Annotated in this window: 42 protein-coding genes and 3 pseudogenes (2 of these 45 running past the window's edge); 17 read left to right on the forward strand and 28 right to left on the reverse strand. The window is 41.8% G+C overall.

What is annotated here, in order from left to right:
* Positions 1-797 carry the start of a TonB-dependent siderophore receptor gene (locus ACGEDC_RS10980; RefSeq protein WP_055022886.1) on the reverse strand. 1,336 nt of this gene lie to the left of the window's left edge, so only the first 797 of its 2,133 coding nucleotides appear in the window; it begins with the start codon at positions 795-797; the stop codon falls past the left edge of the window.
* A gap of 302 nt (positions 798-1,099) precedes the next feature.
* On the opposite strand from ACGEDC_RS10980, the gene ACGEDC_RS10985 reads away from it, so the two are divergent.
* Positions 1,100-2,254 (forward strand): DUF1624 domain-containing protein, encoded by a 1,155-nt coding sequence (locus ACGEDC_RS10985; RefSeq protein ID WP_394493196.1) that lies wholly within the window; start codon positions 1,100-1,102, stop codon positions 2,252-2,254.
* A gap of 58 nt (positions 2,255-2,312) precedes the next feature.
* Here ACGEDC_RS10985 and ACGEDC_RS10990 read toward each other — a convergent pair whose 3' ends face one another.
* On the reverse strand, positions 2,313-3,416 hold the full coding sequence (locus tag ACGEDC_RS10990; protein WP_119967787.1) for a phosphoribosylaminoimidazolesuccinocarboxamide synthase: 1,104 nt from the start codon (positions 3,414-3,416) through the stop codon (positions 2,313-2,315).
* Positions 3,417-3,630: 214 nt separating this feature from the next.
* Here ACGEDC_RS10990 and ACGEDC_RS10995 point away from each other — a divergent pair, with 214 nt between their 5' ends.
* A complete protein-coding gene (locus ACGEDC_RS10995) occupies positions 3,631-4,611 on the forward strand; it encodes a DMT family transporter (RefSeq protein WP_394498315.1) in 981 nt (326 codons plus the stop codon).
* Here ACGEDC_RS10995 and ACGEDC_RS11000 read toward each other — a convergent pair.
* From ACGEDC_RS11000 to uvrA, 4 genes are all read right to left on the reverse strand, one after another.
* Complete coding sequence (locus tag ACGEDC_RS11000; RefSeq protein ID WP_394493199.1) at positions 4,608-5,684, reverse strand: lipid A deacylase LpxR family protein; 1,077 nt, start codon at positions 5,682-5,684, stop codon at positions 4,608-4,610. The genes ACGEDC_RS10995 and ACGEDC_RS11000 overlap by 4 nt on opposite strands.
* A gap of 127 nt (positions 5,685-5,811) precedes the next feature.
* Complete coding sequence (locus ACGEDC_RS11005; protein ID WP_055022881.1) at positions 5,812-7,626, reverse strand: DEAD/DEAH box helicase; 1,815 nt, start codon at positions 7,624-7,626, stop codon at positions 5,812-5,814.
* Positions 7,627-7,792: 166 nt separating this feature from the next.
* A complete protein-coding gene (locus ACGEDC_RS11010) occupies positions 7,793-8,797 on the reverse strand; it encodes a M20/M25/M40 family metallo-hydrolase (protein ID WP_394493201.1) in 1,005 nt (334 codons plus the stop codon).
* Between the two features lie 40 nt (positions 8,798-8,837).
* Positions 8,838-11,732 (reverse strand): excinuclease ABC subunit UvrA, encoded by a 2,895-nt coding sequence (gene uvrA / locus ACGEDC_RS11015; RefSeq protein ID WP_394493203.1) that lies wholly within the window; start codon positions 11,730-11,732, stop codon positions 8,838-8,840.
* 371 nt (positions 11,733-12,103) lie between these two features.
* Between uvrA and ACGEDC_RS11020 the strand changes: the two genes are divergently transcribed.
* The 4 genes and pseudogenes from ACGEDC_RS11020 (at position 12,104) to rfaD (ending at position 16,538) form a co-directional block, all read left to right on the forward strand.
* Entirely contained in the window at positions 12,104-13,471 is a 1,368-nt protein-coding gene (locus ACGEDC_RS11020; protein ID WP_394493205.1) for an MFS transporter, read from the forward strand.
* Positions 13,472-13,592: 121 nt separating this feature from the next.
* Positions 13,593-14,320 (forward strand): annotated as a pseudogene (gene ssb, locus ACGEDC_RS11025) (single-stranded DNA-binding protein).
* A gap of 245 nt (positions 14,321-14,565) precedes the next feature.
* Positions 14,566-15,513, forward strand: a complete 948-nt coding sequence (locus ACGEDC_RS11030; protein WP_394493207.1) for a glycosyltransferase family 9 protein — start codon at positions 14,566-14,568, stop codon at positions 15,511-15,513.
* A gap of 71 nt (positions 15,514-15,584) precedes the next feature.
* A complete protein-coding gene (gene rfaD / locus ACGEDC_RS11035; RefSeq protein ID WP_055022875.1) occupies positions 15,585-16,538 on the forward strand; it encodes an ADP-glyceromanno-heptose 6-epimerase in 954 nt (317 codons plus the stop codon).
* A gap of 75 nt (positions 16,539-16,613) precedes the next feature.
* Here rfaD and ACGEDC_RS11040 read toward each other — a convergent pair whose 3' ends face one another.
* From ACGEDC_RS11040 to ACGEDC_RS11060, 5 genes are all read right to left on the reverse strand, one after another.
* On the reverse strand, positions 16,614-17,015 hold the full coding sequence (locus ACGEDC_RS11040) for a CBS domain-containing protein (RefSeq protein WP_055022874.1): 402 nt from the start codon (positions 17,013-17,015) through the stop codon (positions 16,614-16,616).
* The gene (locus ACGEDC_RS11045) at positions 17,012-17,362 is read right to left on the reverse strand and encodes a P-II family nitrogen regulator (RefSeq protein ID WP_055022873.1); all 351 of its coding nucleotides are present in this window, start codon (positions 17,360-17,362) and stop codon (positions 17,012-17,014) included. The genes ACGEDC_RS11040 and ACGEDC_RS11045 overlap by 4 nt, the downstream gene beginning before the upstream one ends.
* 3 nt (positions 17,363-17,365) lie before the next feature.
* A complete protein-coding gene (locus ACGEDC_RS11050; RefSeq protein ID WP_080914766.1) occupies positions 17,366-18,253 on the reverse strand; it encodes a DUF1538 domain-containing protein in 888 nt (295 codons plus the stop codon).
* A gap of 64 nt (positions 18,254-18,317) precedes the next feature.
* Positions 18,318-19,049 (reverse strand): DUF1538 family protein, encoded by a 732-nt coding sequence (locus ACGEDC_RS11055; protein WP_394493211.1) that lies wholly within the window; start codon positions 19,047-19,049, stop codon positions 18,318-18,320.
* A gap of 503 nt (positions 19,050-19,552) precedes the next feature.
* On the reverse strand, positions 19,553-20,347 hold the full coding sequence (locus ACGEDC_RS11060) for a substrate-binding periplasmic protein (RefSeq protein ID WP_055022871.1): 795 nt from the start codon (positions 20,345-20,347) through the stop codon (positions 19,553-19,555).
* Between the two features lie 442 nt (positions 20,348-20,789).
* On the opposite strand from ACGEDC_RS11060, the gene ACGEDC_RS11065 reads away from it, so the two are divergent.
* Both ACGEDC_RS11065 and ACGEDC_RS11070 read left to right on the forward strand, forming a co-directional pair.
* Positions 20,790-21,782, forward strand: a complete 993-nt coding sequence (locus ACGEDC_RS11065; RefSeq protein ID WP_394493213.1) for an NAD(P)H-quinone oxidoreductase — start codon at positions 20,790-20,792, stop codon at positions 21,780-21,782.
* 323 nt (positions 21,783-22,105) lie between these two features.
* Positions 22,106-22,546, forward strand: coding sequence for a hypothetical protein (locus ACGEDC_RS11070; RefSeq protein WP_394493215.1), 441 nt, complete (start codon positions 22,106-22,108; stop codon positions 22,544-22,546).
* Positions 22,547-22,646: 100 nt separating this feature from the next.
* Here the strand turns inward: ACGEDC_RS11070 and ACGEDC_RS11075 are convergent, their stop codons facing one another.
* The 4 genes from ACGEDC_RS11075 to ACGEDC_RS11090 form a co-directional block, all read right to left on the reverse strand.
* Positions 22,647-23,681: an aldose epimerase family protein gene (locus tag ACGEDC_RS11075; protein ID WP_394493217.1), complete on the reverse strand. Its 1,035-nt coding sequence runs from the start codon at positions 23,679-23,681 to the stop codon at positions 22,647-22,649.
* Between the two features lie 85 nt (positions 23,682-23,766).
* Positions 23,767-24,909, reverse strand: a complete 1,143-nt coding sequence (gene galK, locus ACGEDC_RS11080; RefSeq protein WP_055022867.1) for a galactokinase — start codon at positions 24,907-24,909, stop codon at positions 23,767-23,769.
* Positions 24,910-25,192: 283 nt separating this feature from the next.
* Positions 25,193-26,614 (reverse strand): sigma-54-dependent transcriptional regulator, encoded by a 1,422-nt coding sequence (locus ACGEDC_RS11085; protein WP_394493220.1) that lies wholly within the window; start codon positions 26,612-26,614, stop codon positions 25,193-25,195.
* A complete protein-coding gene (locus ACGEDC_RS11090; RefSeq protein ID WP_394493222.1) occupies positions 26,611-28,572 on the reverse strand; it encodes an ATP-binding protein in 1,962 nt (653 codons plus the stop codon). The genes ACGEDC_RS11085 and ACGEDC_RS11090 overlap by 4 nt, the downstream gene beginning before the upstream one ends.
* 498 nt (positions 28,573-29,070) lie before the next feature.
* Between ACGEDC_RS11090 and ACGEDC_RS11095 the strand changes: the two genes are divergently transcribed.
* Positions 29,071-30,858: a flavocytochrome c gene (locus ACGEDC_RS11095; RefSeq protein ID WP_394493224.1), complete on the forward strand. Its 1,788-nt coding sequence runs from the start codon at positions 29,071-29,073 to the stop codon at positions 30,856-30,858.
* A 96-nt stretch (positions 30,859-30,954) separates the two neighbouring features.
* Here ACGEDC_RS11095 and ACGEDC_RS11100 read toward each other — a convergent pair whose 3' ends face one another.
* The 4 genes from ACGEDC_RS11100 to cutA form a co-directional block, all read right to left on the reverse strand.
* On the reverse strand, positions 30,955-31,749 hold the full coding sequence (locus ACGEDC_RS11100; RefSeq protein ID WP_394493226.1) for an ABC transporter permease: 795 nt from the start codon (positions 31,747-31,749) through the stop codon (positions 30,955-30,957).
* 145 nt (positions 31,750-31,894) lie between these two features.
* Entirely contained in the window at positions 31,895-33,553 is a 1,659-nt protein-coding gene (locus ACGEDC_RS11105) for a cation:proton antiporter family protein (protein WP_080914772.1), read from the reverse strand.
* A gap of 154 nt (positions 33,554-33,707) precedes the next feature.
* On the reverse strand, positions 33,708-35,570 hold the full coding sequence (locus tag ACGEDC_RS11110; RefSeq protein WP_394493228.1) for a protein-disulfide reductase DsbD: 1,863 nt from the start codon (positions 35,568-35,570) through the stop codon (positions 33,708-33,710).
* A complete protein-coding gene (gene cutA / locus ACGEDC_RS11115) occupies positions 35,567-35,890 on the reverse strand; it encodes a divalent-cation tolerance protein CutA (RefSeq protein WP_394493230.1) in 324 nt (107 codons plus the stop codon). Before cutA ends, ACGEDC_RS11110 begins: the two co-directional genes overlap by 4 nt.
* A 251-nt stretch (positions 35,891-36,141) precedes the next feature.
* On the opposite strand from cutA, the gene ACGEDC_RS11120 reads away from it, so the two are divergent.
* Positions 36,142-36,732, forward strand: coding sequence for an FxsA family protein (locus tag ACGEDC_RS11120; protein WP_119967774.1), 591 nt, complete (start codon positions 36,142-36,144; stop codon positions 36,730-36,732).
* Positions 36,733-36,880: 148 nt separating this feature from the next.
* Here ACGEDC_RS11120 and ACGEDC_RS11125 read toward each other — a convergent pair whose 3' ends face one another.
* Positions 36,881-37,243, reverse strand: coding sequence for a hypothetical protein (locus ACGEDC_RS11125; protein WP_055022859.1), 363 nt, complete (start codon positions 37,241-37,243; stop codon positions 36,881-36,883).
* A 159-nt stretch (positions 37,244-37,402) separates the two neighbouring features.
* Complete coding sequence (locus ACGEDC_RS11130) at positions 37,403-38,818, reverse strand: MATE family efflux transporter (protein WP_055022858.1); 1,416 nt, start codon at positions 38,816-38,818, stop codon at positions 37,403-37,405.
* Between the two features lie 223 nt (positions 38,819-39,041).
* Here ACGEDC_RS11130 and ACGEDC_RS11135 point away from each other — a divergent pair, with 223 nt between their 5' ends.
* The 3 genes and pseudogenes from ACGEDC_RS11135 to ACGEDC_RS11145 all read left to right on the forward strand — a co-directional run bounded on the left by ACGEDC_RS11135 (position 39,042) and on the right by ACGEDC_RS11145 (position 41,732).
* Positions 39,042-39,332 carry a co-chaperone GroES gene (locus tag ACGEDC_RS11135; protein ID WP_055022857.1) on the forward strand — a complete coding sequence of 97 codons (291 nt, stop codon included), beginning with the start codon at positions 39,042-39,044 and terminating at the stop codon, positions 39,330-39,332.
* Between the two features lie 52 nt (positions 39,333-39,384).
* Positions 39,385-41,027 (forward strand): annotated as a pseudogene (gene groL / locus ACGEDC_RS11140) (chaperonin GroEL).
* Between the two features lie 315 nt (positions 41,028-41,342).
* Positions 41,343-41,732 carry a hypothetical protein gene (locus ACGEDC_RS11145; RefSeq protein ID WP_394493234.1) on the forward strand — a complete coding sequence of 130 codons (390 nt, stop codon included), beginning with the start codon at positions 41,343-41,345 and terminating at the stop codon, positions 41,730-41,732.
* Between the two features lie 594 nt (positions 41,733-42,326).
* Here ACGEDC_RS11145 and ACGEDC_RS11150 read toward each other — a convergent pair.
* A protein-coding gene (locus tag ACGEDC_RS11150) for an IS3 family transposase (protein WP_394493236.1) occupies positions 42,327-43,516 on the reverse strand; the annotation gives its coding sequence in 2 pieces (ribosomal slippage) (positions 42,327-43,258 and positions 43,258-43,516; 1,191 coding nt in all).
* Between the two features lie 122 nt (positions 43,517-43,638).
* A pseudogene (locus tag ACGEDC_RS11155) lies at positions 43,639-44,315 on the reverse strand (nuclease-related domain-containing protein); the annotation flags it as partial.
* 567 nt (positions 44,316-44,882) lie between these two features.
* Here ACGEDC_RS11155 and ACGEDC_RS11160 point away from each other — a divergent pair.
* Entirely contained in the window at positions 44,883-45,623 is a 741-nt protein-coding gene (locus ACGEDC_RS11160; protein WP_394493238.1) for a zinc metallopeptidase, read from the forward strand.
* A gap of 133 nt (positions 45,624-45,756) precedes the next feature.
* On the opposite strand, the gene ACGEDC_RS11165 is transcribed toward ACGEDC_RS11160, so the two are convergent.
* Entirely contained in the window at positions 45,757-46,368 is a 612-nt protein-coding gene (locus ACGEDC_RS11165) for a tetratricopeptide repeat protein (protein ID WP_394493240.1), read from the reverse strand.
* A 464-nt stretch (positions 46,369-46,832) separates the two neighbouring features.
* On the opposite strand from ACGEDC_RS11165, the gene ACGEDC_RS11170 reads away from it, so the two are divergent.
* From ACGEDC_RS11170 to ACGEDC_RS11180, 3 genes are all read left to right on the forward strand, one after another.
* Positions 46,833-47,993, forward strand: coding sequence for an efflux RND transporter periplasmic adaptor subunit (locus ACGEDC_RS11170; protein ID WP_394493242.1), 1,161 nt, complete (start codon positions 46,833-46,835; stop codon positions 47,991-47,993).
* A 9-nt stretch (positions 47,994-48,002) separates the two neighbouring features.
* Positions 48,003-51,125, forward strand: a complete 3,123-nt coding sequence (locus ACGEDC_RS11175) for an efflux RND transporter permease subunit (RefSeq protein ID WP_394493244.1) — start codon at positions 48,003-48,005, stop codon at positions 51,123-51,125.
* Between the two features lie 270 nt (positions 51,126-51,395).
* On the forward strand, positions 51,396-52,226 hold the full coding sequence (locus tag ACGEDC_RS11180) for a sulfite exporter TauE/SafE family protein (RefSeq protein ID WP_394493246.1): 831 nt from the start codon (positions 51,396-51,398) through the stop codon (positions 52,224-52,226).
* A gap of 1,209 nt (positions 52,227-53,435) precedes the next feature.
* Here ACGEDC_RS11180 and ACGEDC_RS11185 read toward each other — a convergent pair.
* From ACGEDC_RS11185 to ACGEDC_RS11200, 4 genes are all read right to left on the reverse strand, one after another.
* A complete protein-coding gene (locus ACGEDC_RS11185) occupies positions 53,436-53,897 on the reverse strand; it encodes an acyltransferase family protein (protein WP_394498318.1) in 462 nt (153 codons plus the stop codon).
* 33 nt (positions 53,898-53,930) lie between these two features.
* Complete coding sequence (locus ACGEDC_RS11190) at positions 53,931-54,974, reverse strand: hypothetical protein (RefSeq protein WP_394493248.1); 1,044 nt, start codon at positions 54,972-54,974, stop codon at positions 53,931-53,933.
* A 683-nt stretch (positions 54,975-55,657) separates the two neighbouring features.
* On the reverse strand, positions 55,658-56,710 hold the full coding sequence (locus ACGEDC_RS11195; protein WP_394493250.1) for a methionine synthase: 1,053 nt from the start codon (positions 56,708-56,710) through the stop codon (positions 55,658-55,660).
* Positions 56,711-56,790: 80 nt separating this feature from the next.
* A protein-coding gene (locus ACGEDC_RS11200) for a DUF1852 domain-containing protein (protein ID WP_394493252.1) crosses the window boundary here: on the reverse strand, positions 56,791-57,671 show its 3' portion. 97 nt of this gene lie beyond the right edge of the window; the window shows 881 of its 978 coding nt (coding positions 98-978); the start codon falls outside the window, past its right edge — the gene reads right to left on this strand; the stop codon is at positions 56,791-56,793.

Raw genomic sequence — 57,671 nt, forward strand, 5'->3', positions numbered from 1 at the left:
AAAAGTGGCAAAGCGCCCCAGTTATTGCCTTTAGCATCATTATTTATATAACTGTGGCTAATAGATAATGATGTATTGTCACCCAAGTTGGCTTCGAGAAAGGCATACATAATCGTCTTGTCAGTTTCATATCTGTCTAAATATGAATCTTTGGTTTGCTTGACGGCAACAGCTCTTGCTGCAAAAGTATCATTAATTACGTAAGTGCCATCGGCTTCTATGCGTTTGTTATCCCAGCTTCCGTAACTTGCTCGCAAGTTAAGGTTACTTTGTGCCGTAGGGCGTTTACGAATAAAGTTAATGGTGGCAGATGGATTACCGACACCAGTCATTAGGCCATTTGCACCACGGATAACTTCAATACGGTCATAAATCGCAGTATCTTCATCTGCGTGGTTATTACCATTGGTTAGTGGTAAACCGACGCCATCAATTTGAAAGTTGGTGACATCAAAACCACGTGCCGTGTAGTAAGTTCGATCAGTTTCGATACGCTCAACATTAATACCGGTAGCGCTATCTAATGCAGAGTTAATATCATTTAGCTGAAAATCCTGTAGCTGCGCGCTTGTGATAACAGAAACGGATTGAGGAATGTCAACAATTGCTAAGTCTAATCGAGAAGCTCCACTTGCTGAGTGAGCGTTATAACCTTCAATATATCGGCCTTTAACTTCAATCACTTCTAGATTGCTCGGCTGATTCTGATTATCAGTTTCATTAATTTCTTCTGCTGATACGCTTTGTAATGCACTTAAAGCGCATAACATGGATAAGTAAATAGGACTTAGTTTCATATTTTCATCATCTTAACTGCTGTGAAAGCACAGTGCTTTTCACTAGAATGGGCAATTGTTATTGCAAATGGAGTATTTGCACCAAATGATAAAGAAAAGTTAACAAAAAATGAATGAAAATCATTATCATTTACAAATGAGCTAAATTGTAAATTTTTTGAAAATTTTTCACTGTTATTTGAGATGGCTTTAAGGACTATTTTCGATAAAGAACAAACCCGTTTGCAGATGATTGTTATAGTGATAGAAGCACATTTGTGGCTAATAATGATTATTCTAAGTTCCCAAAGAGAACCTAATAAATGAATACTGTAAGTCAATCAGTACTAAAAAAACGTATTGATAGTATTGATATCATGCGTGGTATCGTGATGTTAATCATGTTGTTAGATCATGTCAGGGAGCGATTTTTCTTTCATGAACAAGTGACTGACCCAATGACCTTAGACAGTACCAGTACAGGGTTATTTATCAGTCGATTTGCTGCACATTTTTGTGCACCGACTTTTGTCTTCTTAACTGGTGTGTCAGCTTGGTTATATAGTCATCCTCAGTTTGGGCCAGAGCGCTCAGCAAGGTCTTTTTTAATTAAGCGTGGTCTGTTTATTATTGCCTTAGAATGCACCGTGATTACTTTTCAGTGGATGGGTAATTACGAGATGATTTGGCTACAGGTTATGTGGGCGATTGGTATTAGTATGCTAGCACTCGCATTACTGATTGGCTTACCTCGAGTTTGGCTTGGTGTGATTGGCCTAGTCATCGTATTTGGCCACAACATGTTAACGCCTATACAGTTCTCACCAGGTGAGTGGGGTTACACGTTATGGGCGATATTGCATGATCGCGGTAATATTTTACCTAATGACTTTATTGGAATTAGAGCTAGTTATCCCGTGTTGCCTTGGATAGGCGTGATACTGTTAGGCTATGTTATGGCGCCAATATACAGTGCTTCATTTGAAGATAAACAGCGTCACAAAATCCTTATTCAACTTGGTCTAAGCTGTTTTGTTATTTTCGCTATTTTGCGTGGTTTTAATATTTATGGTGAAACCTTAGATTGGCAGCAAGGTGACAGTATACTGATGACGCTGAAGTCGGTGTTTAATTTAACTAAATACCCACCTTCTTTAGCTTTCTTGCTAGTGACTATTGGCGGCACTTTATTCTGTTTACGTGCACTTGAAAAAGTAAATCCGCGTTACGGTAAAGTCTTGTCTACCTTTGGCTCAGCGCCGATGTTTTTCTATATTGTTCATTTGTATTTATTACTTGTTATGTACCGATTTGCAGTAAATGTAATTGGGCCAAACTATGGTGATTTATATGGATTTACAGACATTAGTTGGGTATGGATTACGACAGTTATTTTAGCGGTATTACTGTATTTTCCCACCAAGTGGTTTAGTCAATATAAGCATCAAAGTAAACAGGCTTGGATTAAGTACTTCTAAAGGTCACAGCCAGTAAAAAGGCGCCATTAGGCGCCTTTTTACTCTGCTAAATTCATTTTTAGTCGATTAAGTCGTAATTTTCACGTAAGACCTTAATGATATCGGCTTTAGGGTTTTCAGGAAGCTTAATGCTGCTACCTGTGACTTTTTCAGCAACACCGGTATAGGTACGCGATACATTCATCATCGCTTCAAGTGGTAGATCGTTGTCACGTGCTAATGCTTCACGTTCAGGCATTCTGTCTTTATTTAATAAAATGTCAGCATCATCAAAGTGATTGAGTAAGAACTGACGGAAACCTTCTTTTGAGTTTTCTACAATCTTACCGTCACGGTAAGCAGGACCATCCCAAATACGTGATGAATCAGGCGTACCCACTTCATCCATGTAAATCAGTTTCGAATTACCTTCTTTGTCATCTACGTAACCAAATTCAAACTTGGTATCGACAAACATCTGGTCGTGGCTAGCTAAGGCATCTGAAATTACGTTAAAGCCCTCTTTAAGCAGTTTTTCGTATAAATCGATATCGGATGCCTTTTCAAACCCAAATGCTTCCACATTGGCTTCAATGTCTGCACGACTGATGTTGACATCGTCTTGCTCTGGAACGCCAGGAATACCTGTTAAAATCCCTTTGGTAGAAGGAGTGATTAACAGCTCAGGCAGTTTTTGATCTTTCTCTAAGCCTTCAGGTAAGGTGATGCCGCAAAATTCACGCTCACCTTTTGCATATGCACGCCACATCGAGCCAGTAATGTATTGGCGACAAATTGCTTCAACTTTAATTGGTCGTGCTTTTTGTACTATCCAAACAAATGGATGTGGGATGTCTAGGATATGGCTGTCTGCTAAGCCATGCTCTGCAAACAAGGTAAACCAGTGGTTAGAAATCGCATTCAGTGCTGCGCCTTTGCCAGGAATACCTTGCAGGTTGCCTTCGCCATGGAAAATACAATCAAATGCTGAAATGCGATCACTGATCACCATGATGGCTAACGGTGTATCCGCTGGAACATCGTAGCCTTTGTCTTTAATAAGGCGGCGACTATCAGTATCGGTTAGCCAATAAACACTGCGGACCTTACCACTGTGTACCGGTTTGTCGGTACGAATAGGCAAATCATTGTTAATTGCGAGAACTGAATCAGCAAGACTCATGACCAGTATTCCTTAGAGGTTAAGTGTAGGGAGCTATCCTTTAATAACAGGATATGTCGGTATTTTAATGGCGGCTATTTTACCTTTATTAAGCCAGATTTCCATGCTTATAACAGGGCTAAACTCTTAATCCTGTATAGCGAATACTGAGGGGCTTAATATTAGTTTTTAATGCTTTATTCGTTGGTCTGTATCAGGCAAGATATTGCAGCTTATACTCTTGTTAACATCTGTGAGACATTCTGTGCATCCTACCAAACTCGGTTTATTTTTTGTGTCTATTGCCGTCATTTTTTGGGGCATATTACCGATAGCGTTAACACTCTCTGGAAATTTTATCGATCCGGTTACCTTGACTTGGTTTCGATTTTTAGTGGCATTTATCGTGACCTTTTTGGTGATGTGGCATCTAGGGTATTTACGTCAGTTCATGTCACTTTCACGAGGGGATTGGGTTAAGCTCAGTGCTGCCGGCATTTTACTCATGTGTAACTACACTTCGTTTGTGTATTCCTTAGATTATTTATCGCCAGGTACTGCACAACTTAACTTTCAGACTGCGCCATTTTACCTTGCTTTCGGTGGTGCGTTATTTTTTAAGGAGCGTTTAACTGCGGTGCAGTTGAGCTGTTTTGCAACTCTGGCCTTGGGAGTATTACTGTTTTTCCATCCAAGTCTTGATATGTCTGTCAGTGATAATAGTCAAATTGGTTTTGGGGTGTTAATCGTGCAGTTCTCTGTACTTTCTTGGACCAGTTATGCTTTATTGCAAAAGTCGCTGATCGCTAAGTTATCGCCTAATAACGTATTGCTATATATCTATGGTTTGGGTGTTGTCGTGATGGCGCCATTCTGTGATTTCAGCCAATTCTCTAAGATGAACTCATCTGAGTGGTTTATTATTTTATTCTGCGCAGCCAATACATTGATTGCTTACGGTAGCTTTGGACAAGCCATCAAGTATTGGCCCACAGCGCAAGTCAGCGCTATGCTGGCTCTGACACCTGTGTTGAGTTTCATTGCTAATAGTCTGGTGGTAAAGATGAACTTATGGCCCAACACCTTTAGGGCTGATGCCATTGATGCTTGGTCATTGCTTGGGATTATCTTAATTGTCGGCGCTGTTTTTGCCATGCAGATATGGCCTTTATTGCAGCAAAAGCGCAAGCAGCCATCAGCTGACAGGTATCGTTAGAAACGGTAGTTGATATTGACTGCTGCAAAATTGGCAGTACTTGGCTGATCTTTATATTGCTCAGTGCCACGAATGACTGAGAAGGTTAACCCCCAGTTTTGCCAGTTAAGCATAAATCCTGAATTGATCATTGCTTGTTGGTTCGTCAGTTCGACTGAGTGGCTATCTGTAAAGTTATTGCCATCAAGGGTTATATCGTTAAATACATAACGTCCATACAAGGTCAAAAACAGCTGCCAGCTTAACTCGCTAACAGGTTTTACTTGGTATCCATTGTTACTTCTTGATGCTGCTTGCGTTACGAAGGCATAACTGTGAGACAGAATGTTACCGATACGAAATGACATACCAGCACCAACATCACTCATTAAATTACCTATTGCCGCATTTCCATGAATAACAGTATCAAACTCGACATTTTCTGAAATTGGAGTGTATGCCCATTGATATAGGCGTTGTACTTCAACTCTGAATACAGGCTCATTACTTAACTGATTATCCCAGCCCATTGGCTCTTTGGCATCAATGATTTCGTGAACTTGTTTTTGAGTTTGCTCAGCAAGTGAACCTGGCCCGACAAGACCTAAAGTTATGCTTAAATTATCGGCGATACCATCACCAAAACTACGTAATGTAGATTGCCATAATAAGGTGCCAGCATATGGCCTGTCTGACTCTATGAGTTCCGCTTGTTGTAGGTCATCAGGGGTGTACATGCGCTGGGATACACTATAGCTAATTTGATACTGTCTTGATGCACCATGGTTTAAATAACTGTAACCATAAAGACCTGTGAGCCAAGTGGGCATGTTAAGCTCATCAAAATCATCGACGATTGCCTTACCCCAACTCCACTCTAAACCATTGCTGTAGCCATTATCACTGGTATTAATAAGGCCAAATGCATCATTCTCAAAACTGAACTGTACCCAGTCACCATTTGATGTCGCTAAAACCTGCTGATGTTGATCTTCAGCGTTAACCCCTGCTGCAGACACAACAATAGGTAAAACACAGCATATTAGTGCAAGTGCGCGAGTAATATGTTTGGCTAGGTATGTGCTTGGTAACATAAAATAAAGCTATGTATCAGTAGGTATCAAAATGAGCGAAGGATTATACAGAAAACAGCATAAAAAAATGGAGCCTAAGCTCCATTTTTATTACAGGGTTTCAACAGATTGTTGATACTGTGATCAATTACTCGCTGTCACGTGGTTTACGTGGACGACGGTCGCCACGAGGACGATCATTACGATCACCACGAGAACGGTCATTACGTGGACGACGTGGACGGTCGCTACGTGTAGACTCTGGGAATGGAGTGTCACTTGCTTCTTTGATGTTAAGTGGCTTACCACAAACACGTACTTTACGAAGGTGTGTTAACACATCTTTTGGCATACCGTCTGGTAAGTCAATTGAAGTCACTTGGTCGAATAACTGAATTTGACCAATGAACTGACTGTCGATATTAGCTTCGTTAGCAATTGCACCAACGATGTTACCTACACCAACGCCATTATCACGACCGACTTCAATTACGTAACGACACATTTTAACATCAGGCTTATCTTTTAAGCCTTCTGCACTACCAAAGCTTGTAGGCATTGGGCGGCCACCACGTGAATCACGACGGCTGTTGCGATCTCTGCCACCATCACGATCGCGGTCACGTGAATCACGTTGACGCTCTTGAATTGGAGGAAGTTGTAAAGGACGTTCAGCCTGAACTTGTTGTAATAATGCCGCAGCAAGTAAATCTGTATCGATTTCAAGCTGTTGACATAATTCAGCTACTGCGTTCTTCATGAAGTCTAAGTCACCATTAATGGTTTCTTGAACTTGCTCGCCTAAACGAGATAAACGACGCTCTGTTACTGTTTCAGGGCTAGGTACTTTCATTGGCGAAATACGGCTGTTCGTAGCACGTTCAATGGTACGTAACATACGCATTTCACGATTAGTAACGAAAAGAATTGCCATACCAGTACGGCCAGCACGACCTGTACGACCAATACGGTGTACATAAGCTTCTGAATCATATGGGATATCGTAGTTTACTACGTGTCCAATACGTTCAACGTCAAGACCACGGGCTGCAACGTCTGTCGCAATAAGAATATCTAGCTTGCCACGTTTTAGCTGGTCAACAGCACGCTCACGTGCTTGTTGGTTCATGTCACCATGTAATGGCGAAGAAGCGTAACCACGAGCTTCTAATTTTTCTGCTAGTTCAACACAGCTATTACGAGTACGTACGAAAATGATAATACCTTCTGTATTTTCAACTTCTAATACACGGACTAATGCTTCAAGCTTGTTGTGTTGAGATACTTGAACAAAACGTTGTTCAATAGATTCAACAGTCGTATGACTTGCTGCGATGCTGATATGAACAGGCTTGTTAAGGTGCTTGTTAGCAACACGCTTGATTTGCTCTGGCATAGTTGCAGAAAAAAGTGCTAATTGGCTTTCAGCTGGCTTGTGCTCAAGTACCCATTCGATATCGTCGATGAAGCCCATTTTTAGCATTTCATCAGCTTCATCAAGTACTAATGCTTTAAGCGCATCAAGTTTCAGTGTGCCACGACGCATGTGGTCCATTACACGTCCAGGCGTACCAACAACGACTTGTGGGCCACGACGTAGCGCACTAAGTTGTTGATGCATGCTTTGACCACCGTAAATAGGCAGTACATGGAAGCCTTTCATGTGTTTTGCGTAGCTACCAAATGCTTCAGCAACCTGTACTGCTAACTCACGAGTTGGAGCCAATACTAAGATTTGAGGAGCATTGAGTTTTTGATCGACACTATTAAGTAGTGGTAGTGCGAATGCACCAGTTTTACCAGTACCAGTTTGAGCTTGACCTAAAATATCTTTACCTTCCATTAAAGGATCGATACTAGCAGCTTGAATTGGTGTTGGTTTTTCGTAACCTAAATCGTCAAGGGCACGAAGCAAATTCTCGGATAAACCAAGTTCGCGGAAAGTTCTTTCATCGGATGACATTGAGTTGTAGCCTTGTGGGTATGCACGAAAATAGTCGCATTCGTGCTAAAGTTTCACAGACAGAAAATCAACCCCGTGTCGATTTCCCGCGTCAAAGGGGCAATATTATAGCAAGCTTTAGCCTCTATGACTATATATTTTCAATATAAAACTAAAATTGGCCTGATTATTGAAGAGCAATTTGTTGCTTATCTACTGAGATTAATTCAAAAGCGGTCTCAGTGACGGCGGCTAAAAATCCGATATCCAGTGTTTCAATTGTATCTTCTACCGTGTGGTAATATTTATGGGTAGGAACACCTAAATAAAGCCATGGAATCCCTGCCTTATGAAACGGGTAATGATCTGAAGCTCGTAACCAGTCAATTTTTACCATGCTGCCGTTTTGCATTCTTGAACGACTTTCTCTGACACACAATTGATTATAGTCTTGCAGTTGATATTTAAGCTGATTAAACTCAGTTAAATTTCTCTCGCCTTCTATATAAATGGATTTTGGTCTTGAAGGGTGACCTACCATGTCTAAATTTATCGACATTTCTATCTGCATGCTAGGTTGTGCTGTTAACTGTTCAACCACTGCATAAGAACCATATAAGCCTGACTCTTCAGCGTCGGTTGCTACAAGCATTAAGTTAACCTTGTCATCACCATTTGACTGCCAATGCTCGGCGATGGCTAGCATAGCAGCAACGCCTGAAGCATTGTCATCTGCACCAGCAAATACTTTATTGCCTTTTTTGCCAAGGTGGTCGTAATGGGCGGTAATCACTCGCCATCGTTGGCTATCATTTTTGGCTCTAATTGTGCCAATAACATTTATCCCTTCTTTATCAGTGAAGTTTGACCGATATTGAAAGGGGACTAAAAACGAATCTTGCCAAGGGGTAAGTTCGAGTTCTTGAAAGCGTTTGATGAGATATTGCCGAGATTGCTCGGCGCCAAGCGTATTGGTTTTACGTCCTTCAAATTCAGGGCTAGTTAAAATACGTATATCTTCGAGCAGTTGGCTTTTAACTGCCCAAAGACTGATAGGTTGATTGCCGCAGTTTTTAGATGCACAAGCAGATAGCGACAATATCATCATCAGGCTCAGTAATTTAAGCGCGAAGCGAATACCCTTGTTGATAACAGTAATCGCATTAGCCAGAGGCTTGATTAGAAATTCCATTTCGTTCCCTCTGGCTTATCGTCCGATGTTGCTTGATAGCTTATTTTTTAACAGATTTTTTTATCGTCTTTTTTGCCGCTTTCTTGGGCTTTGCCTCAGTAACTTGTGGCATTTTCTCCAACAGTGGCTGTAAAAAGCGTGCGGTATGCGACTCAGTGTTTTTAGCAACATCTTCAGGCGTACCTGTTACGAGTATTGTCCCGCCGCCTGAGCCACCTTCTGGTCCTAAGTCCACAATCCAGTCGGCTGTTTTGATCACATCTAAATTGTGCTCAATAACAACAATAGTATTACCTTTGGCTTTTAGTCTATGTAATACATCAAGTAATAACTGAATATCAGCAAAGTGCAACCCAGTTGTTGGTTCATCAAGAATATATAAGGTTTTACCCGTATCACGCTTAGACAGTTCTTTAGCAAGTTTGACTCGCTGAGCTTCACCGCCTGACAAGGTCGTGGCGCTTTGTCCTAGGCAAATATATGACAAACCGACATCCACTAAGGTTTGCAGTTTACGTGCAATGGCAGGAATAGGGTCAAAGAATACACGTGCTTCTTCGATGGTCATTTGCAGCACTTCGTGGATGTTTTTGCCTTTGTATTTCACGTCTAAGGTTTCACGATTATAGCGTTTGCCTTTACATGAATCACATGGCACATACACGTCAGGTAAAAAGTGCATTTCTACTTTAATGAGCCCGTCGCCCTGACAAGCTTCACAGCGTCCACCTTTTACGTTAAATGAGAAACGGCCAGGTTGGTAACCACGGCTACGCGACTCTTGTGTTGCGGCAAATAGCTCACGTATCGGAGTAAAAATGCCCGTATAAGTGGCTGGGTTTGAGCGAGGTGTTCGGCCAATAGGGCTTTGATCGATATCAACGACCTTGTCGCATTGCTCCATGCCCTTAATACTTTTATGCGGAGCGGGCTCATCAATTGTGGCGCCATTTAGCATGCGGTGAGCAATCTTATAAAAAGTATCGTTAATTAGGGTCGACTTACCAGAACCAGATACCCCAGTTACACAAGTGAATAGCCCGATAGGAATGGTTAAATCGACATTTTTAAGGTTATTACCCGTTGCTCCAGTGAGTTCAATGACCTTTTTCGGGTCTATTGGGGTGCGCTGCTCACTGACATGGATCTGTTTTTTGCCCGAAATGTACTGACCTGTGATCGATTCTTCACATTCGATGATATCGTTTAAGCCACCAGAACAAATAACTTCACCACCGTGCACTCCTGCGCCAGGGCCAATATCGATAACATGATCTGCCATGCGAATGGCATCCTCGTCATGCTCAACTACAATCACGGTATTACCTAGATCACGAAGATGGATTAAGGTATTAAGTAAGCGCTCATTATCACGCTGATGCAGGCCAATAGAGGGTTCATCTAATACATACATGACACCAACGAGTCCGGCGCCAATTTGGCTCGCTAACCGGATCCGCTGCGCTTCACCACCTGATAGTGTGTCTGCTGAACGATCTAAGCTTAAGTAATTTAATCCCACATTGACGAGGAACCCGAGTCGATCACCCACTTCTTTTAAGATTTTTTCGGCAATTTGTGCTTTTTGCCCTGAAAATTCGACACCGTTAAAGTAGGTCATGGCTTCGCCAATAGACCACTGCGTCAATTGAGGTAGTGTTAGTTCGCCAATAAAGACATTACGTGCTTCTTCACGTAAGCGAGAACCACCACAGCTTTTACACGGTTGTGTATTAATGAATTTAGAAAGCTCATCACGAACCGAGTTACTTTCAGTTTCACGGTAGCGGCGGTCCATGTTATTTAAGATGCCTTCAAATGGATGATTTCGGATCACCACATCGCCACGGTCATTAATATATTTAAAGGCAATACTTTGCTTGCCAGAGCCGTGGAGTACAATTTTTTGCACTTTATCTGTAAGTTGTTGGAACGGTGTTTCAACATCAAACTTATAATGTTCCGCCAGTGAGCTGAGCATTTGAAAATAATAGAAGTTACGTTTGTCCCAGCCGCGTATTGCACCTCCAGCAAGTGATAGCTCACCATTGGTGATCACTCTGTCGGCATCAAAATACTGTTGAACTCCTAAGCCATCACAGGTTTGACAAGCGCCAGCTGGGTTATTGAATGAGAAAATACGTGGCTCAAGTTCTGCCATTGAATAGCCACAATGAGGGCAAGCAAAATTTGCTGAAAAGATTATCTCTTCCGTTTCACTAGCCATATCAGCGACCACAGCAATACCACCTGACATTTCAAGGGTGGTTTCAAATGATTCCGCTAAACGTTGTTTAAGATCGTCACGCACTTTGAAGCGATCAACAACAACTTCAATGGTATGTTTTACATGTAAGTCTAAGGTTGGTGGGTCTGATAAGTCACAAACATCGCCATCAATACGCGCCCGCACATAACCTTGGGCTGCGAGACTCTCTAGCAGTTTTACATGCTCACCTTTACGTGCTTTAACGACAGGCGCCAACAGCATCTGACGACTACCTTCAGGTAACTCAAGGACTTTATCGACCATTTGACTTACTGTTTGTGCGGCTAGGGGCTGACCATGAGTGGGACAGCGAGGTTCACCTACACGGGCAAATAGTAATCTTAAGTAGTCATAAATTTCGGTAATCGTACCCACAGTTGAACGTGGATTATGTGAAGTGGATTTTTGTTCAATTGAAATCGCTGGGCTTAAGCCTTCAATATGATCAACATCAGGTTTTTCCATCAAACTCAAAAATTGGCGCGCGTATGCTGACAAAGACTCAACATAGCGGCGTTGACCTTCGGCATATAAGGTGTCGAAGGCCAATGAAGATTTGCCTGAACCTGACAGCCCGGTAATGACAATGAGTTTGTCACGGGGAATTTTGAGGTCAAAGTTTTTTAGATTGTGGGTTCGTGCACCGCGAATTTCAATGGTATCCATTCTTCACTCTGATGTTGTTCTCAGGGGCTTGGTAAGAGATCTACTTCTTTAAGCCGCCGAATTTTAAATGGGTTTAAGCTATTTTTGTCTAAATAGTTTATGTTGGTTTGTCGATTTTATGATGTATTTATACAGTATTTTATACAGTGTTGTATAGGGCTAAGTGCTTAGTTCATTTTCTGCGGTGTCATTCCTATTCGGGGTAACCTGAACTGGGATATAAAACACATTATAACCTGTTTGTTTAATCTCATTAGCAAATACGACAATCAGTTGCTGCTTGGTTCATTATTCCTTTTGAGCTAAATTAGGACGCTGTGATAATATGCGCAACTCAAAATTTTTACTGTGACAAAATTAAGGGCAAGTGAATGGCCAAGAATGGACTATCCGGCATAGAGAAAAAAGTCGCTTTTTCGTTAGCCAGCGTGTTTGGTTTACGAATGATGGGCTTGTTTATGATCATGCCTGTGTTTGCGCTTTACGGCCAACACTTAGAAGGATTCTCGCCATTATGGGTCGGTATTGCCATAGGGGCATACGGCTTAACACAAGCTTGTTTGCAAATTCCCATGGGCATGTTGTCTGACAAATATGGCCGAAAGCCTATCATTTTAGGTGGTTTGGTCATTTTTGCTATTGGTAGTATTGTCGCTGCGATGTCTGATCATATATACGGTGTGGTGCTGGGCCGTGCTTTACAGGGCATGGGAGCCATTGCTGCGGCGGTATTGGCACTCGCTGCCGACTTAACCCGTGATGAACAACGAACCAAAGTCATGGCAATCATTGGGATGTGTATTGGCTTTTCTTTCGCTTTATCCTTACTTGCAGGGCCGATAGTTGCTCAATATGCAGGCCTTGAAGGCTTATTCTTTTTAACTGCCATTTTAGCTGTGTTAGGCATGGTGATTGTGCAGGTCTTAGTACCAAATCCTGTGTCTCAAGCCCCTAAAGGGGATACTGTTGCTACGCCGACCAAGCTTAAACGTATGCTGATGGACCCTCAGTTATTTCGATTAGATGCGGGCATTTTTATTCTTCATTTAGTATTAACAGCGGTGTTTGTCGCATTACCTTTAGATTTAGTGGATGCTGGCTTAGTCAAAGAAAAACACTGGATGTTGTACTTCCCCGCTTTTGTTGGCGCACTCTTTTTAATGGTGCCTTTGATCATTATTGGGGTTAAGCGCAATAACACTAAAACTATGTTCCAAATCTCATTGCTTATAATGATGCTATCACTCGCTGCTATGGGAATTTATGCTGATAATTTGTGGGTGCTCAGTGGCGCTGTGGTGTTATTTTTTACCGGCTTTAACTATTTAGAGGCATCATTACCTAGCTTAATCGCAAAGTTTTGTCCTATGGGCGATAAAGGTTCTGCGATGGGGGTTTACTCGACCAGTCAATTCTTAGGTGCTTTTTGTGGCGGCATGTTAGGTGGCGGCGCTTATCAATTGGTCGGCGCTTCAGGTGTCTTTTATGTCGCGTTAGCGTTGATGTTTGTGTGGTTATTATTGACCATTGGTATGGAAAAACCAGTGCTTCTTAAAAGCTATACTCTTGAAGCTGAAGCGAAAGATAGAAATCATGCCCAAGATATGGCAACTCAGTTATCACAACTTGCAGGGGTTGCTGAGGCAATTGTCGTGATTGAAGAGAAAGCTGCTTATTTAAAAGTAGATGATCAATTCGATTTAAGAGAAGCCCGAGCTGTGTTAGGCTCTGTCAGCTAAGAATTAAATTCGTATTTTTGTGTGATAGTTGATGTGTCAACAGACATAAAAATGGCATAATTGATTCAACAGAATTTGAACATAAATAAATTTAGAACATGGTAAATCGCAGGAGATTTCAATGGCCAGTCGTGGTGTGAATAAAGTAATTTTGGTTGGTAATTTAGGTAAAGATCCTGAAGTTCGTTACATGCCAAACGGTAACGCAGTCGCTAACTTTACTGTAGCAACAAGTGAATCTTGGAAAGACCAACAAGGTCAGCAACAAGAACGCACTGAATGGCACAACATTGTGATGTACCGTCGACTAGCTGAAGTAGCTGGCGAATACCTGAAAAAGGTTCTAAAGTTTACTTAGAAGGTAAACTGCAAACCAGCAAGTGGCAGGATCAGACTACGGGTCAAGATCGCTACAAAACCGAAATCAATGCAATGGAAATGCAAATGCTTGATAGCCGTGGCCAAGGCGGTCAGCAAGGTGGTATGAACCAAGGTCAAGGTGGCTATGGTAATGCGCCTCAGCAAAGTGCACCGCAATCCCAAGGCGGATACGGCCAACAGCAGCAATCTCAAGCTGGTTATCAGCAGCCTGCTCAACAGCAAGCAGCTCAAAAGCCTGCTTACACGCCTAAGCCTCAAGCGCCAGCGCAGCAGCAAGGTAGTTACCAGCAGCCAGCTCAACGTCCAGCACCTGCCCAGCAACAAGGCGGTTTCCAACAACCTGCTCAACAACAGCAAGGTGGTTTCCAGCAACAATCTGCTCCAGCACAGCGTCCTGCACCAACACCACAACCGCAGAACACTACGCCAGATTTAGGCGGTGATTGGGATGACGATATCCCGTTCTAATACACAGTATTCGCTGGATTAATCGAAGTGATATTTAAAATCCCTGTTATGCAGGGATTTTTTGTTGTTCATTAACAAGTTTGATTGATGATGAGTGTGAAGCACGCTTTGTTGGTATAAAATGAAACATTCATTGGTTTATTTTGACGGATAACAAAGAGTTTAGGATCTGAATAAATGAAAAAATCCTGTATGTGAGACATGATAAAATTGGTGACTTCACCACGAAGTGGCCCGCACTTAGCATGTTAAAACAGGCAATACCGGACGCAACAATTGACGTATTTGTTGCTCCTGTAGTGAAAAGTTTTGCCGAGGCATGCCCTCATGTGGATAACGTCTTAGTTGATACAGGTGATGATGCGGCTATTGCAGAGCTGATTAAAGAGCAACATTACGATGCAGCTATCGTTTCATTGTCTCAATACCGAGTTTATAAACTACTTAAACCAGCTCGAATTCCTTATGTACTGGTTCCCACGCTAAATTGGTACCAATATCTCTATAAACACAGAACCAACGCACAATATCAAGATGGCATTTCTGTTTGGCGAAGAGGTTGTAATGTTGTTGAGCACTTTCTAAAAGAGCACAATTACCCTATTCCAGAAGTGAAACGACCTTTTTGGGATATGAGCAATAAAAAGCACAAGTGGCAAGAGTATTACAATAAACAGGGTGAAGAAAAGTTGATTTTCGCTCACCCTGGTACAGGTGGCTCGTCGGGCGGGGTGCCTGTTGAGTCATTTTCGAATATGCTTATTGATATTAGTCAGCGTACTGCGTTAGATTGCCGATTTGTGGTCACTTACAGCGGCCAAGAAGAAGTGCTTGCCGACGAAATGGTCGCTATTTTGTCTGAAAAAGGCATTAAGGTTGAAAAAGCCAAACCATTATCGAGCCTGAGCGAATTTGCTGAGTCATTAGTGGCTGCTGATATGTTTATCGCAGGCTCTACTGGGCCTTTGCATTTAGCAGGTCTACACAATGTGCCGACATTAGGGTTTTATGCAGGCAGACGCTCTGCACCGCATATACGTTGGCAGTCCTTATCAGCGGATGATCGCCGATTATCTTATACACCGCCTGTTGGAAAAAGAACGGGTCGCAATATGGCGTTAGTTGATTTTGACAAGGCAGCCACTGAGGCTGCGGCGTTTTTAGATTCATTTTATTCAGACGTTAGCCGTTAAGTTAAGGCTATCAAAACAAGATTTGGTTTAAGCGTGATGTATGTTCACGCCAATACACAGGAATTGAGCTTATGATCGTGGTTACAGGTGCTGCAGGTTTTATCGGTAGTAATTTAGTTAAATCGCTTAATGAAATGGGCCGTACAGATATCATCGCCGTCGATGATCTTACTGATGGCACGCAAATGTTTAATTTAGCCGATTGCGAAATCGCTGATTACTTAGATAAAGATGCCTTTTTAGCCAGCATTAAAGCGGGCGAGTTTGACGGTAAATTAGAAGTGATTTTCCATCAAGGAGCATGTTCATCGACCACTGAGTGGGATGGCAAGTTTATGATGCAAAACAACTATGAATACTCAAAAGTATTACTGCATTATAGCCAAGCAAATAATGTGCAATTTATCTATGCATCATCGGCATCTGTGTACGGTGGTAGTGACACTTTTGTTGAGAAGCGCGAAGTTGAAAAACCGCTAAATGTGTATGCTTACTCTAAGTTCTTGTTTGACCAATACGTCCGTCAACAAGACACAACTGCCCAAGTTGCAGGTCTTCGTTATTTTAACGTTTACGGCCCTAGAGAGCAGCATAAAGGCGGCATGGCGAGTGTAGCATTCCACTTTAATAACCAAATCAAAGCGAACGGTGTTTGTCGTTTATTTGCCGGTGTGGATGGCTATGAAGATGGTCAGCAACTACGTGATTTCGTGTTTGTTGAAGACGTCGTTAAAGTGAACATTTGGTTATGGCAGAACAAGTCAGTGTCTGGTGTGTTTAACTGCGGAACAGGTGAAGCGCAAAGCTTTAATGATGTAGCAAATGCCGTTATTCAGTACCATGGTAAAGGCGACATTGAATACATTCCTTTCCCTGATAAATTAAAGGGTGCTTACCAGAGCTATACTCAAGCAGATTTAACCTTGCTTCGTTCAGTGGGTTGTGACCATGTCTTCAAAACGGTTGAGCAAGCAGTGCCTGAGTATTTAGATTGGCTAAAAGACCAACATTTTATTGGTCAGTAATCATAGATTGATGGCAAATCTATAAAGCCTTGATGAGTCAATCATCAAGGCTTTTTTATTGGCAAAACCCTAATGCTATTGACTAACCATGCCTTTAAGCACGATATCGTCATAAGTCACAAAGCCAATAATGTTGCTGTTTTCAACCACAGGTGCTTTATTGATTTGGAATTGGTCAAATAGCCTAGCGGTATATCGGATATCCATATCCGCACTGACAGCCATCACGGGTTTTATCATGATTTCATATACGTTAACTCGCTCCGGTGACTTATTTGTTGCGAGGACTTTTCTGGCAATATCGCTCAGCAATAACATGCCATATTCGTCATGCTCATTACGCTTGTTGACGACCAAAATAGAGACATTCTGTTCCACCGCGATGGCAATGGCTTCGCTAATGGTCAGCATACCGTCAATCATAGCGTATTGATTCATCAATACATCTCGATTTTTAATAGGTGTTGTCGGCTTCATATTTGATCCTTAATATCATTGGTAAGTTTTTCAACTTGATGAGCAACACCAACGGCATCTTCAACATCAATTTGAATCGCAATACCTTGGCCTGGGTTAGTGTTAAACCCGCCCACCTCGCATATTGTCTCTAAAATATGGCGACTCATATGCTCTTCTACTAGCCATAAAATCACATCACGCTGAACATCTAAGCCTAAGCCCATGAAGGTTTTCTTTTTCTTTAGCCCTTCACCTCTAGCATGGTTGATAACTGTGGCGCCAGTAGCGCCAGCTTCTCGGGCGGCATCAAGTACAGTGTCTGTCGTGATGTCGTCAACAAAAGCGATAATTAACTTAAATCGCATTTATTACTCCTTAATGGAATGATTATTTTTTATTGTTGATGTTGGCACTGCTGAACTAGGAAGTGCCTCTGATATATCTGCTGGAACGGCTGCATTTTTTTCATTGAGCTCAGTTTCATCAATTGCTTGGGATTTTCGTTTATCTAGCCAGGCTACAAGTTGGGCATAGCTCATTACAGCAATAATGGGGAACAAACTGGCAAAAGCGATAAGCCCAAAGCCATCAATAAGTGGATTACGTCCTTCAACATTTGAGGCTAAACCTAAACCTAATGCCGCGACCAGGGGCACGGTAACAGTTGAAGTGGTGACGCCACCTGAATCATACGCGAGTGGGATGATGGATTTAGGTGCGTAGAAGGTTTGGATTACTACCACCACATAACCTGCCATGATGTAATAATGGATTGGGTCACCAACGACGATGCGAAAGCAGCCTAGCGAGATACCGAAAGCCACGCCAATTGCCACCGAAATACGTAACCCTTGAGTGCTAATCGTGCCACCTGACACTTCGTTCGCTTTAATAGCAACTGCAATCAATGAGGGTTCGGCAATGGTGGTGCTGAACCCAATAGCGGCAGCAAATACATACACCCATAAATAGTCTTGCCAGATGTAAGGCCCAGCAGAACCATCAGGGTGCAAAATTTCTGGTGAGGTTAACTGATTTGCAAGATTTTCACCGATTGGGAACAGCGCCAGTTCGAGTCCGACTAAGAAAAAGCTTAACCCGAAGGTGACATAAACAAACCCAAGCACCACCGTTTTCCAGTTAGCTATAGGACGTTTAAGTACACCTAATTGGAATCCAAATAGAATGATGGCTATTGGGATCACATCTCGCATTGTGAGCAGCAAGGTTTCTAATAACTGATATAGCCACGTCATTTGGCCTCCTTGGCAAATTGTACCTGCTCATTAAGTAAGGTCATGTCTACATTGCACATCATTGTCATAACACCATGCCGTAAAGTAAGACAAAAATTACCGGCGTTAAACTTGCAAAAGCAATGAGTCCAAAGCCATCTAACATTGGGTTTCGGCCTTTAATCACAGTGGCTAAGCCCACTCCTAATGCCGTCACTAATGGCACTGTAATCGTTGACGTGGTCACGCCACCCGAGTCATAAGCAATGCCGATGATATTTTCTGGGGCAAAGCTTGTGAGGATCATGACAATAATGTAGCCACCGATGATCAGGTAATGAATTGGCCAGCCTTTAACAATCCTGATTACCCCAAGCAAGATGGCTAAGCCAACGGAGACCGCCACCGTTAATCTCAGTCCCATCGCATAACTGTCCATTGCTGTTTCTGTGGCGGCAATGGCGCCACCTTCTGCTGCGACTTCAGCCGCTTCAGCTGCCACAGCGGTCAGCGCGGGTTCTGCTAGGGTCGTGCCAAAGCCGAGTGAGAAAGAAAAAATGACTAACCAGAATGTGCTACCTTTGCGAGCAAGGGCATGAGCTAAGGACTCACCGATTGGGAAGAGGCCCATTTCCAATCCGAACACAAAAAAAGTCAGTCCTAAAACGATAAAGATGACACCGACAAGGATAGAAAAAAGGTTATCAGGAGCTTGTTGGAGGATAAAAATTTCAAAAAAACTCACCACTAAAATAATGGGGACTAAATCTCGAAAACTGCCGAGCATAGATTGTAATAACTTAACTAATCCGCTCATTCCACCTCCTGTGAAAGTTAATAATGACAATCGCTTAAGCGTAATTCCTCGCGTATATGGAAAAGAAAACGCCTTATTGGAATGGTCTAACTTATGTATTCAGTTTGCCAAGGTTACACATTGAGGCAACAGAAATTTAACAAAAGTTGCAATAGTTTTGAGCTAGATCAATTTGTCTTTGAAAATGTGCGCTAGGTGAATCGAACCGAGGGTATTTGCAATAAACAATCAAACCTAAAAGGTACTAATTGTGGGGTGAGTCATTATTGACGGAACTGTATTCATGAGAGTAGAGAAAGCTAACTGCTAGTGAGTCAAATGAGGCGGTAAAATAATGCTTATGTATTTTGTTGGATAAGCATCATTGGGAGAGTCGTTCAGTGCAAGGCATGTATAACTAGGGCATGTATAACTAGGGCATGTATAACTAGGGCGTGTATAACTAGGGCATGCATAACTAGGGCGTGTATAACTAGGGTATTGTAAAGCTTAGGCATTTAAAATTAAGGAGTTAGCGCTAATGGATCTGCTGGGTGCTCAATATTGTATTTATCCAATATTTGTTGGTATTCCCCTGTTTTTTTGAGCTTAGTTAGCCCTTGATTAAACATTTTGGCAGCTTTAGTCGCGCCTTGGTTAAAGCCAACATACAAAGGCAATGGTTCACCGAAGGTACCTGCAAAGCGAATTTGATCATCTAGAGCTAGCTTTTCAGCCGTGTTTTGAATAACCACTTTATTACCCAGCATGACATGAAAGCGGCCTTTGATAAGCCTTTTTAGGTTCATGGTTAACGGCTGGTTTCCAGTCGCAATGTAGAAACGATTTGAATTGGCAATTTTATCGTTTAATCGCTCGCCATAGTCATAACCACGAATGATACCAACTTGCACGTTATCTAAATCTTCAAGCTGGTTAAATTGCCAAGCAAACCCTGTAGTGGTGTAGAAATCTTTGCTTGCATAACCCACAACGACTTCATCAGTATATAAATTAAATTGGCTAACATGCTCTGGCGTGACGGCTAAGATTGCATCAATATTTCCGTGTTGGACTTCTTTTAAAGCACGATTAAATGGCACTGCGATAAAATGAACCGGTTGATCCATTTCAGCAAAAGCCCTTTTTGTTAATTCAGTGACATAGCCTGTTTGACCTTCACATACGTAAGGGCACCAAATATCAGATGCGATTAAAAGGGGCTTGGCAGATAAAGACGCTGACCAAAGGCTACTAAGGCACAATAGACATGCTGTAGTGCAAGCGAACAACTTAGTTAAGGCTGTGTTTAGCGTCATTTTCACAATGATATAAATTCCAGTCAGTTTATGTGTTCGCAACTTATAACAGGCTTAACAAGCAACCCATTATTAGTTTGTTGAGTCAATAGAGAACAGTATAACTAAATCTTCCCGAGTAATAAGTTACTTCGTGTACATTTGAAGTCATAAGGTTAAGCAGTGAGTCTAACTCTTTGAGTTATTGTATCTTAAAGCGGCAATCTATTGGGTTAAATTTAATCGTTCTTGGTATTTTTGCCAGTTTTGTAAAGCAAAATCGTTAATCGTCGTGAGTTATTGATAAGGTATGTAGCAATGTTATCTTCATGCTTTTGTCTCGGCGCAGTTTTCGAGTTGAGGTGTCTAGAGGCTAATTTGTTTCAAGGTCATGTTGTCCATCTGGTCACATTCTGGTGCTTATTTCATCCTTGTGCGACTGACTATTATTGAGGTTTATATCATGAAATATATTACTTTTACTGAACCTGGAAGCGCAGAAGTTATGAATATTGCACAATCTCATGATGACTTAATCGCTCAAGCATTAACGTCGGGTCAGGTTGTCATTAACGTCCATGCAGCAGGTGTGAACGGCCCCGATATTAAGCAGCGAGAAGGGGCATATCCAGCTCCCAAAGGGGCTAGTCCTATTTTAGGCTTAGAAGTGTCAGGTGAGATTATTGCTGTCGCAGAAGGTGTTTCTCAATGGCAAGTTGGCGATAAAGTATGTGCCTTAGTTCCAGGTGGCGGCTATGCCGAACAAGTCGTGACGTTTGCTAGTCATTGTTTACCTATTCCTAAAGGTTATAGCTTTGAGCAAGCTGCTGCACTACCCGAAACCTACTTTACGGTTTGGGGCAACATGATGATTAGAGCAGGGTTGAGTAAAGGTGAATCTGTGTTAATTCACGGTGGCTCCGGTGGTATCGGAACAACAGCAATTCAAATCGCTAAGGCAATGGGAGCACGCGTATTTGTCACTTCTGGTTCTGATGAAAAGTGCCAATATTGTCTGCAACAGGGTGCAGAACTTGCCATTAATTATCACACACAAGATTTTGTCGAGCCGATACTTAATGCGACAGATGGCCAAGGAGTCAATGTGGTGTTTGATATAGCGGGTGGAGATTTTGTGAATAAAAACCTCAAAGTGGTGGCAATGGATGGCCGAATGGTGACTGTCGCCATGCAAAGGGGAGTAAGAGCTGAAGTGGATATTTTTAGACTCATGGCAAAGCGGATCAGCTGGACAGGTTCCACCTTGAGGCCGCAAAGTGTTGAAGCGAAAGCTGACATTGCTGCAGCACTGAGAGCGCAAATTTGGCCATTACTTGATAGTGGCTCAATTAACATCAAGCTGGATAAGATCTTTGCCTTTGAAGAGGTTATCGCAGCACATCAATATATGGAGTCAGGACAGCATCAAGGTAAAATTGTATTGAAAGTGATATAGAACAGATTTTTTCGAATTGAGAACTTGAAGCTTACGTATTTTGGGCTAAATTTGAGCGTGTATGAGAGGGTTAATTTTCAGCCATATTGTCTGGTTATTAGCGATTGATATGCGGGTAGGTGAATCGCCTAGCTCACTATGATATCGATTCTATTGTTGAGTTCAAAATATCAAAAACTTCATAAAACATCAGTTGATTTTTGAAGAAGTTTTTGATTAATTACCCTCAATAGTCATGCGTTAACTGTATGGTTTATTTATTAAACGATGTACTCATCAGTACATTTTTAAAGGTATGTGTTGATTTAAGGGCGTTAGCATATATGTATAACACTGCAAAAAAACAAGTGTGGTTCGGTGAATTAAGAACTGCAAGAGGCACGTCAATCGTCGTTCATGATAACCGTTTACCTGACGCGTCACCTGGACGGATCTACTTATTCAATGCGAGTCGAAATACCATTGGTGAGTATGTCGAAGATATTGTTAAAGTGAATCTTCATGAACTTGATGATGCGCAACTTGCAGCGGCAAAAGCTGAACATGATGCAGCATGGCAAGCCGCTAGAACTGAGTTTATGGCAAAGCATGAGGCACATATTGAACTATCTTCAGTGCCAGATTCAGCACCTGAAGTGAAAAGTAAGGCGCCGGTTGTTCCCGACGAGCCAATGGATGATGTCATGGATGCTGATGACGATATGGAATTTGAAGATACGGGTTTTGAAGCCAGTATGAGTGATGATGGTGACGAGGACAGGTAGCATCAATGCAAAACGGCATTGGTTGACTATAGTATTGTCATTACAATAAAAAAGGCGCTCCCTTAAGGGGAGCGCCTTTTTTATGACGAATTCTCAGGGCTTATAGCACACCAAATTCATAGCGAGTGTGATGGTGATAAGTATCACCAGCAGCAATCCACGGCTCACCCCGTAAGTGGGGTTGATTTGGAGAGTCTGGTAGCATCTGCGGCTCAATACATACAGCGCGATGGGATTGATAAATCTCCCCTTTAAAACCTTTTGTCCCCTCAAGGAAGTTTGCCCCATATAACTGAACGCCAGGCTGATCAGTGTAGATGGTCATAGTGCGGCCGCTTTTAGGGCTTGATAGGCAACCAAAGCGAACAAGATCATGATTTGTCTGAGCTAATACATAACAATGGTCAAAACCATTGGTAGCGCTTAATGCTGCTCGCTGTGTCTGCTCAGAAAAAGGCGTCGGTTTTGATAAATCTAAGTCGCTGCCGAGCGTTTCATCCATTGAGATAGGCACGCCGACATCGTTCATGGTTAAATATTGGTGGGCATCGACTTGAATGTGATGATCCACATTCGTCAAACTATCAGCGCCTTCTAAATTAAAGTAACTGTGCTGAGTTAAACTAATAGGACAGGCTTTATCGACCTGAGCTTGCATGTCGATAAGTAAATTATTGCCTTCTAAACGGTAGTCTAGCTGAACTTTACATAGCCCAGGAAAGCCCATTTCTCCATCAGGGCTGTCGACCGTTAACCGCACCCCATCAGATAAGGTTTCCATATGCCATTGCTTTAAATGAAACCCGTCACGACCGCCATGTAAGCAGTTTGTCGCTTGGTTAATGTCTAGTTGATAGTCTTGCCCTTGATAATGCAATTGACCATTAGCGATACGGTTAGAATAGCGACCTGCAATCGCTCCTAAATAGGCTTGCTGAGCTAAGTAGTCAGCGACACTATCACAACCCAGTACAATGTTCTGACGCTGTCCAAATTTATCTGCAGTCCATAATTCACGAATGATCCCACCTAGGCTTAGAATTTCGATTGCGATGTTGCCGTTATCGATTCGGACACGCTTGATGCTGCCACCACGAGGGTCTTGCCATGGCTCCAATGCCGTGATTTCAATCATTGTAGTCTCTTCCTGATGAGATAATTAAGCCGTGTGGCAGCCGCTACATTCACTATTAGACATTGCCAGCTGATGCTTTAGTGATTTAGTCGATTCTGCCTGCACCATCACTGGCTGAGCATAAATAAATAATGGCCTCAAGCCCCGTTTGTTCTGGGTATTTGGCTTCAATAGCGTTGACAACAGCATCGGTAAGTTCATGATCAATTAAGGCTACAACGCAGCCATCACTCATACGAACACCGCCACGGTTGCCAATGACGTCTTTAACAATACCGACAAGGGTATCGATTTCTTGCGTGGAAATGTCGAAATCGGTTTTCATTGAGTCATGAGATTGTGCCATCAACTGACTGAAACGTGTTATATCATTTTGCTCAAGTGCTCTAGCAGCATTTACAGTACGTTGATTCTCAGTTAACACATGCCTTGCTCGACAAAATAGCGTGTCACCTAGGGCATGCTTTTCACGATTTAGCTGCACCAAACTGACTTCTCTTAATGACTCAATGGCTAATAGGTCGTTAATTTCGGCACACTCTTTTTTGCGTGCTTCAAATCGTTCTATTAAACTTTGGCGATCGATATGTGGATCGACAATTAATAAACTGAGATTTTCAGGGATCGAGACAGGCTCACTATCAAGCTCTAAACAATCAATGAGTAGGGCATGATCAGCTTCAGCCAAGGCGCTAATGGTTTGATCCATAATTCCTGACTCAGTTTTTATAAAGCGGTGTTCGCCACGTTGCGCTATTTGGGCAATAGCAAGTGGTGATAAGTGCAGTTGACTGGCATAGCTGATAGCGGTGCCAAAAGCGACCTCTAAGGCAGCAGAAGATGACATGCCAGCACCTAAAGGCACATTGCCAACAATCGCTAAATCAAGCCCTTTTGCTTTTAGGCCCGATTGAAACATCGACGCGGTAAATCCTTTTAAATAATTACCCCAGCTATTACTGTCTTGGCTGGTACTTTCTTCACCAAATTTCCACTGTATTATCTGACCCGGAAACGCATCAGTTACAGCACGAAATGTATTGTCACTGCGCTCTTTAACAGCGATGACAGTGTGAAAATTAATTGCAGCGGGTAAAACAAATCCTTCGTTATAATCCGTGTGTTCGCCAATAATATTGACGCGACCTGGTGCTTGATAAAGGTCGTCAGCCGTAGTTCCAAATGTTTGTACAAACAACTTCATGGCTTTTTGAGCAGGATTAGACATACAGTTACAGTTCCAAAGAATGCCGAATTACTTAGATATTTTTACGAGTATCGAATTGACTACTTAACTTTAAACTTAGACTAAATTGAGTTAATTGTCCGATAGATATGTGATTTATATCACGATTGGTCGGAGGTGTAACTAGGATTCACTATTTTGATTCCATTTCTGACCGAAAATGGATATTTATTAAGTAAATTCATGTCGTTTGGTGCGGCCGTTTATCTTAAAGGACTATTCTAATGCGGCTATTATTTCGTTTAAAGAACAACAGCCGTCTAGATTAACCAGTATTAAGTGCCCATTTTAGACAGCCTTCATCATGAATCGAGTTACTCTTTTTTGTTATTCGTCGACTTAATGCCGACTGACTGATACCTAACATTTGCGCGGCTGCGGTTTGATTATTTGCCGTACGGCTCATTGCTTCATCAATCAAGGCTTGGCTCATATCGGCTAACGTAGGTAAAGTCTGCGGAAAAATAATCCGACTTCCTTTAGGAGAGTTTGATGATTTAAGTGCATTAATCGCTTCCATAAATGGGGAGATGGTTAACTGCACTCCATCACTGCGACTTACTGCATCGAACACCATGCCTTTGAGCTCATGTAAGTTACCTGGGAAGTCATAATCTTGAAGCTGTGTCGCTAGATCGCTTGGTTGATGCGGCGGCGTTGAGTTCATTTCTTCAGCGGCTTGTGCGATAAAATGATTAATCAACATCGATATATCAAGTTTGCGCTGCCTTAAAGGGGGTAAATGGATTTTATGGGCACGTAAGCGATAGAGCAAATCACGCCTAAATTTACCTTCTTGGCTTAAGGCGAGTAAATCTTGTTGAGTGGAAGCTATGATGCGGCAATTGACTGGATAGGGTCTGTCACTGCCCATTGGGTAATATTGTTTTTGCTGCAAAATATCAACAAGCTTCGCTTGGCATGATAAAGGTAAATCTGCAATCTCATTAAGGTAGAGCAACCCTTTGCCTACTTGGTGTAATGCGCCAGCTTGCGATTGGCCTGGTTCTTGGCTTAAGCGCCCAAAGACCTGAAGTTCAAAAGCGCTTTCACTTATTCCTGCTAAATTGATATTAATAAAAGGGGCATCAGGGCAGCATAACTGATGGCAACTCTTTGCAAATTCATCTTTGCCCGTGCCACTTTCACCGTAAATAAGTATTGGCTCAGGGCTAAAAGCCACCGCTTCTAAATAGCGAAATTGATCAAGCAAGGCTGGCTCGCAGGTCAGAATATTATTAAACGCACTGGGCTGGGTTAACGTTTTGCTTAAAAAGCTTTCTTTTATTCTATGGTAATTACGCTCTAGCCCGACGACTTCTAAAGCACGGCGCACCGTTAATGCTAATTCAGCGACATCATCAGTTTTAATAAAGTAGTTATAAGCGCCATGTTTAATACAGCGCACCGCTGTTTCTACTTCATTGACACCAGTAACAATAATCACTCGAGTGTTGGGATACTCAAGGCGGATTTGCTCGAGTAAATCCTCGCCCGAATGAAATGGCATCGTTAAATCAAGTAACACAAGGGCGTAGTCAGTGCCTTCTAACCGACTCATCACTTGGCGGCTATCAACACAGGTGTCGATAACAGCTTCTGGTACTAAACGATTTAAGGTCACTGATAGTGTACGTAGCCATGAGGCTTCATCATCGACGAGTAAGATATTACGTGCGAGTTTCACTGTATTGGCTTCCTGCTATTTGTTGTTGATGAGCTTATTGGCGAAAAAGGCGTAGATTGTTCAGGTTCGATGGCACTAAACACCAAAGTAAACTGACTACCTTGATTGAGTGTTGAAGTGACTTTCATCTCACCGTGATGCTCTTTTAAAATACGGCTGCACACCGAGAGCCCTAGGCCGCTTCCACCGTATGAGCGACGTGTCGTGAAAAATGGCTCAGTGATCCGCTTCAGCGTCGCTTTGTCCATGCCTGAACCATTATCTTCAACACTGACATAGGCAGCTTTGCCTTTCATTGCTGTACGTAAATGGATATGGCCATTAGTGGTGTCCATGGCATGACATGCATTTTGAATAAGATTAATTAACACTTGGTGTAACTGCTGGGCGTCGCCTTTGATAATTGGACTTGGCTCAGCAAGCTCAACGGTAACTTGGAAGCGCTTAAGCTGGTTGGCGGTTAAACGCTGGGCTACGTGTACGACTTCATTTAAGCTGATTGCTTGATGGTTCGCTGACAAATTTGGTAATGCGTAACATTTAAGATCATTAACGATTCTGGAAATGCGTTTAGCACTCTCTTCTACGACCTCATTACTGTGGTTAATCTCGGCGAAAGCCGCTTGAGGCTCTAATCCTGCAATTAACCAAAACGGGTTTTGTTGTTGGTAATACTCGGCAGCAGGTTGCAGATCTTTCATTGCCTCGGCAAACAGAGCAATAGAGTGAATAATAATGCCGGTTGGGTTATTAATTTCATGGGCGACACCAGCCGATAACTCGCCTAAGGAGGCTAAGCGACTGGCTTCATCATTGGCTTGGCGCAAATGCTGTTGCTCAGTGTTTTCTTCAAGTAGTACAACGGCTTGCTCGTCAGAAATTGGATGAATTTGCACTTGCCAATACTGAGCAAGATATCCCATGTCAGCAATAAAGGACTTTTTGGAGTCAATGACGCTTTTAATACTTTCAGCTAAATCAAAAGGTGTCCCATCAATGTAATGAAACTGGCTATGAGTCAATAACTGATTATTGTCATTACTCCACAGGCACTGCATTTTTTTATCAAAGATGGTCATTCCATGAGGGATACCATCCAGCACAGCTTGGAACTGCTGCGATAATGAACGGATTTTTTGCTCGGCGATTTTACGTTGTTGTAGCTCAAGCGCTAATGCTTCAGAGCGATACTTCAAACTACGGCTTACGGAAAAGGTATACAGCATGCCCATTGCCGAAATTATCGAAATAACAATAGATAAAGTGAGCATCTTTTGGTGAGTTGAGGTGATATCAAACTTTTCTCGTCCCATGCCAAACCATTTATTGACTAATCTGTCATATTCTCCCGAAATTTTCAGTTGCCTTAGAGCATCATTGATTTCTTTCAATAACGAGGCATTGGCAGGATGACTAACAAAGGTAAATGCACCAAAAATTAATGCATCACTGGCGCTGCGCACCGATGGATATTTGGGTTGTAGCCGTCTAGCGACAAAATTCTCCGCTAGGACCACATCCACTTCTTTACTCATCAACATTTGAAAGCCTGTTTCGTACAAATCGACTTTCACTTGGGTGAAATCTTGTGGCTGATTTTTTAAAAAGATATCCACAAATGCGCCATTTTTAATGGCCACCCGTTTACCAACTAAGTCAGACCAATTATCGATGTAGTCTTCACCTTGCAAAGTAAAGGCTTTGGCATGCGTGGCATACACAGGATCGGATTGCGCCAGTTCTCGACGAAAGTTAACAGGGCTAACAACTGCAATCACATCCACATCACTGTCGCTACTGTGCATGTCACTGACTAATTGCTGAAATGTCTTGCGCCTCACTGTAATAGGCTTGTTCAACAGTAAACCAATGCTTTCCATGAGTTCCACATTAAACCCTTGATCCACGCCATTATCTCGCCACTCAAGCGGCGCAGTTGTGGAGTGCACACCAAACACAATTGCCTCTTCAGCATTAGCTGGTATGGATAGTATTAGCAGTAATAGCGCAAAATATTTCATCAAAGGATAATGGATTTACAAGAGATATTAGCTGCACTTTAGCAAATGATAATCTTTCGAACTGTGGCATTGAGCGTAAATATGACACAAAGATGAACAGTGAGATTCAAGCTTGATTTTAGTCAGTTTATTTCTAAGCTTTGACACGTCTTAGTTTGAAAGAACCAAGAAATTCAGCACCAATTGATTGTGACACGGATCACTACAGGCTATGCAAAAATGCATAGTCACCATTGAGGTTATGCGCTTTTGCATAGCCATAAATGGCAGATGTGATCCGCTGTAAAGTTTCAAATTGAGTCTGCAGAGTTTGATTGAGGCCGCATTAACCCAGAGTCAAAATAGTCTTACATCAGGTTCAATAGCAAAAGGTATGGCTTAGTGATTAAGCATGCCAAGGCGAATTAGCGTCATTGCTATTTTTAAGGAGTTACCATGAAATTAACACGATGCGCAGCCTTGTTAGCTGTACTACTTGGCTCAGCGGGGTTAGCGGGAGGCGCAATTGCAGCTGATAACCTTGCTGACTTTCACTCAGAAAATCAAGATTGTGAAAGCTGTCATTTACCAAGTGGTGAATTGTCTAATGACAGCTTAACTTATGAAAATGAACAGTGTGTGTCATGTCATGGCACGTTAGCGGAAGTGGCAGAAAGCAATACTCGTGAAAATTATAATGCCCATGAATCTCACTTCCCAGGTGATGTCGCATGTACATCATGTCATAGCGGCCATGAAAAATCAGTCGTGTATTGTGACTCTTGCCATAGCTTTGAGTTTGATATGCCGTTTGGCAGCAAATGGGAGCGCTACGAACCTACGATTGCAGAATTAGCAAAAGATGCAGCAGATCGTAAAGCGGCATTATCAGCAGCGCCAAGTGACATTGTGAATGTGGTGGTTGTGGGCTCTGGTGGCGCAGGCTTCTCAGCCGCAGTGGCAGCAACGGATGCAGGCGCTAAAGTTATTTTGATTGAAAAAGAGCCTGTGATTGGTGGTAACGCTAAATTGGCTGCAGGTGGTATGAACGCCGCGTGGACTGATCAACAAAAAGCTAAAGATATTAAAGATAGCGTTGAGTCTATGTATAAAGACACCATGAAAGGTGGTCGCGAGTTAAACGATCCTAAGTTAGTGGATGTATTAACCTCTCACTCTAAAGGCTCTGTTGATTGGATGACAGGCTTGGGCGCTGATTTAAATGATGTTGGTCGTATGGGCGGCGCATCAGCTAACCGTTCTCATCGTCCTACAGGAGGTGCAGGTGTAGGGGCTCACGTCATTCAAGTGCTTTATGATAATGCACTTAAGCGTGATATCGACATGCGTATGAATACCCGTGGTGTTGAAGTTATCAAAGATGATTCAGGTAAAGTGGAAGGTTTACTGGTTAAAGGTAAATACAAAGGTTACTACTGGATTAAAGCTGAAGCGGTCGTCATGGCAACGGGTGGATTTGGTCGTAACAATGAACGTGTTGCTAAACTTGATCCTAAGTTAAAAGGCTTTATTTCAACTAACCAGCCAGGTGCGACAGGTGATGGTTTAGATGTTGCGGGTAACGCTGGCGCAGGCATGACAGATATCCAATACATTCAAGCGCATCCTACTTTGTCAGTGAAAGGCGGGGTGATGGTGACTGAAGCGGTGCGTGGTAACGGTGCCATTTTGGTTAATAAAGAAGGTAAGCGCTTCGTTAATGAAATCACTACTCGTGATAAAGCGGCTGCGGCGATTCTTAATCAAACCGGTAAAGTGGCTTACTTAATCTTTGATGATTCAGTGCGTAAATCATTGAAGAAAATCGATAAGTACATTCAACTTGGTGTCGTGCCATCAGCTGAAACGCCAGAGAAGTTAGGCAAAATTGAAGGTATTGACGGTAAAGCACTAACGGCAACGATTGCTCAGTACAACAAGTTAGTTGCAGCAGGCAAAGACACTGACTTTGAACGTGCGAACCTACCACGTGCATTAAATGAAGGTAATTACTACGCCATTGAAGTTACACCAGGTGTACATCACACCATGGGCGGTGTCTCAATTGACGATAAAGCGGAAGTGCTCTCAGAAGATAAGAAAGTGATTCCTGGTTTATACGGTGCAGGTGAAGTGACAGGTGGTGTTCATGGTGCCAACCGTTTAGGTGGTAACGCAATCTCTGACATCATTACCTTTGGCCGCTTAGCAGGTGAGCAAGCGGCAGCCTATTCAAAAAAATAGTCATCAATTTTGAATCGGTAGTAACAAAATAGCATGACTCCCCTTCATGCTATTAACTAAAAAGTGAGCCTCATGGCTCACTTTTTTATGTCTGGTTTATCTTTGGTTACCAGTATTGGTGAGCAAGTTAAAACGCATTTTGCCTGTATGCGCGAGCAGTTTATGTAAAGCAAAGCTAATTGAACTTGTTACAGAAATCGTTAAGGTCGCAAAAATGGCAACCAAAATAACGATCTGATATTTGACTGCGATTATGGGGTCTACACCACCTAAAATTTGTCCAGTCATCATGCCAGGTAAACTGACTAATCCCGTTGTCGCCATCGATGCCAGAATCGGGGCAAAAGATTGTTGCAGCGCTGTTTGCACAAAAGGCGCTGCCGCTTGTTTAGGTGTTGCACCCAAGGCAAGCGCGCCTTGATATTGTGCTTGCTGTTGGTCAAATGCGGCAAATAATCGCTGCAGAGCAATAATATTGCTACTTAAACTATTTCCCAGCAACATTCCTGCTGTGGGTATCAAATATTGCGCATTGTAAATCGGTGTAGGCTGAAATAACCACAACATCATGATGACCAATATTGGCACAAGTCCTAGTATTAAGCCTGATATAACAGGCGCCATCAGTGGGTGTTTGGGTAAATTAGCCTTGCTGATTATGGCACTAGCTCCCACAAGTAACATCACAACAAGCCAAATGAGGTTAACCCAAAGGTTATCAAGGTGAAAAAGATACTGCAGATACACACCAATTAACGCCATTTGTACCGTCATACGAGTCACCGCAATGGCCATATCTTTGCCCAAGTGAAGCTGATAAACCTGATTAATCGCAATGGGGGCGATTAATACCAGCATAAATAACCCAAGCGCTAACCAGCTAATATCCATTTGGTGTCTCGTTTAATTGATGAATACAGTTCCCCGTCGTTGACAGGCATTGTAGATAAAATATGAGCATAAAAAAGCGCCTTATGAAACCATAAGGCGCAGATAGATTCACGTTAGCGTGTCACGCTATGCTATTACTGAGAAGCTATGGCTTACTGAGAATTTGGTTTATTTCATCAGACGCGACAGCCTTATCTTGTGAATTGTCTTGTTCGTCTTCAATGACAGGCTCTAACAACTCATGGATTACATTATCCACAAAACCTGCACCAGCAGCTTCGTACAAGTTATATACGCTGTCTACACCTTGCTCTTTGAGTGACAATGCATCTTCTGAGTACTGGACTATCGCACTAATTTTGCCTTTATACTCCAGTTTTTTCAGTTGCTCTACAGCAAACATATTCCCCACATGGTGCGGCATGGCAAGTAACACGAGTTCTAGACTTGGGGCACGCTCAAGCTTTTCCCAAAAGTCGGTATCGCTGGCATCACCTTGCACAACATTACGGCCCTCATTACGATGAAAATCGACCAAATCTTGTTTATGTTCAATTCCTAGGATTTCGCCTTTATATTTACTGCGAAGCTCATCGTAGGCGCCCGAGCCAATGCGGCCCATACCTAGAATCAAAAAGCGTGGATTGCCGACAGGAATTTGTCTGTCTTCAGGATGCAATGGGTGCTTTTCTAAGGTAGTTACTGTTGTCTGAAAACGCTGATAAATACGGTTGACGCTGGCATTGAGCGGCGCTGCAATTAAAAAGCTAATACTTAACGCTACGGCGAGAATAATCAGCCACTCAGCAGGTAACCAGCCTTTTTGCGCAGCAACAGCTGCTACGATTAAGCCAAACTCACTGTAATTACCTAAGTTAAACGATGCAAACATTGATGTACGAGCACGCAGTTTAAAGCGAGTTAATATGACAAAGAACAGCATGATTTTAAACGGCACTAATAGTACCAATAGGCCTGCTAAACCGACATCTTCAATGGTTGGTAGTCCATTTAAGCCAATGGTTAAAAAGAACGCCACTAAGAACAGTTCTTTAAAGTAATAAATTGATTTGGCCAGCTCAGAGGATTTAGCGTGACCAGCAAGCAAAACCCCCATGATCAAGGCGCCTAAATCTGGCTTTAATCCGACCGCCTCAAATACCCAAGCGCCCATGACCAATGCCATAGCAAGACCAAATAGAATTAGCATTTCACCGTGGCCAACACGATCAAACACTTTATAAATAACCGGTTTTAACAGCGGCAATAACAATAAACCAAAGGCATAAACTGAAGGAAACTCACCTTTGGAAATGGTTAAAAACAGCACCGCGAAGATATCTTGCATAATCAAGATACCAATAGCGATGCGGCCGTATAACGCTTGGCCATCGCCGTTTTCATCTAGCACTTTCACGGCAAATACCGTACTGGAGAAGCTTAATGCGAAGCTCAGCAGCAATAGTTGGTTCATTTCAAGATCAACCAATCTATCTAAGCCAACCAAGCCTAACAATTTAAGGATAGGTAAAAAGAATAGAATTGAGCCAACTAAGTGAAGACTGGAGCTGGCCCAAATCTCCGACTTAAGTAAACTTTTAACATCCAGCTTTAAGCCAATGGCGAACAGTAACAACATGACGCCTAAGTCTGCTAACTCTTGTAGCAGTGGAACACTTTCATCTTGTACGCCAAAGATAAACAGTAAGAAGCCGGCCGCTAAATAACCAATGAGCGGAGGGAGTCCCACTCGGCTGACTAGCATGCCGCAAAGAAGGGTAATAATGAAAATTGCTGGTTCCATAATGCCTTAAGTCTAGTTGTTGAAAAGAGGTTGTAGGTAAGTAGATTGTATAAGAAATTAATTAACTTGATATTAAAAATTGCGTATGAAATAAAAAAATGGCCAATTTAATTACTAAATTGACCATTTATCAGTAGTTTATTATGTGGTGAAATTATTTTTTAAGTAATAAATCTAGGTGTTCAGCAAACGGTTTAGGCCCCATAAAGCCTGTTACTCGTAAATCTTCACGTTGGTTGCCATTTTCATCAAACATCAACAAGGTAGGTAAGCCTAATACGCTGAAATGTTCTAGCAATTCCACATCAATCGCATCACTCTTAGTGACATCAGCTTGTAGTAACACCATTTGATCTAAACGTGACATCACTTCAGGGTCAACAAAGGTAATGTTTTCAAACTCTTTACACGCCACACACCAGTCGGCGTATAAATCTAACATTACGGTTTTGCCACTAATACTGGCCTTATCGAGCTCAACTTCTAAATCTTCTACAGATTTAATAATTGTAAACTCAGCATGCTCAACTTTAGCTGTTTGACTAATTTGAGTGCTCATTGAAGGCGCTTGCATCCCCAATGCAGACATTACCGCTTGGAAACCATACGAGAAACTAGCAAGCAAAGTCAGCATCAGTAGCACGCCTCGAGTGGTTTGCTTCCAGTTAAATTCTGAAAGTTTATTCTGGTGCATTAAGTAGCCTGTTAAGCTAATGCCCCAAATTGACCACAGTACATCAGACACGACGCCAGGCCAGATACGGCCGACCATCACAATCGATACCGAAATCAGTAAGAAACCGAAGATGGTCTTGATGATATCCATCCATGCACCTGCACGAGGTAACAGCTTACCACCAGATGTACCAATAATTAGAAGGGGAACACCCATCCCCATGCTTAATACATACAAGGCTAAGAAGCCTTGGAGCAGATCACCACTTTGTGCAACATAAATAAGCGCACCAGACAGCGGCGCAGTAGTACAAGGGGAGGCCACTAAGCCTGAAATCACACCCATAAAGAATACGCCAACAAGGTTGCCACCTTTTTGGTTATTCGACAGGGTGTTCATTTTGTCTTGCCATTTACCAGGTAGACGCAGCTCGTACAGACCAAACATCGATAAACTTAATAGCACAAACATGACGGCTAAGAAGATTAAGATAGCGGGATGCTGCAGCGCCGCTTGAAACTTCATTCCGGCAGAAGCTACCACTAAACCTAATAGCGAATAGGTGATGGCCATACCTTGAACATAGGCCATCGATAAGGTGAATGCTTTTGCCGTGGATAACTGCTTGCCTTGGCCAACAATAATGCCAGACAAAATAGGGTACATTGGGAATACACATGGGGTTAACGCTAATCCAATACCTAAACCAAAGAAGATAATTAAGGTCCACATTAGACTGTCGTTAGCTAACATCTGGCTCAAACTATCTTGCTGCGTAATTGGCGCTTGTGTGTCAGTGTTTTCTGAGGCGTTATCAGCCGCTTTCTTTGCTGCATAAGCATCGCCGATGATGGCTTTTTTCGTTGTAATTTTACCGTCGTTTGCTTCAACCGCATCTAAAATGACATCACGCTTGGTTGGCGGGTAACATAGCTTGCCTTCAGCGCAGCCCATAAAGGTTACTTGTACCTTGGCATCGTCAGCGGCTTCTTTTATCGCTAATGGCAATGTAACAAATGAATAGTAAACGGCTTGCTCGCCAAAGTATTCATCGTCATGCATTTTACCTTTCGGTAAATCGATATCGCCAATGACCGCACCATCTGCACTAAACTGCAGTTTATCTCGGTACATGTAATAACCGTCAGCAATGACAAAGCTTATGGCGACTTGATTACCTTTTTGCTGGTAATCAAATACAAAAGCTTCTTCAACGGGCATTAATTCAGGCTCATCTTGCAAAAAACTGAATTTATTACTGTTGCTAAAAATGTCTTCACTGTGAGCTAAGGGGGAGAGCAGCAGTAAAGTGGTAAATATAAGCGCAAATATTTTTTTCATGATTGAGAAGTTTCTTTTATCCATTGTAAATAGTTTGGCAAGCCTTGAGCGATCGGCACAGCGATTAACTCTGGTACTTCATAAGGGTGTTGTTGGATCACTAATTGTTCAATGGCATCATAATGACTGGCCAAACATTTTATGTGCATTCCTACTTCACTACTATGACAAACCTCATCCTCCCATACATAGACTGACTCCATTTGTGGATACAGTTGTACGCATGCTGCCAGTTTTGCATCGACTAAGGCACGAGCCAGTTTCTTTGCACTGGCAATATCAGGACAAGTTGTTATAACTAATAAATACGCTGCTGACATAGGGAGTCTATCATCTTTGGTTTATCTTAAAGTTAGCTTAAGCTTAATAACCTAAAATAGGTGATTGCCAAGGCTGGTATATTTATCACGACCCTTTATTGCAACTAATTTTCATTATTCACAATAAAGCAATACTGTACGATTTTTGTAATCGGTTGCATTAGTCATTAATGATTATCGTGACGCGTCTTGAATTAAGACCCGACTACCCCCATATATCGTTCATAGCCAATGAAAAAATTGAGGCCAACATGCTGTTAGTTATATTTTTAGTGTTTATTCTTGTCCCTGCTATTGAATTATCAGTACTGATTTCAGTAGGTGAAGTGTTCGGCTCATTAAATACCATTGCATTAGTGTTTTTAACTGCGATTGTGGGTGTGTCATTGGTTCGTAGCCAAGGCTTGAGCACCTTGATGTCTGTGCAATCTAAGCTTGAGCGTGGCGAAGCGCCAGGCAAAGAAATTGTTGAAGGTATGATGCTTGCTGCTGCTGGTTTATTACTGTTATTCCCAGGGTTTGTGACTGATTTTATTGGGTTATTACTGCTTACTCCCATCACTCGCTCGCCGATTGCGAGTTATATTTTTAAACGCATGCAAATGCGAGTTGTTGCTGGTGGCGGCTTTCAAGGACAAGCTGGACAAAACCCGTTTGGTCAACAAGGTTTTGGTCAAAATCCATTTGATCAAGGCCGTCATGGAGATAACGGTAATACGTTCGATGGCGACTTTGAGCGTAAATTCGATCCAAGTGAATTAACCCCAGAAACTCATCAAGTTGAAGTGAAAGATATCACGCCAAAAAGCGACGAAAAGTCAGAAGATGAAAAAACGAAATAGCGACGCGATTTAAGTCACTGCGCTATATACCTTAATGCTGACGCAATTAAGGAAAGACTGCCCATTTCATATAAATGCGACTAAAAAAAGCCGACTGAGAATACTCAGCCGGCTTTTTAGTTATGTTTTTTGTTACTGCTTGGCAAATTTAATCACTGGAATGAGCAGCGGCATCATCCATTTTTTTACCCATTATAAAAGCGCTAATGGTGCCACCAATCCAACAGAGTAAAAAGGCGTACATTGCCAATGTGGCCGACGTGGGTAAGTTGGCTGTGACACTCGTGTGCACTGCGCTATATATGGCTGTAAAGTCTAGGGCAATGTTACCTGCGACAATATCATCTGCTATGGCTTGAGCTCGCTCGATAACCACAATCATCATGGCGCATAAACTGGCAAAACAGGTGATGATAATACCCCAACCCATTGCCTTTTTGCCCAAATATAAATGTCCTGTGCCAGGGCAGACAAAGGCATTGAGTAGCGCGGCATTAATGGATTTACTCATAAATGATTCCTCATATTCTTCCTTGAATGCTTGCGTCATGACAGTCGTTTACATAAACCTGTATAACGCTACGTTATGACACATTGGGCAAGTAATACAAATTAATAAATCGTCATCTTGATAAGTTGCTTAAGCGCCTGATGTTAGATTCTAGATGGCTTAGATAACGCTGTCAGCGGAGTTTGTAACGCCACTATCACTACCGCTATTACCATTTGAATTATTATTGGTGTACTTAACCGAAGGATGTTCAGTGATCCTGCAAGCCATAATGTAACAAGCTATTCCCATAATGACGTTAGTCACTGGTATAGCAATAAGCAAGCCTTTTACGCCGCCCAAATACATTCCTAAAGCAGCCAGTGGCAACATTAATCCAAACAACCTGATGACATTAATGACTAATGACTTGAGTGGTCGGTGGTAGGCATTTAAACAGGTGGCAAACATGATAACGATAGCAAGCCAGCCGTACGCAGCAGGCAATACTTGAATATAAAAACTCAGCCAATCGATGACTAAAGGGTCGCTACTGAACAACTTAGCAATGGATTCGCCACTTAACAATATTGGAATATACATTAAGCTTTGAAACACAAATGCAAACCGTAGTGCGAGTAACATGCCTTCTTTGGCTCGCTTGTGTTGTCCAGCCCCGAGGTTTTGCCCAACAAATGGCATAAGACTGGAGGTCATCGCCATGGTGACTACAATAAATAAGGTTTCTAAGCGAATACCTGCACCATAAGCTGCCACAGCAGCTTGGTCTGCTCGTGCTAGCATGGCTAATATCACCCCATTGGCAATAGGATTTAGCATATTCATTAAGGCGGCAGGTCGTGCAATGTGACCTAATGTTTTCCAGTTCTTTTTTATCCTTAGCTTACATAAACTCATCATTTCGAGGATTTGTTTTTTAAACACTAAGATATAAACAGATACAGTAAATGAAACGACCCAAGAGACCAATGTCGCAATGGCAGCCCCTTGGATTTCTAATCGTGGAAATGGCCCGATACCAAAAATAAGGAAGGGATCTAAAACCAGATTAATGATGGCGGCAACAGACATTATAATTGCTGGTGAGCGGGTGTCACCAGTTGCTCTTATTCCTTGGTTACCGACCATTAATAAGACTAACAGCGGAGCACTGATGAACCAAATCAGCATGTAATCGTGGATCAGTGGTAACGTTTTTTCGTTTGCCCCCATTAGGGTAAACAATGGGTCAATGGCCATAATCCCTAATGACACCAGGACACTGACTAATAAAAACGTCAGTAATAGGGCATCAAACAAGAAGTTTTTCGCCTTATCATGATGACCAGCGCCAATGAGCCTTGCTAAGTTTGTTGATACAGCGGCACCAATACCTATTGCAATACTTGCAAAAACAACAGCGACTGGAAAAGTAAAACTGACAGCAGTAAGCGCATCAGTCCCTAATTGGCTAATGAAAAACGTATCTATAAGGCTTCCACCATAAATGGTGAGGATACCGATAAGGTTAGGGAAACTCATGTTAAATAGCACGCGGCCAATGGGTGCGCTGAGTAACCCGTGTTTATCTATCATTAATCTCGACTTAAACACGAAAACGGGAGGCAAATACTACCAGCATTCATTCTGTATTAATAAATACTCGCTACAAATTTTACAAAAAAATCGCAGTTTTTTAGAAAAGCCCCTTGGAACTGTGATCATCTACCCCCATATATCATTCATCAAAGGGTAAATACCCTTATCATTTGTTTAAACCGCCTCGTTTGTGGGCAGCAATCATTAGGAGAGTCCGTAGATGAATATTCGTCCATTACATGACCGCGTAATCGTAAAACGTTTAGAGGTTGAGTCAACTTCAGCTGGTGGCATCGTATTAACTGGTAGTGCTGCAGAAGTTTCAACACGTGGTGAAATCCTAGCTGTAGGCAATGGTCGCATCTTAGAAAACGGTGAAGTTAAAGCCCTTGACGTAAAAGTCGGCGACGTAGTGATTTTCAATGAAGGTTACGGTGTGAAGAAAGAAAAGATTGATGGTGAAGAAGTTCTTATCCTATCAGAATCTGACTTAATGGCAGTTGTAGGTTAATCCTAATTATTAACTCGCTTTCAATCATCAACAAATTTTAAGGAACAGACAAATGTCAGCAAAAGAAGTTAAATTTGGCAGTGACGCTCGCGTTAAAATGCTAGACGGCGTAAACATTCTTGCAAACGCAGTTAAAGTGACGTTAGGTCCTAAAGGTCGTAACGTTGTTTTAGACAAAAGCTTTGGCGCACCGCTAATCACTAAAGATGGTGTATCGGTAGCAAAAGAAATCGAACTAGAAGATAAGTTCGAGAACATGGGCGCACAAATGGTGAAAGAAGTTGCTTCTAAAGCCAATGATGCTGCTGGTGACGGTACAACTACCGCTACTGTTCTTGCACAATCAATTGTGACTGAAGGTCTTAAGGCTGTTGCCGCGGGTATGAACCCAATGGATCTTAAGCGTGGTATCGACAAAGCCGTTGTTGCCGCTGTAACTGAGCTTAAAGCATTGTCTCAAGAGTGTTCAGACTCTAAAGCGATTGCTCAGGTTGGTACTATTTCAGCTAACTCTGACGAATCAATCGGTGAAATCATTGCCACTGCAATGGAGCGCGTCGGTAAAGAAGGCGTTATCACTGTTGAAGAAGGCCAAGCACTAGAAAACGAATTAGACGTTGTTGAAGGTATGCAGTTTGACCGTGGTTACCTATCACCATACTTCATCAATAAGCCAGAAACTGGCAGCGTAGAGTTAGATTCTCCATTTATCTTATTAGTTGATAAGAAAATCTCTAACATCCGTGAATTACTACCGATTCTTGAAGGTCTAGCAAAAACAGGTAAGCCATTGCTTATCGTTGCAGAAGACGTTGAAGGTGAAGCATTAGCAACATTAGTTGTGAACAACATGCGTGGCATCGTTAAAGTGGCTGCTGTTAAAGCACCAGGCTTTGGTGATCGTCGTAAAGCAATGCTACAAGATATTGCAATCTTAACTGGCGGTACAGTTATCGCTGAAGAAATCGGTCTTGAAATTGAAAAAGCGACATTAGAAGATTTAGGTACAGCTAAGCGCGTAGTTATCACTAAAGATAACGCAACCATCATCGATGGTAACGGTGAGCAAGCTCAAATCTCTGCACGTGTATCGCAAATCAAGCAGCAAGTTGAAGAATCAACTTCTGACTACGATAAAGAAAAACTTCAAGAGCGTATGGCTAAACTTGCTGGCGGCGTAGCTGTTATCAAAGTTGGCGCAGCCACTGAAGTTGAAATGAAAGAGAAAAAGCACGCGTTGAAGATGCACTACACGCAACTCGCGCCGCAGTTGAAGAAGGCGTTGTTCCTGGAGGTGGGGTTGCACTAGTACGTGTTGCTTCTAAAATCTCTGAAGTTGAAGTGATCAATGAAGACCAAAAACACGGTGTAATGATCGCACTACGTTCAATGGAAGCACCACTTCGTCAAATCGCAACTAACGCAGGTGAAGAAGCGTCAGTTGTAGCAAACACTGTTAAAAACGGCACAGGAAACTACGGTTACAATGCTGGTAACGACACATACGGCGACATGCTAGAGATGGGTATTCTTGACCCAACTAAAGTAACCCGTAGTGCATTACAGTTTGCCGCTTCTATTGCGGGTCTAATGATCACAACTGAAGCAATGGTAGCGGAAATTCCACAAGAAGCTGCAGCGCCTGATATGGGCGGAATGGGCGGTGGTATGGGCGGCATGGGCGGCATGATGTAAATCTAACTGGTTAAAATCGTTTATAGCTGCGTTACCTTGCCACTCGTTTATGAAAAGCTAAACGTCGTAGCAAGAAGCCTTGCTCTAAAGCGATTTTTCCTGCGTTAGATGATTATGTTGGTCTGAAGCTCAAAAGCTTAGAACCGAACTTCTTGTAAAAGAAATTGAAAGCCCCGATACCTAACGGTATCGGGGCTTTTTGTTTATGTTATGACATATAAACATTACTTAGGGTAATTTTGTTTTAATTGAAGTTAGTTTATTCTGATTTCACTAATTTCTTACTCAAGTTTGTCATAATCAAGGTCTTCAGATATGAAACGTTATCTTCTTATGTTTTTATTATGTATAAATTGGAGTTTAATTGCTGAAGAAAAGAACCAACTTAGTTTTGACGAATTGATGAGTGAAGGTTTTAATAATCTTTTAGTGAAAGACTTTAAACAGGCTGAAACAGATTATTTAGAAGCAATAAATCGATACTGTCCTATTGTTGATAAGAAATGTTCAATGGCCTATTCAATGATGAGGGATATAAATCTTTATCAAGGTGATGCGCAAGGAACATTAAAGTATGCGGTAATAGTTGATTCACTTTACCACGAAGAGGAAGCTGCTTCTAAAGCCAATTTTCATCAGATATGTAAAAGTGATTATTTCGAAAAGTATAAGACCGATTTTACTGTATTCTGTCTAAATAAGTGAAGAAGTAGGGCCACATCCCATATTAAAAAAAATGAAAATTAAAGCCCCGATACCTAACGGTATCGGGGCTTTTTGTTTAGGGTTAAAAGCTATTTTGTTTACCCAATTAACTATTAAACAATATTCGCCACGCAACGTGTTCATGAGTGTTTATAAACCGTTAAGCCTAGCATGGGGATGCTTCGCCCCCATACCCTCATGTATAATTTATCTGAATACTCACTTCACTTGTTGATAAATTACCTTTAGCTTTGGTTCTTAGAGTTATACTTTGTTTTACCTCGCAATCAACTCATTAAGTTCTTTTACTATTGGATGTTCAGCATCTTCTTCTTCAGCCTTGTCCCTAATTCGTTTGATTTTATCTATATCGTAACTAGACATGCTTTCTGAAAAAAATTCCTTTTTAATTTTTATCGCCGTTTCGACAAGGCCTTGCGTTTCAATAACAAAGCCATTCGCAGCTGTGGACTCTAATTTTCCACCGCATATTGCAATTGTTACAGCAAGAGCAAAAAGTGAAGATCTGAAACCAAACTTTATTGGACTATTATAGTTAATAGAAGCAATTTTCAGAGAGTCAGAATGTAGTGGTCAAGTTAAATTGGCCACGGTTTTATAGTTTAGCCAGTACCTTTTCTCTGACTCGTTTGGTGTTAAACCGCCATTATGTTGATGCGGCCTAACGTGGCTGTAATAGCCAATAATATATTTCGTTATATCTATCTTAGCTTCATTAAAACTTCGATAGCCTACCGTTGGCACCCATTCGGTCTTCAAACTTCTAAAGAACCGTTCCATTGGTGCATTATCCCAACAGTTACCGCGACGACTCATGCTTTGTGTTATCTGGTAACGCCACAGTCGTTGCCTGAACTTTCTGCTTGTGTAATGACTTCCTTGGTCACTATGAAACATAACGTTATCAGGTCTACCACGAAGCTCATAAGCCATCGTTAATACTTTGGCGGTTAACTCACTATCAGGTGAATGTGACATAGCCCAACCAATAGGTTTACGAGCAAACAAGTCAATTACCACTGCTAAGTACGCCCAACGGTTGCCAGTCCAAATATAAGTCACATCACCACACCAGACTTGATTTGGCTCAGTAACATCAAACTGACGCTCTAGCAAGTTAGGGATTGCCACATGCTTTTTAGAGCCTTTCTTATAAGCATGTTGTGGCAATTGGCAGCTAACCAGTTCTAGGTCTTTCATAAACCTTGTCGCGCGATATCGGCTTAACTGAAAACCACGCTGCGTTACAATTTCAGCAATGGTTCTTGCACCTGCGGAGCCTCCACTTAGTTCATGCGCTGACTTTACTTCAGCTCGCAACTTAATTTCTTCTGGAGGCAATGACGTATCACGCAAGCACCAGTATTTATAACTGCTGCGATGGACATCAAATACATCACACAACGTTTGAATCGAATATCTGGCTTTATGGCTCTGATTGAGTTTTTCGATTAATTCGAATTGTTCAGTGAGTCCGACATCAACAGAGCCGTAGCCTTTTTTAGAATTTCCTTTTCTAATTCAATGCGCTCAATCTTCTTCTCAAGCTCACGTATCTTAAGCTGCTCAGGGGTCATAGGTGTCGCTTTCGGGGCTTTACCTTGGCGCTCTTCTTTTAACTGTTTAACCCACTTACCAATTGTTGAAAAACCAACATTCATGGCCTTGGCTGCTTCTTCATGAGTGTAACCATGGTCGACCACCAATTGTGCCGTTTCCAATCTAAATTCTGGACTGAAATTTTTACGTGACTTCTTAGCCATTATCTTCACCTAATACTGCTATGAATTAATCATAACATCCTCTAATTAGGTGGCCAAAATCACTATGCCACTACAGCTTGAGGCTTTGCTACTGGGGTAACTAATTCAGGTATACGACTTACTGTTTGTTTATGGCTATCAATGCGGTTACTGCTATTAATATGCTGACTGAGAATGAAGTGTCCAATTGAGTCGAGCTCTTGTTGGCTAAAATAAGGTCGAGTGTCATACACATTCACTTTGCGTAAAAGTTTATTTCCTAGCTTCATTATTTTATGAAGCTTATCGACTAAAAATTCGGATTTCACTAATTGTTCTGATACGACTTTTGGCATAGTGTTTCTATCAATGATCGCATCACTTGATACTACGCAGAGGTGATCCCAACGGCGACCATTGAAACCTTGTTGAATACCTAGCATCTTGCCAAGAATTTCTACTTTATGATGCTTGAGTAGTTCTTTGAGTAATAGCTGTTGCAGTTCAACTTGCTTGATTGGCGAAGGCATGCCAGACCATTGTTGATTAAAGCTTCGAGTCCATTCACCCTGTTTATTAACCTTCACATTGCCTTTAATACTTTTTGATTCAACGAGTACAAAGCCATAGGGGTAAACGATTAGGTGATCGATTTGGGCGGTTTCATCATTAAAAGTGAATTTGAAATCATTGATGACCAGAATTTCAGGATTGTCTTTGAAAGCTCGGCGAAGAAAAATGCCACATTCTGCTCTTGCTTTTGACCAGCGACAGCTTGAGGTGTTTGAGCATTTTGAAGTGTTTTATTTTTGAGAATCATTTATCAACAGCATCCATTCATAACTTGATAATAATCAGCACCATAATAGTCATAAACTGGCTTTGAAAGCTATAGAATGATTTCCTATTACTAAGGTTAAACCTCATTCCTTAAAATGCTCTGTTGGTCTCTAACCTCAAAGCTAAATCTAAGTTTCTTGTAAAAGAACTCTTAATATATAAGAAAGCCTCGATACCTAACGGTTTCGGGGCTTTTGTTTTGAATAGTAAAAATTATAAGGCTCTCTATTTAAACCATTTACCTTGCGGGTTCCAAACATTCCGTTGGAAGTTGCTGAGGTCGTTGAAGAAAATAGCGTAAGCCTGACAGGACGTCAGGTTAGCTTCCGTTTGGCCATGGATGGCCTATCGGAAGCGTTAGTTATTTTTGAATAAGACCGAGGATGACAACTTCGTCGGAACGGCAAGGGATGTCGAGAAGGGAAATGCTGTTGTTTCCCTTTCGTCACTCTTTGTAACAGATAAGGGGCGAAGCACCACGACTTTTTCTTTCGGCCCATAAAAGTCGAATAAGCGAGGCATCTATACGCATTCACGGTTAATGGCTTTGAGTAAAAGCCGTGAGAGTTACACCAAGGTTTATGGCATACTGGTTTTCATGCTATGGATCATTTTAATTATTGTCATTGCCGGCTGTGTATTCTTGCCTGGCTTGTGGGTCAAGCACATCATGGACAAGTTTCAGCAACCCGCTAATCGCTACCGCCAGCAAGGCAGCGGTGGTGAGCTTGCTCGTCATCTGCTGGACCGTTTTGGCCTCAATGAAGTCAAGGTTGAAGAGACTCCCAACGGCGATCATTATGATCCTGCCGACAAGGCTGTTCGCCTTACACCGGATAACTATTCCGGTCACTCCCTGACTGCTGTGACTATTGCCGCCCACGAAGTAGGGCATGCTCTACAGGATTCACGCGGCGAGACGATGTTTATCACGCGACAAAAGCTCGCTAGAGCCGCAATGGTCGGTGAACGTCTTGCTGGCATAATGATGTTCGCGGCGCCAGTGGTGTTTATGCTCACCCGTATACCTCAGGCTGGCGCGTTGACCATTTTGATTGGCGTGTTATCGATGGGGTTGAGCACTGTTGTGCATCTGGTGACCTTGCCGGTGGAGTTCGATGCCAGTTATGGCAAGGCGCTGCCGATACTAAAAGAGGGCAACTACCTACACGACGGTGACCTAAAACATGCGGAGAAGATTCTCAAGGCGGCCGCGCTGACCTACGTAGCAGGCTCGCTGGCCAGTTTGCTCAATCTTGGCCGCTGGATAGCGGTGCTGCGTCGCTAATAAAGTGATTTGTGTCAGAGTAAACTTTTAAATATCTCCATATTAATAATATGAAACTTGAAAGCCCCGATACCTAACGGTATCGGGGCTTTTTTCTGTTGGGTATTTAATGAACCGTTTTCTCTACCCCAATTTATTCAGGCATAATATATGGCACGAACCCGAACACTACTCTGTGACCTCTACAGTTGCTGCAATTCATGTTCTTTAATGTATCCACCACGTGTGCATAAGCCATATTAGTCGACACGGTAATTCGTTCTATTTCTTTGCCTTCTTTGTCATACAAAATTTCATTTTTTATCGATTCTTGAACTTCGGGTTGTTTTATTTCGACTGGTGGCTCTGACCCATCCAATATGGCCACCAATTTATTCCTGATTGTCACCGAGTCTCGCACGTCACTTCGTGAGGCTTTTTCCATCCACTTTTCTGCTAACTCAAAATCTTGATCCACATACATCCCATACATGTAATACAAGCCTAATTGATAATGTGCGGGTGAGAAGTCTAAAAGAGCTGCCTTTTTTAAGTAGTAAATGCCGCGACTATGACTCTCGTCTACACCATTACCGAGCAAATAAACATGTGATAACGCCATGTGAGCCAATGGAACATCTTCCTTAGAGAACTTGCGAAATGTTCGAACTTCTTCTGCGCATGTGCTCCGACAAAAATCTGAAGATGCAAAAGAAAATGTCGTTGTTGTAACAAACAGCAACAAGGCATAAATAGTGAATTTCATATTCAATCCTTAAATAACTTATTCTACAGTTTTAACTTTTACGCAGCGTAAAGCCCGATCTGAATCCATCCTGTTTTGTTTTTATCTTATTTATGAATGTCAGGGAATAGTACATATGTACTTAATCGTTCCGAACAAGTGGGTCAGAGTAAATTTTCCTTTTAATCAACTAATGATGAGCTATTGAAATTTGTCAGCATGCTGACTTTTAAAGCTCAGTTATAACTGAGTTGCTCTTTATATTTTTTATATGACATTAGTGCCAATAGAGCTTGTTCTAGCTCACTCTATTTCCTCTAGTAAATTCTTGTCTCGTGAGTTTTAAATTTCTTCAAACGAAGAATAATGAGGAAACTTTTGTAATGGCAATGAAATGAATATGTAAAAAGGTTTATAAGCTGGCACTATGTGATTATAATTTAAAGATAAAAATAACTCCCAGTATGACCCTCTAGGAGGCTTAAATGGCCTGTTCAACTGCTTCAAGAATAAAACTGCTTACCATTGCGTGGATTTGTATCGTTGTTACTGGCTGTGGTGAAGCACCAGCGCCTCAAGCTTCCATGTTGCCGAGTGTGATTGTTAGCACTGCACATGTTCAAGAAATTCAATCAAAAAGTGAAATTGTTGGCCGAACCCGCGCATCAGAAGATGTGATGATAAAGTCTCAAATTCAAGGGCAGTTACTAAAGCGAACTTTTGTTGAAGGCGATGATGTCAATCAAGGGGATCTACTATTTGAAATCGATCCAGCTACCTATATTGCAGAATTAGCTCAGCAAAAAGCAGTTTTAAAACAAGCCGTAGCTTCCAGAGATGTCGCTGTAATGAATTGGGAGCGAGGTCGTCGCTTGTTACCTGATGGCATGATCAGTGCGCAAGACATGGATGAACTGACTTCACGCAAACTCACAACTGCAGCAGGGGTAGTACAAGCTGAAGCGGCGGTGAGTGCTGCAGAGTTGCAACTTAGCTACACTAAAATTTACGCGCCAATTTCAGGACGAATTAGTAATTCGAAAGTCAGTACCGGCGATATTATTAGCCCACAATCAGATATGGCGAACTTGGTTCAATTACAGCCAATGTGGGTTAATTTCCAAGTCGCAGAAAGAGCACTGATCACCGCCCAGCAAAATTTCTCTAAAGCGTTATCTAGAGACATTAAAATCCAAGATATTGTGATTAATCTGCGTTTACCTAACGCGACCATGCATAAAGAAACCGGCTATATCGACTTTGTGAGTAATAAGGTTGACCCAACCACAGGTACTTTGCCTTTACGTGCAACATTTGAAAACGCTGGTAATTTCATGCTGCCGGGAATGTTCGTTACCTTAATCATTGAATCTCCTGTTAAAGAACAAGCGTTGTTGATCCCTCAAGCCTCGGTGCAAGAAGATCAACAGGGTCGCTTTGTGATGGTGCTAAATGAGAAAAATCAAGTTGAGAAACGCATTGTGGAACTTGGTGAGAGATTTGGGGTGGAGTGGCGAGTCTTAAGTGGTCTCGATGGCGGAGATCGCATTGTTGTCGATGGTCTGCAAAAAATTAGACCCGGTATTGAGGTGAACGCTGTTGAGCAAGAGATTGTGCCTTTTCAAGAAGCTAACCAAACAAAGTAGGGGCTTATTATGATTAGTCAGTTTTTCATTAATAGGCCTAAGTTTGCCTTTGTGATCTCTACTGTGTTGACCTTAGTTGGGCTTATTTCTATCCCTATATTGTCAGTAGCAGAGTTCCCGGAAATTGCGCCGCCGCAAGTCAGTGTATCGACCAGTTATTCTGGTGCTAGTGCCGATATTGTTAAAGATACCATTGCTCAGCCTCTAGAGGCGGAAGTGAATGGCGTTGAAGGTATGTTGTACATGGAGTCAAAGAGCGCGAATGACGGTAGTTATTCGCTCAATGTGACCTTTGAAGTAGGCACTGACCCTGATATGGCACAGGTGAAAGTGCAAAACCGTGTCCAACAAGCTATGCCAAGATTACCGGAAGAGGTTAAAAGACAGGGCGTAAAAGTTGAAAAGCAAAGCCCGAATATCTTGATGGTGGTCAACTTAGTTTCTCCTAACGAAACCTTTGATTCACTCTTTATTACAAACTACGCCGGGCTAAACGTTAAAGATGCGTTAGCACGTCAAAACGGGGTATCAAAAGTACAAATCATCGGTGCGCTCGATTACGCAATGCGTATTTGGCTCGACCCCGATAAAATGGCTAGTTTTTCGATCACTGCCACCGACGTTATCGGTGCTTTGCAGGAGCAAAATATTCAAGTAGCTGCTGGGCGAATTGGTGCAGCACCAGTTGACCCCGACCAACAGTTTCAATATACCTTGCAGACTAAAGGGCGTTTAAAGAATCCAAAAGAGTTTGCCAATGTGGTGGTACGTGCTAACGACGATGGCTCTAAAATTATCGTTGGTGATGTCGCCCGAGTAGAGCTAGGTTCGCAAACCTATGATGCTCAAGGTAAGCTAAATAATAAACCTTCAGCGATTATCTCTATCTATCAATCACCGGATGCTAACGCCTTAGATGTAGCAACAGGTATCCGTGAGCAGATGGAGCAATTATCAGCGAACTTTCCTAGAGACCTAGAGTATGAAGTACTCTATGACACCACAGAGTTCGTTGAAACCTCAATTAATGAGGTGGTACAAACCCTGTTTATCTCTGTCGCCTTGGTGATTTTTGTGGTGTTTATCTTTTTACAAGATGTACGCTCTACACTGATCCCAGGTATCGCAATTCCGGTCTCCTTGATTGGTACTTTTGCCTTCTTACTCCTGTCAGGAATGAGCATCAATACGGTATCGCTATTCGCGCTTATCTTAGCGATTGGTATTGTGGTTGATGATGCAATTGTGGTGGTCGAAAACGTCACGCGCCTGATGCAAGATGAAGGTTTGTCGCCTAAAGAGGCGACTTCTAAAGCGATGCAAGAGGTCACTGGGCCAATTATTGCAACGACTTTGGTATTGCTTGCGGTCTTTGCACCAACGGCGGTGATGCCGGGTATTACCGGGCAGATGTACGCCCAGTTCTCGGTGACTATTTGTATCTCTGTACTTATTTCATCGGTTAATGCGTTAACTTTAAGTCCAGCATTATGTGCCTCAGTATTGCGCCCACCTAAAGAGCATACCGAAGGCTTTCATGCCAAATTCAATAAACACTTTAATGTATTTACCGGCAAATATACCAAGTTAGTGCATGTGCTTACTCGTAAGTTAGCACTGGTTCTGGTGGTGTTTGTTGCTTTGTTAGCGGCAACGGGCGGCTTAGCTAAAATCTTGCCTTCAGGTTTTGTACCTATGGAAGATAAAAAAGCCTTTATGGTTGATATCCAGCTACCCGATGGCGCGTCACTTAACAGAACAGAAGATGTGATGCGAGATTTGGTTGAGCTGACATTGGCTGAACCAGGTGTTGAAAATGTTATTCATGCTAGTGGCTTTAGTATTTTAACTGGCTCAGTGGCATCAAACGGTGGCTTGATGATTGTTACGCTATCTACTTGGTCTGAGCGAGAGTCGCCTGATATGGCCGAACATGCAATTGTGGCTAAACTTCAGGCTAAGTACGCAGCTAATCCTTCGGTGAAGGCGATGGCGTTCTCTTTGCCTCCAATTCCTGGGGTGGGTAGTGTAGGCGGCTTTGAATTTGTGTTGCAAGACACTCAAGGGCGGAGTCCGCAAGAGTTAGCATCGGTAATGCGAGCACTGATTATGAAAGCGAATGAGCAGCCTGAAATCGCGATGTCGTTTAGTAATTTCCGCGCCGATGTGCCGCAGATGTTTGTTGATGTGGACCGCGACAAAGCGAAGGCGTTGGGTATTCCACTCAATGAAATATTCACCACCATGCAGACTATGCTTGGCTCAATGTATGTTAATGACTTCAACCGCTTTGGTAAGGTCTTTAGGGTGATATTGCAGGCAGAAGCTGACTTTCGTAATTCAGATAGGGATATTGCTCGTTTCTATGTGCGCTCCTCATCGGGTGAAATGGTGCCATTGAGTACCTTAGTGACAGTAACGCCGATTCTGGGGCCAGACGTGATGAACTCATACAATATGTTTAGTTCAACCACCATTAACGGTTTCCCAGCGCCAGGCTTTAGCTCAGGTGATGCCATTAAGGCGATGGAACGTGCAGCAGCACAAACATTGCCAACGGGTTACAGTTACGAGTGGACGGGTCAAACTTACCAAGAGATCAAAGCCGGTAACTTAGCGCCGTTAATCTTTGCTTTAGCATTGGTATTTACCTACTTATTCTTGGTAGCACAATATGAGAGTTGGACTATACCGTTTGCGGTAATGCTGGCGGTTCCTATTGCGATACTTGGAGCTTTCCTCAATATCTGGCTAGTGGGCGCAGAGCTCAACTTATATGCCCAAATTGGTCTGGTACTCTTGATTGGTCTTGCCTGTAAGAATGCCATTTTGATTGTGGAATTTGCCAAGCAATTGAGAGAAGAGGGCAAGAGTATCCTCGATGCTGGTGAAACTGCGGCAAGATTGCGTTTTCGTGCCGTACTGATGACCGCTTTCTCATTTTTACTCGGGGTGTTGCCGCTGGTTGTCGCCACAGGTGCGGGGGCGGGTAGCCGTCGTGCATTAGGGTATTCGGTATTTGGCGGTATGTTAGCAGCCACCATTGTTGGTACCTTACTGGTACCGGTATTCTATGTGATGATGCAGACGTTACGTGAAAAATTCAAAGGTAAAGCTAAAGTGGAAAGTTAGTGTTGATAGTTAGCTTTCCCGATAGCGAAAAAGTGAGTTTAAGGCCTGCAAATTAGCAGGCCTTTTTATCGGCTGTCTCTTTTTTTAAAGTGGGAGCAGAGAAAGTGAAAAGGAGGGGGCTGAATCAACTTTCTTTAAGTCATTTAAGATCACCTCTATGATCAGATGAATTGCATTCATGTGTTGATGAAATTTAATCAATTCATCAATCAAGTTTGTTTATTTACAATTCATTGAATTGGAATCATAAACAAATAGAAGTTGCAGTGAATGAATATCATCGAATTGATAACCAGTAATATCTCTACCATTTTGGCGTTGGTGGCCACCGGTGTTTTCGCTGGTATTTTGGCGGGCTTGTTAGGTGTGGGCGGCGGTATTGTGATTGTGCCTGTGCTGTTTTTCTTGTTTCAAGGATTTGGCGTGTCAGCTGAATCTGCCATGCTGGTTGCAACAGCGACTTCACTTGCCACTATAGTACCAACGTCTGTTAGTTCAATACTTTCCCACAATCACAAAGGCAATGTTGATTTTGAGCTATTCAAACATTGGGCGCTATTTATCTTGTTTGGCGTATTGGCTGGCAGTTGGTTAGTGACTCGTGTTGATGGCACTTATCTGACGATGTTGTTTGGTGTTATTGCGACGCTATCTGCATTAAACATGTTATTGAGAACGGGTAAGTCAGTGCTCTATCAACAATTACCCGGTAGAGTTGGGCAAACTGTGATGGGCACTTCGATTGGCTTTTTCAGTTCAATGGTGGGCATTGGCGGCGGCACTATTTCGGTGCCATTACTGACGCTTTATAATTATCCTGCTCACAAGGCGGTTGGCACTGCTGCTGCAATTGGGCTGATTATTTCGTTGCCTGCGGCGCTCACTATGTTGGTATTAGGCAGTACTCCAAGCGATGCGCCAACTGGCACTTTGGGTTTGGTTAATCTGGTGGGATTTATCTGCATTGTGCCGCTAACAGTATTATTTGCACCTGTTGGGGCCATATTGGCAGTCAAATTGGATGCGAGAAAATTGAAGAGAATATTTGCAGTAGTATTGCTCATAACAGGCTTAAGAATGTTAGCTCAGTTGCTTATATAAGCATTTCCTATAAACTGCTTTAGAGACTTAAGATTAGTTTATAGCTATAGTGTTCTTGTTGAACACTAGCTTATTTTACAGACGACTGGTGTGTTGCTTTGGTTCTCGGGTTCGTCAAGGTCAGAGTAAACTTTTTCAATCTATCTCAAGTGGTTCTGCTGGCTAAATGTTTCCCTTTAGTCTGGCGTGGGCTATGTGCCACGACTTTCTGTATTCGAAAACAAGTTAAAAAGTGAGGTCAAAATAAACATCTCACAGAATCATATCACTTCATTTTATTAATATTATGAGAGTGATAATTGAAAGTCTTGTCCCTTCATTATTTGCTTTGACGCCTTCATTTTACCGTGACGTTACAACTACCTTATAAAACTGATTTCGTCACCCACCATAGGCTTTCGAGTCAAGTGTTTTAGTGTGGTGAGGTGGATTTAAACATTTGCTTTTTCACTGCTAGTTGTTGGCTTAATAAAACCAACCCCTTTTCAACATACCACTACATCTTCACCTAATACTGCTATGAATTAATCATAACATCCTCTAATTAGGTGGCCAAAATCACTATGCCACTACACATATAAGACTATTAATATCTAGGATATAGCCGAGAATTTAAAAATTTCTCTTGAGTTTCATAAAAGGATTCTCAATACAAATGTGTAAAATATATGCACTTAATACACTTGATAAAATATAAATTACTACGAATTGCAATATTGAGTTCGAAAGTTGAAGACTACACGGGATAACGACCATATGAATTGCGTAAAGTGGATATGAAATCTTTGAGATGAAGTGGCTTATTTTTGAGCTTAGAATTTTATTGATTAGGCTTTTAGAGTAGATCGCTCCGAGGATTAATAAGCTATATAAAGCGATAGATATTGTAATTATGAAGATAGTAAGAAGCCAGTTAGCATTATCACTAGCATAGCTTTGTGAGGATAATATAAAGGTAAGCAATGCTAGAGAAAAAGAACGACGATATTTCCTTTATTTTTTATCCATAAGGGAATTCCATCTCTGGCATAAAAGATAGCCAGTATCATACCGATAAACAGCCCCAAAAAAGCGTAATGAAATGGTGCTCTGTACTTCCAAAAAAAGTGACTATATGAAATGAAGCTGAGTTCTTCACTAAGACCTATGTATTGACTGTAAAGTATTAAACTAATAACGGTAAAAGTGATTATCAACAGGATTTTACTGTTAACTTTTAAAAAAATAAAGTATGAGGGGAGCTAAAATATAAAACTTAATTTCTGAAGCCAGGCTCCAAAGAGATACAATAAAGTTAGAGCCTAAGTAATCTTGTAAGAATACGCTGTGAATAGCTAGATCATAAGTAACATTATGGCTATGTATACTATATATACTGGCAGGAAGTAACAGTACTACGGCAATAGAAGCATAGTATATTGGCAAAATTCTAAGGCACCGTTTATAGATGTAACTTCTTATGAAACTCTCGAATTTTGAAGGTTCGTTAGGCCATCGGTTATGCAAATGGTAACCAATTAAAAAACCGCTTAATACAAAAAACAAATCTACACCGCTCCAACCATTAATCATGAATATTACAAAAGGAGAGTCGATATTAATATTGAACTTTTCCAAAGCTCCTTTAACTCCATGGCGAAAAAGAACTAGTAAAATTGCTAGAGCTCTTATTCCAGAAAGGGGTCAATCATCATAGGTGGATTTTTAATAATCAATCATTGGCCTATATGTTTTCACGTATTGACTTTTTCTAAGCTTCCATATACATGTATCTACGATATAGTGATGGAAATTAATGCTTTGGTAAGCAATGACAATTAAAGGTAATGATGTGTAAGGAGACAGCTGCTTGATAGACCAATCTACTCCAGAATAAAAGAAATAAGTAACGAGAATAGAAACGGAGAAATAGCAAAAAACTCTTAGATACCCTTGCTGGCTTAACCAAGAAATAACAGGGTGGTTTTTATCAAACCCTTTTTGAAATTTCTGTGAGTTGTAATGCCATACAAAAGAAATATATTGAGAGTTATGCCATATATTGATAGCAAGCCAACCAACATTAATATCGATGAATAAAGCATAAGCTACCCAGTATATTGTTTGGTGGCTTAGTAAATACCCGAAATGTCTTGGTTTTAATTTACCACTACGAAGAGCTCCTATTTGGTTATACAGCCATATACACTGAAGCATAATTGCTATACAAACCAGTGCGATAGCAACAGACATAGATATTGGAAGAGTTCTTACTTCCATAAATAGGAACGTATTTGGATTCCTTGCTGACATGAATGAGAAAGCAGCTATGGGTACAGCATAAAATACTATTCGATTAAATAGTTCATTGCCACCTTCACAGCTTTGGACTTTATATCGTATGGCTTTTGACACGCCTTCGCTTTGCCGTGTGTAATGCCACCATTGCCAATGAAGGTATATAGTTGATATTAGCCATGAAGAGTTAATGTAAATACATGTAAAAACGAAAGCTATGACAATAAATGGTAAAACTAAGGTCAAAAATCGCGTTTCTGAATCACTTAATTGTGATATGCCTAGTCTTGTATAGGTTGAAATAACGTGATGATAGCCTAAGAAAAATATATTTAGTGAAAATATAAGGCTGTACAAAATTGGGGAGGTGTTAGCAATAGACGCAACTGCAATAGCAAATATAGGTAATAGTAAGATAAAAAATACGTCAAACTGAGGATTTCTAAAAGAAGAGTGTGAAATCGCTGACATTAAAAAAATCCTTTTATTTCAGGGGAAATGATTTCCTAAAAGAGCTCAATGACGTTTGAGTTGCTTACTTACAAAATAGAATACTTAAAGTCAGTCTATCATTTTTCTGTTTTTAGTTGTTACTATTTCTTAACGGTTGTTTCAGTATCTGCATAAAAAGTGCATATTAAACACTCTTTCAAATTTTTGCCTTTGTACCATCGAATAAGTAACTGTTATAACACAAAATATGGCGGCATTTCTTCTAACAAATTTTATATCTATGTCCTGATTCATTGGTTAAAGGCGACGAAATGTTAAAAAAGAATAGTTGGGGGGAATACATGAGGGTAGAGCAAACTCTTTCAAGCAATTTCATTATTGTTAATTGTATTTTTGTATATATTGCAGAGAAGGATACATTACCTCGTCAGGCTGAAATTGTTAAGGCTAGAAACATAAATTCGTGGTAAAAAGCCTTTTTCTACAGCGATTTATTCTGCCCCCTAGTGTAAAATTCATTGCTGATCTTCGTGGGTACGAGCTTAGTTAACCTTTTTTATAGCTATTTGTTTAGTTTTATATTTAGACTTTCCATTTTGATACCTATTTGCTATCTGTTTAGTTTCTCACTTTAGGATGATTGGACAAGTGCTCCGGCTGAGCACTTGCCATTAACTTTTCTAGCGTAGGATTTTAAGCTTTTATCGTGTGCTCATTGATAGTTCTTTTCTAACGATGTCAGCTCCAGCTGTTAACGCCTGTAACTTGCCTCTTGCGACATCACGTGATAAAGGTGCCATGCCGCAGTTAGTACATGGATAAAGCTTGTCTGCATCCACATATTTGAGGGCTTCACGCAGGGTTGCTGCGACTTCTTCAGGTGTTTCTATGATGTCGGTGGCGACATCAATTGCACCCACCATGACCTTTTTACCGCGAACCAGTTCTAGTAGCTCGATGGGCACATGGGAGTTATGACACTCTAGCGAGATAATATCGATAGTAGACTGCTGCAACTTAGGGAAGGCCTGCTCGTATTGGCGCCACTCTGTGCCTAAGGTCTTTTTCCAGTCTGTGTTGGCTTTGATGCCATAGCCGTAGCAAATATGCACCGCGGTTTCGCACTTTAGGCCTTCGATAGCTCGCTCTAAACACGCAATCCCCCATTCATTCACTTCATCAAAAAATACATTAAATGCGGGCTCATCAAATTGAATAATATCAACGCCAGCAGCTTCTAATTCTTTGGCTTCTTGATTAAGGATTTTGGCAAATTCCCAAGCCAGTTTTTCACGGCTGTGATAGTGGTCATCATAAAGGGTGTCTATCATGGTCATTGGGCCGGGTAGTGCCCATTTAATCGGTTGCTTGGTTTGCTGACGTAGTATTTTGGCATCCTCAACAAATACCGATTTAGGACGAGAAACAGCGCCCACGACAGTAGGCACACTCGCATCATACCGATCACGAATTTTAATGGTTTTACGTTTTTCAAAATCAACGCCAGTTAAGTGCTCAATAAAGGTGGTCACAAAATGTTGGCGGGTTTGCTCGCCATCGCTGACAATATCAATACCTGCTTGCTGTTGTTCATGCAATGACAGACGCAGCGCATCGTGTTTACCATCAATTAACTCTGCACCTTGTAATTTCCAAGGTGACCATAAGGCTTCTGGTTGTGCCAGCCATGAAGGCTTAGGTAAGCTGCCAGCCGTTGATGTTGGGAGTAGTGTTTTAAACGTATTTGTTTTCATAATAAATGCTGCATTACCTGTCATTTTATGGAAATTGATTGAAACCGATTCATTGAAACGTGTTGTTATAAATAGAAAAATTAAATCGCGTAGTTAGCAGACCATTGTTCGAGCATGGTTTGGTAAGGTTTGATGAAGTGTTCTTCTGCAAACCTTCCTTGCTTGATGGCTAATTTACTGCGTTCTTCTCGGTCATAAACAATTTGTGTTAATGAGTGGTCCTGATTCTTCAAGTTAGGCTGATAGCAGTTGCCTGCCACTGCATTGGCGTTATAAATTTCAGGTCGGTAAATCTTTTGAAAGGTTTCCATGGTGCTAATCGTGCTAATTAACTCAAGGTTGCTGTAATCATTGAGCAAATCACCGAAAAAATAGAAAGCTAGTGGCGCAACACTTTTAGGCGGCATAAAGTAGCGAACCTGTAAGCCCATTTTTTTGAAGTACTGCTCGGTTAATGACGACTCATTCGGCTGGTATTCGTAACCTAATAATGGATGTTGATTACCCGTTCGCTGGTAGGTTTTGTTGTCTGACACACTCAGACAAATAACCGGTGTTTTTTTGAAGTGCTGCTTATAGGTATCTGAGTTCACGAAATACTTAAACAATTTGCCATGCAGATCGCCAAAGGTATCAGGGATACTAAATTGGCTTTGACCTTTATTATGCTCAGACAGTAAGACGCTAAAGTCATAATCTCGCACGTAAGATGAAAAGTTATTGCCGACAATGCCTTCAATCCGTTCCTTGGTGTGATGATCTACAATATGGGTTTTCAATATCTCAATTGACGGGAAGGCTTCATTATTTCCATCAATTTCCATATCTACAGAAATGATTTCAAGTTCGACAGAATATCGTTCGCCTTTTGGGTTATCCCAATAGGCGAGAGCATTAAAACTGTTATCGATCATCGTCAATGCGTTTCGTAAGTTCTGCTGACGACTTTCGCCTCTGGCTA

It is taken from the genome of Shewanella sp. ENK2 (genome assembly GCF_043568515.1).
In the GTDB taxonomy this organism is placed as follows: Bacteria; Pseudomonadota; Gammaproteobacteria; order Enterobacterales; family Shewanellaceae; genus Shewanella; species Shewanella japonica.

Coding starts and splice junctions, on each gene's coding strand:
- ACGEDC_RS11030 (WP_394493207.1), top strand. CDS start 14,566: ATGTTAAAACAGGCAATACCGGACGCAACAATTGACGTATTTGTTGCT.
- ACGEDC_RS10990 (WP_119967787.1), bottom strand. CDS start 3,416: ATGAGTCTTGCTGATTCAGTTCTCGCAATTAACAATGATTTGCCTATT.
- uvrA (WP_394493203.1), bottom strand. CDS start 11,732: ATGGATACCATTGAAATTCGCGGTGCACGAACCCACAATCTAAAAAAC.
- ACGEDC_RS11050 (WP_080914766.1), bottom strand. CDS start 18,253: ATGACGTGGCTATATCAGTTATTAGAAACCTTGCTGCTCACAATGCGA.
- ACGEDC_RS10985 (WP_394493196.1), top strand. CDS start 1,100: ATGAATACTGTAAGTCAATCAGTACTAAAAAAACGTATTGATAGTATT.
- ACGEDC_RS11180 (WP_394493246.1), top strand. CDS start 51,396: ATGAATATCATCGAATTGATAACCAGTAATATCTCTACCATTTTGGCG.
- ACGEDC_RS11130 (WP_055022858.1), bottom strand. CDS start 38,818: ATGATAGATAAACACGGGTTACTCAGCGCACCCATTGGCCGCGTGCTA.
- ACGEDC_RS11100 (WP_394493226.1), bottom strand. CDS start 31,749: ATGGATATTAGCTGGTTAGCGCTTGGGTTATTTATGCTGGTATTAATC.
- ACGEDC_RS11135 (WP_055022857.1), top strand. CDS start 39,042: ATGAATATTCGTCCATTACATGACCGCGTAATCGTAAAACGTTTAGAG.
- ACGEDC_RS11145 (WP_394493234.1), top strand. CDS start 41,343: ATGAAACGTTATCTTCTTATGTTTTTATTATGTATAAATTGGAGTTTA.
- ACGEDC_RS11170 (WP_394493242.1), top strand. CDS start 46,833: ATGGCCTGTTCAACTGCTTCAAGAATAAAACTGCTTACCATTGCGTGG.
- ACGEDC_RS11070 (WP_394493215.1), top strand. CDS start 22,106: ATGTATAACACTGCAAAAAAACAAGTGTGGTTCGGTGAATTAAGAACT.
- ACGEDC_RS11055 (WP_394493211.1), bottom strand. CDS start 19,049: ATGAGCGGATTAGTTAAGTTATTACAATCTATGCTCGGCAGTTTTCGA.
- ACGEDC_RS11120 (WP_119967774.1), top strand. CDS start 36,142: ATGCTGTTAGTTATATTTTTAGTGTTTATTCTTGTCCCTGCTATTGAA.
- ACGEDC_RS11175 (WP_394493244.1), top strand. CDS start 48,003: ATGATTAGTCAGTTTTTCATTAATAGGCCTAAGTTTGCCTTTGTGATC.
- ACGEDC_RS11045 (WP_055022873.1), bottom strand. CDS start 17,362: ATGCGATTTAAGTTAATTATCGCTTTTGTTGACGACATCACGACAGAC.
- ACGEDC_RS11075 (WP_394493217.1), bottom strand. CDS start 23,681: ATGATTGAAATCACGGCATTGGAGCCATGGCAAGACCCTCGTGGTGGC.
- ACGEDC_RS11105 (WP_080914772.1), bottom strand. CDS start 33,553: ATGGAACCAGCAATTTTCATTATTACCCTTCTTTGCGGCATGCTAGTC.
- ACGEDC_RS11000 (WP_394493199.1), bottom strand. CDS start 5,684: ATGTTACCAAGCACATACCTAGCCAAACATATTACTCGCGCACTTGCA.
- ACGEDC_RS11065 (WP_394493213.1), top strand. CDS start 20,790: ATGAAATATATTACTTTTACTGAACCTGGAAGCGCAGAAGTTATGAAT.
- ACGEDC_RS11165 (WP_394493240.1), bottom strand. CDS start 46,368: ATGAAATTCACTATTTATGCCTTGTTGCTGTTTGTTACAACAACGACA.
- ACGEDC_RS11110 (WP_394493228.1), bottom strand. CDS start 35,570: ATGAAAAAAATATTTGCGCTTATATTTACCACTTTACTGCTGCTCTCC.
- galK (WP_055022867.1), bottom strand. CDS start 24,909: ATGTCTAATCCTGCTCAAAAAGCCATGAAGTTGTTTGTACAAACATTT.
- rfaD (WP_055022875.1), top strand. CDS start 15,585: ATGATCGTGGTTACAGGTGCTGCAGGTTTTATCGGTAGTAATTTAGTT.
- ACGEDC_RS11125 (WP_055022859.1), bottom strand. CDS start 37,243: ATGAGTAAATCCATTAATGCCGCGCTACTCAATGCCTTTGTCTGCCCT.
- ACGEDC_RS11005 (WP_055022881.1), bottom strand. CDS start 7,626: ATGTCATCCGATGAAAGAACTTTCCGCGAACTTGGTTTATCCGAGAAT.
- ACGEDC_RS11040 (WP_055022874.1), bottom strand. CDS start 17,015: ATGAAGCCGACAACACCTATTAAAAATCGAGATGTATTGATGAATCAA.
- ACGEDC_RS11060 (WP_055022871.1), bottom strand. CDS start 20,347: ATGACGCTAAACACAGCCTTAACTAAGTTGTTCGCTTGCACTACAGCA.
- ACGEDC_RS11190 (WP_394493248.1), bottom strand. CDS start 54,974: ATGTCAGCGATTTCACACTCTTCTTTTAGAAATCCTCAGTTTGACGTA.
- cutA (WP_394493230.1), bottom strand. CDS start 35,890: ATGTCAGCAGCGTATTTATTAGTTATAACAACTTGTCCTGATATTGCC.
- ACGEDC_RS11195 (WP_394493250.1), bottom strand. CDS start 56,710: ATGAAAACAAATACGTTTAAAACACTACTCCCAACATCAACGGCTGGC.
- ACGEDC_RS11010 (WP_394493201.1), bottom strand. CDS start 8,797: ATGGAATTTCTAATCAAGCCTCTGGCTAATGCGATTACTGTTATCAAC.
- ACGEDC_RS11095 (WP_394493224.1), top strand. CDS start 29,071: ATGAAATTAACACGATGCGCAGCCTTGTTAGCTGTACTACTTGGCTCA.
- ACGEDC_RS11020 (WP_394493205.1), top strand. CDS start 12,104: ATGGCCAAGAATGGACTATCCGGCATAGAGAAAAAAGTCGCTTTTTCG.